We start from the raw sequence: 42,683 nt of genomic DNA, 5'->3' as shown, positions 1-42,683 counted from the left end.
AACGTGTCCACCCCCGCAGCCCGCAACGCCGCCACCCCGTCGGCAAACCGCACCGCCTCCCGCACATGCCGCACCCAGTAGTCAACGCCACAGATCTCGTCAGGATCGGCCAGCGCCCCAGTCACGTTCGACACGACAGGCAGCTCGGGCGCGGCGAAGGTCAGCCGCGACAGCACCGCCCGGAACTTCGCCAGCATCGGCTCCATCAACGGACTGTGAAACGCGTGACTCACCGCCAACCGACGGGTCCGCACCCCCCGACCCCGCCACGCCCGCTCCACCACGTCCAAGGCGTCCACCGCACCCGACACGACGACAGAAGCCGGGCCGTTCACCGCCGCGATGCCCACCCGATCGGACAACCCGTCCAACGAGGACAACACGTCCGCCTCGGCCGCATTGACCGCCAACATCCCACCACCGGCCGGCAACGCCTGCATCAACCGACCCCGCGCCACCACCAACGCACACGCATGCTCCAGCGACAACACCCCCGCCACATGCGCCGCCACGATCTCACCAACCGAATGACCACCCACGAAATCCGGCACCACACCGAACGACTCCACCAGACGGAACAGGGCCACCTCAACCGCGAACAACCCCGCCTGCGTGAACACCGTCGAATCCAGCAGCCCCGCCTCAGCGGAGCCCTCCGAAGCGAACAACACCGACTTCAACGACTGCGGCAACCCACGATCCAGGTGCCCACACACCTCGTCCAACACCGACGCGAACACCGGGAACGACGCGTACAACTCCCGACCCATCCCCGCCCGCTGCGCGCCCTGACCGGAGAACAACACGGCGAGGGGACCCCGGTCGACAGCGCGGCCGGCGACGACCGCGCCGGACGGCTCGCCCGCCGCCAGGGCACGCAGCCCGGCGAGGAGATCGTCGCGGCCCGTCGCCACGACCACCGCGCGACTGTCCAGGGCAGCGCGGGAGGTGACCGACGACCACGCCACGTCCACGGGACGCGCGTCGGCGCCGGCGTCCAGCCAGGCCGCCCAGCGGCCCGCCTGCGCGGCGAGGGCGGCGTCGGTGCGGGCGGACAGCAGCACCGGCACGGCGGGCAGCGCCCGCCCGGGGACGAGGTCCTCAGGCGCCGCGTCGGCGGAGGGGGCCTGCTCGATGATGGTGTGCGCGTTGGTGCCGGAGACGCCGAATGATGACACGGCGGCCCGGCGGGGCCGGTCCACGGCCGGCCACGGCCGCGCCTCGGTGGCGAGTTCCACGGCCCCGGCCGACCAGTCGATGTGCTGCGACGGCGCGTCGACGTGCAGGGTGGGCGGCACGACGCCGTGCCGGATGGCCTGCACCATCTTGATCACACCGGCGACGCCGGCGGCGGCCTGGGTGTGGCCGATGTTCGACTTGACCGACCCCAGCAGCAGCGGCGTCTGGCGGTCCTGCCCGTACGTGGCGAGCAGCGCCTGCGCCTCGATCGGGTCGCCGAGCCGGGTGCCCGTGCCGTGCGCCTCCACGACGTCCACGTCCACCGGCGACAGGCGCGCCGAGGCGAGGGCGTGGCGGATGACGCGCACCTGGGAGGGGCCGTGCGGGGCGGACAGGCCGTTGGACGCGCCGTCGGAGTTGACGGCGCTGCCCCGCACGACGGCGAGGATCGGGTAGCCGTGGCGTTGGGCGTCGGAGAGCCGGGCGAGCAGCAGCATGCCGACGCCCTCGGACCAGGAGGTGCCGTCGGCGGCGGCGGCGAACGCCTTGCACCGGCCGTCGGCGGCCAGCCCGCGCTGCCGGCTGAAGCCGACGAAGACCGCCGGGGTGGGCATGACGGTGACGCCGCCGGCCAGGGCCAGCTCGCAGTCGCCGTTGCGCAGCCCCTGGGCGGCGAGGTGGATCGCGACGAGCGACGAGGAGCAGGCGGTGTCGACGGTGACGGCCGGCCCTTCGAGGCCGAGCGTGTACGCGACGCGGCCGGAGATGACGCTGGTGGCGTTGCCGGTGAGCAGGTGCCCCTCGCCGTTCTCGGCCTGCGCCATGATCCCGTCGTAGCCGTGCGAGGCCGCGCCGACGAACACGCCGGTGCGGCTGCCCCGCATGGTGGCCACGGGCAGGCCGGCCCGCTCGAACGACTCCCACGCGGTCTCCAGCAGCAGCCGCTGCTGCGGGTCCATCGCGAGGGCCTCGCGGGGGCTGATGCCGAACAGGTCGGCGTCGAAGTCGGCGGCGTCGTAGACGAAGCCGCCCTCGGAGACGTAGCTGGTGCCGGGGTGGTCGGGGTCGGGGTGGAACAGCCGGTCCAGGTCCCAGCCCCGGTCGGCGGGGAACGGGCCGATGCCGTCCCCGCCGTCGCGGACGAGGTCCCACAGCTGCTCGGGCGAGGCGACGCCGCCCGGGTAGCGGCAGCTCATCGCGACGATGGCGATGGGTTCGCCGTCACGGGCCTCCAGCTCCCGCAGCCGACGCCGGGTGCGCCGCAGCTCCGAGGTCGTACGCTTCAGGTACTCGACGTACTTCTCGTCCTCGTTGCTCACCGTGGACCCACCTCACTCGGCATGCCGTGGTCGTTGCGGCTGGTCACGACGTCTCCAGCTCGCGGTCGATCAGGTCGAAGATGTTCTCGGCGGTGGCCGACTCCAGGTCGTCGTCGCCGCCCGCGTCGGACTGCCGCTCGGCCAGCCGGTCCAGCAGGCCGTGCAGCCGGTCGGTGATGCGGCGGAACTCGTCGTCGGCCGGGTCGAGGCCGGCGAGGGCCGCTTCGATGCGGTCGAGGTCCAGGCCGGCCCCGGCGAGCGCCCCGCCCCCGGTCCCGCCGGCACCGGCCCCGCCGGGCCCCGCCGCCGCCGGGGCGAGCTGCTCGGCGAGGTGCGCGGCCAGCGCGGCCGGCGTCGGATTGTCGAAGACGAGGGTGGCGGGCAGCCGCAGCCCGGTGGCCGCGCCGAGCCGGTTGCGCAGCTCGACGGCGGTCAGCGAGTCGAAGCCGAGTTCGCGGAAGGCCCGGGTCGGCTCGATGCCGGCCGGGTCGCCGTGGCCGAGGACGACGGCGACGTTCGACAGCACCAGGTCGCGCAGGGCGCGTACCCGCTTGTCGGCGGTGAGGCCGGCGAGCCGCGCCGCGTACGCCTGCCCGTCGGCGGCCTCACCGGCGGCGGCCCGGCGGCCGGCGGCGCGGACCAGCCCGGTCAGCAGCGGGTGCACGGGCGCGCCCGGCGCGGCGACCCCGGTGCTGATCTTCGCGGGCATCAGCACGGCCCGCTCGGACCGCCAGGCGGCGTCGAACAGGGCGAGGGCCTCCTCGTTGGACAGGGCGGCCATGCCGCCCCGGTCGAGGCGGCGGATGTCGGCGGCGTCGAGGTGCCCGGTCATGCCGCTGGCCTGCGCCCACCGGCCCCAGGTCAGGGAGACCGCCGGCAGGCCGAGGGCCCGCCGGTGCTCGGCGAGGGCGTCGAGGAACGCGTTGCCGGCGGCGTAGTTGCCCTGCCCCGGGCCGCCGAAGACCCCGGCGGCGGCGGAGAACAGCACGAACGCGGTCAGCTCGTGGCCGGTCGTGGCGCGGTGCAGGTTCCAGGCGGCGTCGACCTTCGGCCGCAGCACGGCGGCGAGCCGGTCGGGGGTCATCGACTCCAGCACCCCGTCGTCGAGGACACCGGCCGCGTGCACGACGGCCCGCAGCGGGTGCCGGGCGTCCACCATGGACAGCACGTCGGCGACGGCGTCCGGGTCAGCCAGGTCGGCGGCGACGATCGACACGTCCGCGCCGAGCGCCTTGAGGTCGGCCAGCAGCGCGTCGGCGCCCTCGGCGTCGGGTCCGCGCCGGCTGACCAGCAGGAGCTGCCGGGCGTCGTGTGCGGTGACCAGGTGCCGGCAGAGCAGCGCGCCGAGCGTGCCGGTCGCGCCGGAGACGAGGACGGTGCCGTCGAGGCGGGGCGCCTGCGGGATGCTCAGGGCGAGCTTGCCGACGTGCCGGGCCTGGCTGAGGAAGCGGAACGCCTCCGGGGCGCGGCGGACGTCCCAGTCGCGGCGGGGCAGCGGGCGCAGCGCACCGGTGGCGAACAGCGCCACCAGCTCGGCGAGCATCTCGCCGATCTTGTCCTGGCCGGCCTCGATGAGGTCGAACACCTGGTAGCCGACGCCGGGATGGTCGGCGGCGACCCGCTGCGGGTCCCGCTTGTCGGTCTTGCCCATCTCGACGAACCGGCCGCCGGGGGCGAGCAGCCGCAGCGACGCGTCGACGAACTCGCCGCTGAGCGCGTTGAGCACGACGTCGACGCCGCGCCCGCCGGTGCGGTCGCGGAACGCGTCGACGAAGTCGAGGCTGCGGGAGGAGGCGACGTGCGCGTCGTCGAAGCCGGTGGCGCGCAGCGCCGGCCACTTGCCGGGGCTGGCCGTGCCGTAGACCTCCGCGCCGAGGTGGCGGGCGATCTGCACGGCGGCCATGCCGACGCCGCCGGCCGCCGCGTGCACCAGCACGGACTCGCCCGCGTCGAGGCGGGCCAGCTCGACCAGGCCGTACCAGGCGGTGAGGAAGACCACCGGCACGGCGGCGGCCTCCGCGTACGACCAGCCGTCGGGGATGCGGGTGACGAGGCGGTGGTCGGTGACGGCGACGCTGGCGAACGAGCCGGAGAACAGGCCCATCACCCGGTCGCCGGGGGCCACGCCGGTGACGCCGGGGCCGACGTCGAGCACCACGCCCGCGCCCTCGTTGCCCAGCACCTCCTGGTCGGGGACCATGCCGAGGGTCAGCACGATGTCCCTGAAGTTGAGGCCGGAGGCGCGCATCGCGACGCGTACCTGCCCGGCCGGCAGCGCGTCGCCGACCTCGGGGCAGGGCAGCACGGCCAGGTTCTCCAGGGTGCCCTTCTCGGTGACGTCGAGCCGCCACGGCACGTCGTCGCCGGGCAGGGCCAGCGTGCCGGCGTCGCGGGCCCGCACCAGCCGGGGCACGAGCAGCGCGCCGTCGCGCACGGCGACCTGCGGCTCGCCGCAGGCGACGGCCGCCGGGACGGCCGCGAGGCAGCCGGCGTCGTCGTCGGCGTCGAGCAGCGTGAACCGGCCGGGGTGCTCCGCCTGCGCCGAGCGGACCAGCCCCCACAGGGCGGCGCGCGCCAGGTCGCGGGGGGCCTCGCCGGGGGCCGCGCCGACCGCCCCGGCGGTGCGCAGCACCAGGCGGGACCGCTCCAGGCCGGGTTCGGTGAGCCAGCCCTGCACGAGCGCGAGAGCCTCCCGGGCAGCGTCGTGCGCGGCGTCGCCGGCCCGCGTCGGGTCCGCGCCGACCCACTGCGCGACCACCACATCGGGTACGTCGCCGCAGCGCTCGACCTCGGCGGCGAGGGCGGCCAGGTCGGCGTGGTCGGTCACGGGGTGCCCGGCGGCGGCCAGCGCGGCGGCGAGGCCGGCCGGGTCGTCGCCGAGCAGCGCCCAGCGGGTGCCGCCCGCCGCGTCGACCGGCTGGTCCAGCGGTGTCCAGTCGAGGTGGAACAGGCAGTTGCGGCGCAGGGCGGCGGCCTCGTCGGCCCGGCCGGCGGCGACCGGGCGGAACGTCAGCGACTCGACGGTGGCGACGGGCTGCCCGGCGGTGTCGGCGAGCGTGACGGCGAGGGTGTCGGGGCCGAGGGGACGCAGCCGCACCCGCAGCCGGGTCGCCCCGTGGGCGTGCAGGCCGACGGCGCGGAACGCGAACGGCAGCCAGCCCGTGCCGGCGGTGTCGCCGCTGGCGGCCACGTCGCCGTCGCGCTTGCCGGCACTGTCGCGGTTGCCGTCGCCGAGCAGCCCGGTGAGGCCGCTGGCCTGGAGCGCCGCGTCGAACAGGGCGGGGTGCAGGCCGAAGCGGGGCGCGTCGGCGGCCACCGCGTCGGGCAGGGCCACCTCGGCGTACGCCTCGTCGACGCCGCGCCACACCCGGCGCAGGCCCCGGAAGGCCGGGCCGTAGCCGAGGCCGCCGCCGGCCATGTCGGCGTACCAGGCGTCGAGGTCCGCGTCGACCTCGACGGCGTCGGCGGGCGGCCACTCCCCCGGCGCGACCAGCGGGGCGGGGAGCTGCGGCAGCAGCAGGCCCTCGGCGTGCCGGGTCCACTCGCCGTCGCCGTCGCCCTCGGGGCGGGAGTGCACGGTGACGGTCCGCTCGCCGGTGTCGCTGGGCGCGCCGACGCGTACCTGCACCTGCACGGCCCCGGCCGGTGGGACGACGAGCGGGCTGATCAGGGTGAGGTCGCCGACCTGGCCGGCGTCGACCTCGTCGCCGGCCCGGACGACCATGTCGACGATCCCGGTCCCGGGGACGATCACCGCCCCGCCGACGGCGTGGTCCGCGAGCCACGGGTGGGTACGCACCGACAGCCGGCCGGTGAGCACGACCGTCTGGTCGTCGGCGACGGGGATCGCCGCGCTGAGCAGGGGGTGCCCGGCGTCCTGGAGGCCGGCGGCCCCTACGTCCCGGACCTGGTGCGCGGGTGGCTCCAGCCAGTACCGGCCCCGGTCGAACGCGTACGTGGGCAGCGGCACCACGCCGGCCTCGGCGAGGACCTTCGTCGGGTCGACCGGCAGGCCGATCACGTGCGCGGTGGCCAGGTTGGTCAGCAGCCGCATCGGGTCGTCGTCGCCCCGCCGCAGGCTACCCAGGGTGTAACCGGTGACGCCGACGTCGTCGAGGATCGCCGTCACCGGCATCGTCAACACCGGATGCGGACTGATCTCCACGAACGTGGTGTGCCCCGCGGCAACAGCGACCCGCACGGCCGCGTCGAACTGGACGGTCTGCCGCAGGTTGTCATACCAGTAGTCGGCGGTCATCGACGCCGGGTCGACCCAGTCACCGGTGAGCGTCGAGACCAGGCGGGTGTGGCCGGGGCGGGGAGTGATGTCGGCCAGGTCGGCGCGCAGCCGTTCCGCCACGTCCTGCACCGACGGGGAATGCGACGCGTAGTCCACCGGAATCAGGCGGGCGCGGATCCCCTCGGCCTGACACGCGTCCACCAGGTCCGCAACCGGCTGCGGCGGCCCGGACACCACCACCGTGGCGGGACCGTTCACGGCGGCCACACCCACACCCGGGAACGCGGGGAGACGCTCGGCCACCGCATCGGCGGACAGGTCCACCGACGCCATCGCACCCGTCCCCCGCAGCACCGCAAGCGCCCGCGACCGCAACGCCACCGTCTTCGCCGCATCCTCCAAGGACAGAATCCCGGCGACACACGCCGCACCGATCTCACCCTGCGAGTGACCCACCACCGCCTGCGGGGCCACGCCCGCGTTCTCCCACACGGCGGCCAAGGCGATGCCCACCGCCCACAGGACCGGCTGCACCACCTCCACCCGCTCCAACCACGACTCGTCATCGCCGGTCAACACCGACACGAGATCCACGTCGAGATACGGGGCGAGGGCACGCTGACACTCGGCCAGCTTCGCGTCGAACACCGGCGCACGACCCACCAGACCAGCGGCCATGCGTGCCGACTGCGCACCCTGACCCGGGAACACGAACACCGGCCCGGCGCCGTGACCCGACGCCACACCGCTGACCACATTGCCCGCCGGCTGACCGGACGCCAGCGCGTCCAACCCGGCGAGGAACTCCTCCACACCCGAACCGACCACGGCAGCCCGCTGGTCGAACGTCGACCGGCTCGTCGCCAGAGACCAACCGACCGCAGCGGTGTCCAGCACGCCGTACTCCCGCACGTGGGCGGCCAGCCGTCCGGCCTGACCAGCCAGGGCCGCCTTCGACCGCGCCGACACCGGCCACACCGTCACGTCGGCGTCGACCAGCCCCGGCGAGCGGGCCCCGGCCGACGCGTCGGCGGGCTCGTCGCCCTGCTCGACGATGACGTGCGCGTTGGTGCCGGACATGCCGAACGACGACACCGCCGCCCGGCGGGGTCGGTCCGTCCCGGGCCACGGGGTGGCCTCGGTGACCAGTTCGACGGCTCCGGCCGTCCAGTCGATGTGCCCTGACGGGGCGTCCACGTGCAGGGTGGCGGGCACGGTCCCGTGCCGCATCGCGAGGACCATCTTGATGATCCCGGCGACGCCGGCGGCGGCCTGGGTGTGGCCGATGTTCGACTTGATCGACCCGAGCAGCAGCGGCGCGGCGTCGCCCCGGTCCTGCCCGTACGTCGCCAGGAGCGCCTGCGCCTCGATCGGGTCACCCAGCGTGGTGCCCGTCCCGTGGGCCTCCACCACGTCCACATCGGCCGTGGACAGCCCCGCCGACGCGAGGGCCTGCCGGATCACCCGCTGCTGCGACGGACCATTCGGCGCCGTCAACCCGTTCGACGCACCGTCCTGGTTCACCGCGCTCCCCCGCACCACGGCGAGCACCCGGTGACCGTTACGCCGAGCGTCCGACAGCCGCTCCACCAGGAGCACCCCGACGCCCTCACCCCACCCGGTGCCGTCGGCCGCCTCGGCGAACGCCTTGCACCGGCCGTCGGCGGCCAGGGCCCGCTGGCGGGAGAACTCGGCGAAGGTGGCGGGGGTGGTCATCACGGTGACGCCGCCGGCCAGCGCCAGGTCGCACTCGCCGCGCCGCAGCGCCTGCACCGCCAGGTGCAGTGCGACGAGGGACGACGAACACGCCGTGTCCACCGACACCGCCGGCCCCTCCAACCCCAACGCGTACGCCACCCGACCCGACACCACGCTCGCCGCGTTGCCGGTGCCCGCGAAGCCCTCCGCAGCATCGGCGGACATCATCAACAGGGCCCCATAGTCCTGGCCGTTGGTGCCGACGAACACCCCTGTTCGCGAACCCCGCAACCCCGCCGGGTCAACCCCTGCCCGCTCCACCGCCTCCCACGACGCCTCCAGCAGCAACCGCTGCTGCGGGTCCATGGCGAGGGCCTCACGGGGGGAGATGCCGAAGAAGCCGGGGTCGAAGTCGGCGGCGTCGTGGAGGAAGCCGCCCTGGTCGGCGTAGCTGGTGCCGGGGGTGGCGGGGTCGGGGTCGAAGAGCCGGTCGAGGTCCCAGCCCCGGTTGGTGGGGAAGCCGCCGATGGCGTCGACGCCGTCGGCGACGAGCCGCCACAGCTGGTCGGGGTCGGCGATGCCGCCGGGGTAGCGGCAGGCCATGCCGACGATGGCGACGGGGTCGTCGCCGTCCACGGTGGGCGCGGCGGCGGCCGGGGCGGGGTCGGCGGCGTCGCCGAGGAGGCCGCCGAGCAGGAAGCGGGCCAGCACGATCGGGCTGGGGTGGTCGAAGACGAGGGTGGTGGGCAGGGCCTGCCCGGTGGCGGCGGCGAGCCGGTTGCGCAGTTCCACGGCGGTGAGCGAGTCGAAGCCGAGGTCCCGGAAGGCGGTGGTGACGCCGATGGCGGCGGGTCCGCCGTCGTGGCCGAGCACGTCGGCGGCGTGGTCGCGGATCAGGTCGGCGAGGGTCTCCTCGCGGCGGGCCGGGGTGAGCCCGGCGAGGCGGCGGCGCAGGGTCGCGGCGGGGCCGTCGTCGCCGTCGTCGGTGGGTGCGCCGCCGTCGAGGGCGGCCTTCGCCTCGGGTACGCCCTCCAGCAGGGGCCGCCGCCGGGCGGAGGCGTACGCGGGGGCGAACCGGGTCCAGTCGACGTCGGCGACGGTGAGGGTGACGTCGTCGTGGTCGAGGGCCTGCGCGAGCGCGCCCATGGCGACGGCGGGGTCCATGGCGGGTACGCCCCGGCGGCGCAGCTGCTGGTCGGAGTCGGCCCCGTGCATGCCGCCGTCGGCCCAGGGGCCCCAGGCGACGGCGGTGCCGGCGTGCCCGTCGGCGCGGCGCTGCTGCACGAGCGCGTCGAGGTAGGCGTTGCCGGCGGCGTAGCCTGCCTGGCCGGCGCTGCCCCAGGTGGCGGCGATGGACGAGTAGACGACGAAGGCGTCGAGGTCCCGGTCGGCGAGCAGCTCGTGCAGGTGGGTCGCGCCGGTGGTCTTGCCGCCGGTCACCTCGGCCAGTTCGGCGGCGGTGACCTCGGCGAGGGGGGTGGTCTGGGCGACGCCGGCGGTGTGCACGACGGTGCGCACGGGCGGGCCGTCGGCTTCGACGCGGCGCAGCAGGTCGGCGAGGGCGGCCCGGTCGGCGATGTCGCAGGCGGCGACGGTGACCCGGGTGCCGAGGGCGGTGAGTTCGGCTTCGAGGTCGGCGGCGCCGGGGGCGGCGGGGCCGCGCCGGCTGACGAGGACGACGTGTTCGGCTCCGGCGGCGGCGAGCCAGCGGGCGGCGCGCGCGCCGAGGCCGCCGGTGCCGCCGGTGATGAGGGCGGTGCCGGTGGGCGTGTAGCGGCGGGCCGGGGGGCGGTCGCCGAGGGCGGCCCGGACGAGACGGCGGGCGAAGACGCCGGGGCCGCGTACGGCGAGCTGGTCCTCGCCGGTCGTGCCGGTGAGGATCGCGGCGAGCCGGCCGGTGGCGCGGGCGTCGGGTCGGGTGGGCAGGTCGACGAGGCCGCCCCAGCGGTGCGGGGCCTCGACGCTGACGACCCGACCGAGTCCCCAGGTGGCGGCCTGGGCGGGGTCGGCGAGCCGGTCGTACGCGGCGGCGGCGACGGCGCCCCGGGTGACGAGCCACAGCGGGGCGTCGTGGCCGGCGTCGCCGAGGGCCTGGGTGAGGGCGAGGGTGGCGGCGAGGCCGGGCAGGGTGGCGTCGGTGGTCGGGGGTGCCCAGGCGAGCAGGGAGACGACGCCGGCGAGCGGGGTGTCGCCGAGGGCGGCGGCGACGGCGGCGCGGTCGGCGTCGGTGGCGACGGTCAGCGGCAGCGGGTCGGCGCCGGCGTCGGTGAGCGCGGCGCGGACCGCGGCCACGGCCGGGTCGTCGGCGAGGCCGGCGGGGAGCGCGAGGAGCCAGGTGCCGGCGAGCCGGCCGGGGGCGGGTTCGGCGGTGACCTGCCATTCGGCGCGGTAGCGCCAGCCGTCGAGGACGGTGTGTTCCTGCCGCTGCCGCCGCCAGTCGGCGAGGGCGGGCAGCAGGGCGCGCAGGGAGTCGGCGGTGGCGTCGTCGATGTGGAGGGTGTCGCGCAGGGCGTCGAGGTCGGCGCGTTCGACGGCGTCCCAGAACCGGTGGTCGAGCGGGTCGGTGCCGGTGGCGGGGTCGGCGGGTGCCTCGGCGGGCACCCAGTAGTGCTGCCGCTCGAACGGGTAGGTGGGCAGGTCGACGAGGCGGCCGGGCCGGTCGGCGAGGACGTCGGCCCAGCGGACGCCGGTGCCGGCGACGTGCAGGTGGGCGAGCGCGGCGAGGAGGGCGCGGCGTTCGGGGCGGTCGCGGCGCAGGGCGGGCACGACGGCGGCGGGGGCCACGTCGGGGGCGGCGGTGACGGTGGCGAGGGTCTCCTCGGCGGTGGCGGCGAGGACGGCGTCGGGGCCGACCTCGACGAAGGTGCCGACGCCGTGGGCGCGCAGGGTGCGTACGCCGTCGGCGAAGCGGACGGCCTCGCGGACGTGCCGCACCCAGTAGTCGGTGCTGCGCAGCGCCTCCGGGTCGGCGAGGTCACCGGTCAGGTTGGACACGATCGGCAGGGCCGGCGCGCGCAGGTCGAGGCCGGCGACGACGGCCGCGAACCCGGCCAGCATCGGCTCCATCAACGGGCTGTGGAACGCGTGGCTGACCTTCAGCCGCCGCGTCTTCACCCCACGCGCGGCCCACCGCCCGGCCACCTCGTCCACGGCGGACGCCGCGCCCGACACCACGACGGACGTCGGGCCGTTGACGGCGGCGATCCCGACCGGGCCGGTCACCCCGTCCAGCGACTCGACGACGGATGCCTCGTCAGCGGCGACCGCCAGCATCGCCCCGCCGGGCGGCAACGCCTGCATCAGCCGACCCCGCGCCGCGACGAGCTTCGCCGCGTCGGCGAGGGTCAACACCCCGGCGACGTGCGCGGCGACGACCTCCCCGATGGAGTGGCCCGCGACGAGGTCCGGGGCGATCCCGAAGGAGCCGAGGAGCCGGTGCAGGGCCACCTCCACGGCGAACAGCCCGGCCTGGGTGAACACCGTCTGGTCCAACAGCGCGGCCTCGGGCGTGCCGGCGTCGGCGAACAGCACCTCCCGCAGCGGCCGGGGCAGGTGCGGGTCGAGGGCGGCGCACATCTCGTCGAGGGCCTGCGCGAACACCGGAAACGCGGCGGCCAGTTCCCGCCCCATGCCGGCGCGCTGGGCGCCCTGCCCGGAGTAGAGGAACGCGACGGCGCCGCGTTCGGCGGCGGCACCGGTGACGAGGCCGGGGGCGGGCCGGTCGTCGGCGAGAGCGGTCAGGGCGGCGAGCAGCCCGTCGGTGTCGTCGGCGAGGACGACGGCCCGGTGTTCCAGGGGGCTGCGGGAGGTCACCGAGGACCAGGCGACGTCGGCGGGGTGGGGGGCGGCGTCGGCGACGTACCGGGACCACTGCTCGGCCTGGCGGCGCAGCGCGGTGCGCGTGCGGCCGGTGAGCAGCACGGGCGCGGGCGGCTCGGGGTGGTCGGCGGCGGCGGTCGCGGCGTCGGCGGCCTCGGGCTGTTCGAGGATGAGGTGGGTGTTGGTGCCGCTCATGCCGAACGAGGAGACGGCGGCCCGGCGGGGCCGCTCCACGGCCGGCCACGGGGTGGGCTCGGTGACGAGGGTGACCGCGCCGGCGGCCCAGTCGACGTGCGGGGTGGGCTCGTCGACGTGCAGGGTGGCGGGCACGGTGCCGTGCCGCATCGCCAGGACCATCTTGATGATGCCGGCGATGCCGGCGGCGGCCTGGCTGTGGCCGAGGTTGGACTTGATCGAGCCGAGCAGCAGCGGCGCGGCGTCGCCCCGGTCCTGGCCGTAGGTGGCGAGCAGGGCCTGGGCCTCGATGGGGTCGCCGAGGGTGGTGCCGGTGCCGTGGGCCTCGACGACGTCGACGAGGTCGGGGGTGAGCTTCGCGCCGGCCAGGGCCTGCCGGATGACCCGCTGCTGGGCGGGGCCGTTGGGGGCGGTGAGCCCGTTGGACGCGCCGTCGGAGTTGACGGCGGAGCTGCGGATGATCCCGAGGACGGGGTGGCCGTTGCGGCGGGCGTCGCTGAGGCGTTCGAGCAGGAGCATGCCGACGCCCTCGGACCAGCCGGTGCCGTCGGCGGCGGCGGCGAACGACTTGCACCGGCCGTCGGCGGCGAGCCCGCGCTGGCGGGAGAACTCGACGAACGGGCCGGGGGTGGCCAGCACGGTCGCGCCGCCGGCGAGGGCGAGGCCGCACTCGCGCTGGCGCAGGGCCTGGCAGGCGAGGTGGACGGCGACCGACGACGACGAGCAGGCGGTGTCGACGGTGACGGTGGGCCCCTCCAGGCCGAAGGTGTAGGCGAGCCGGCCGGAGACGACGCTGGCGGCGGAGCCGGTGAGGACGTAGCCCTCGACGCCGGGGGCGCGGTGCAGCACGGCGGCGTAGTCCTGGCCGGAGGTGCCGACGAACGCGCCGGTGCGGCTGCCGCGCAGGGACAGCGGGGCGATGCCGGCGCGTTCGAACAGCTCCCAGGTGACCTCCAGCAGCAGCCGCTGCTGCGGGTCCATGGCGAGGGCCTCGCGGGGGGAGATGCCGAACAGGGCGGCGTCGAAGCGCCCGGCGTCGTAGAGGAACCCCCCGGCGGCGGTGTACGAGGTGCCGGGGTTGTCGGGGTCGGGGTGGTGCAGCCGGTCGAGGTCCCAGCCCCGGTCGGTGGGGAACTCGCCGATGGCGTCGCCGCCGGCGGAGACGAAGTCCCACAGCGCCTCGGGTGAGCTGATGCCGCCGGGGTAGCGGCAGCTCATCGCGACGATGGCGACCGGCTCGGACTCCTCGGCGGTGACCTCGCGCAGCCGCTGGCGGGTCTGGTGCAGCTCGGCGATGACCCGCGTGAGGTACTCGCGCAGCCTCTCTTCGTCCGCCATGGTTGATCTCGCTCCCTCGTGTGGCACCGGTACGTGTCGCGTGACTCAGGAAAGCCCGAGGTCCCGGTCGACAAGATCGAAAAGCTCCTGGTTGCTGGCGACGCGCAGCCGGTCGGCCACCTCGGCGGCCTCGTCGGGCCGCTCCCCCGCGCCCCGGTCGGCGGCGCCGAGGCGTTCCAGCAGCCGGTGCAGGCGCATGGTGACCCGCACCCGGCCGAGGTCGTCGGTGTCGCGCCGGACGAGGGCGGCCTCCAGCTCGTCGAGTTCCTCGACGGTCGGCAGCGCCTGCACCGATGCCTCGCTGACCAGCTCGCCGCGCAGGTGCTCGGCGAGCGCCTGCGGGGTGGGGTAGTCGAACACCACCGAGCTGGCCGGGCTGAGGCCGGTCTCCTTCGCGAGCCGGCCGCGCAGCTCCACGGCGGTCAGCGAGTCGAAGCCGAGGTCCCGGAACGGCCGGTCGGCCTCCAGGGCGTACGGGCTGTCGTGGCCGATGACCTCGGCGGCGGCGGTGCGGATCAGGTCGACCAGCAGCCGGTTCTGCTCGGCGGTGGTGAGGTCGGCGAGCCGCTTGCGCAGCCCGGTGCGGACCTCGTCGCCGCCGTCGGCGGCCGGGTCGGTGCCGGCGCGCTGGGCCGCCACCTCGGGCAGGTCGGCGATCAGGGGCCGGGGCCGGGCGGAGGCGAAGACGGGGGCGAAGCGGGCCCAGTCGACGTCGGCGACGGTGAGCACGGTGCCGTCGCCGGTGATCGCGGCGCGCAGGGCGGCCATCGCGGGTTCCCGGTCGAGCAGGGACACGCCGCGCCGGCTCATCGCGACGGCGTGGTCGTCGCTGACCATGCCGCCGCCGGCCCACGGTCCCCAGTTGACGGAGACGACCCGGGCCCGGCCGGCGGGCCGGGACTGCGCCCACGCGTCGAGGAAGGCGTTGCCGGCGGCGTACGCGCCGTGGTCGCCGACGCCCCACGCGGCGGCGATCGACGAGAAGTAGACGACCAGCTCCAGGTCGTCGGGGTCGAGGAACTCGTCGAGGTGGCGGGCACCGGCGGTCTTGCCGGCGACGACGTCGGCGAGTTCGTCGGTGCCGACGACGCTGACCGGGTTGAGCCTGCCGACGCCGGCGGCGTGCACGACGGCGCGTACGGTCTCGCCGTCGCGGCGCAGGCCGGCGACGAGGGCGGCGACGGCGTCGCGGTCGGCCAGGTCGCAGGCCACGGCGCGGGCGTGCGCGCCGAGGTCGGCCAGCTCGGCGAGGGTGGCGGCGACGCCGGGCGCGTCGGGGCCGCGCCGGCTGACCAGGATGAGCCGACGCGCGCCGTGCCGGGCCAGCCAGGCGGCGGCGTACGAGCCGATCGCGCCGGTGCCGCCGGTGATCAGCACGGTGTCTGGCGGCTGCCAGGCGGGGGCGTCGGGCCGCTCGGCGCGGGCGGCGCGGGCGAGGCGGCGCAGATGGGTGCCGAGGGGACGCACGGCGAGCTGGTCCTCGGCGTCGGTGTTGGTCAGCGCCCGCAGCAGGTGGTCCCCGGCGGCCGGGTCCAGCTCGGCGGGCAGGTCGAGCAGGCCACCCCAGTGGGCGGGGTGTTCCAGGGCGGTGACCAGGCCGAGGCCCCAGGTGGTGGCCTGGGCGGGGTGGGCGATCAGGTCGCCGGGGCCGGTGCTGACGGCCTGCCGGGTGAGCAGCCACAGCGGCCCGGCGGGGGCGGCGTCGGTGACGGCCTGGACGAGGGCGAGGTTGCCGGTGAGCCCGGCGGGCACGGCCGGGTGGTCGGGGTGGGGCCGCTCGTCGAGGGCCAGCAGCGACACGGTACGGGTGGCCGCGCCGGCCGCGAGCAGCGCGGCGAGTTCGGCGCGGGTGGCCGTGGCGGGGTCGACGGCGAGGGTCCGCACGGTGCCGCCGTGCGCGGCGACCAGCGCGCCGATCCGGTCGGCGGCGTCGGCGGCCGACTCGGTGGTGCCGGTGCCCCGGTCGGCGGCGGGCGACGCGGCGGTACCGGGCTGGCCGGCGGGGACGACCAGCAGCCACTCCCCGGTGGCGGGGCCGGCGGTTAGGCGGCGCTGCGGCCAGGTGATGCGGTAGCGCCAGCCGTCGACGAGCGCGTCGGTCTGCCGCTGCCGGTGCCAGTGGGCGAGGGTGGGCAGCTGGTCGCGCAGCGGCCGGTCCGGGTCGACGCCGAAGCGGGTGGCGAGGGCGTCGCCGTCGGCGTCGGTCACGGCCTGCCAGAACGCCTCGTCGGCGGTGCCGGCGGCGGGGGCGGCCGGCTCGGCGGTGCGCAGCACGTCGCCGTCGCCGACGGGCCAGAACCGCTGGTGCCGGAAGGCGTACGTGGGCGGGGTGACCGGGTCGGCGGCGGGCAGCAGGGCCGCCCAGTCGACCCGTACGCCGTGGCAGTGCAGCCGGGCCAGCGCGCCGAGCAGCGCCTCGGCCTCGCCCCGGCCGGGCCGCTGGACGCCGGTGACGAGGGTGCGGCCGGCGTCGGGCAGCGCGTCGGCGGCCAGGGCGGTGAGCACCGTGTCGGGGCCGACCTCCAGCATCGTGGCGACGCCGAGGGTGTGCAGGTGCTCGACGGTGTCGGCGAACCGGACGGCGTCGCGCACGTGCCGCACCCAGTAGTCGGGGGTGCAGATCTGCTCGGGGTCGGCGACCCGGCCGGTCAGGTTGGACACGAGCGGGACGGTCGGCGGGGCGTAGTCGAGGCCGGCGGCGACGGCGGCGAACTCGGCGAGCATCGGCTCCATCAGCGGGCTGTGGAACGCGTGGCTGACGGTGAGCCGCTTGGTGCGTACGCCGAGGGCGGCGAAGTGGTCGGCCAGGTCGGTGAGGGCGTCGCCGTCGCCGGAGACGACCACGGCGGCCGGGCCGTTGACGGCGGCGACGGCGACCCGGCCGGCGTACGGGGCCAGGGTCGCGGCGACGTCGGCCTCAGGCGCGGCGACGGCGAGCATCCCGCCGCCGGCCGGGAGGGCCTGCATGAGCCGGCCCCGGTTGCCGACGAGCGCGCAGGCGTCGGGCAGGCTGAGCACCCCGGCGACGTGGGCGGCGGTGATCTCGCCGACGGAGTGCCCGGCGACGAGGTCCGGCACGATCCCCCAGCCGGCGAGGAGCCGGTGCAGGGCCACCTCGACGGCGAACAGGCCGGCCTGGGTGAACACGGTCTGGTGGATCAGGTCGGCCTCGGCGCTGCCGTCGGCGGCGAACAGCACCGCCTTGAGCGGCCGGGGCAGGTGCGCGTCGAGGTGCTGGCAGACCTCGTCGAGGGCCTCGGCGAAGGCGGGGAACGCCCGGTACAGCTCGCGGCCCATGCCGGCGTGCTGGGCGCCCTGGCCGGAGAAGAGGACGGCGAGGGTGCCGCCGGGCTCGGCGACGTCCCGGGTGAGGGTGGGGTGGTGCTGCCCGGCGGCGAGGGCCCGCAGCCCGGCCACGTACGCGTCGCGGTCGGCGGCGAGCAGCGCGGCCCGGTGCCGCAGGTGGGAGCGGCCGGTGGCGAGCACCCGGGCGACGGCGGCGGGCTCTGCGGCCCCGGTGCCGGCCTCGGCCTCGGCCCAGTCGGCGAGGCGGGCGGCCTGGGCGGCCAGCCCGTCGGCGTCGTCGCCGGAGACCACCCAGGGCAGCAGCGGCGGCGCGGGCGGCTCCGCGTCGCCGGCCTGCGGCTGCGGCCGGTCGTCGGCGGGCGGGGCCTGTTCGAGGATGACGTGGGCGTTGGTGCCGCTGACCCCGAACGCCGACACGGCGGCCCGGCGGGGCCGGTCCACGGCGGGCCACGGGGTGGGCTCGGCGAGCAGCGCGACCGCGCCGGCCGCCCAGTCGACGTGCGGGGTGGGCTCGTCGACGTGCAGGGTGGGCGGCAGCAGGTCGTGCTGGAGCGCCATGACCATCTTGATGACGCCGGACACGCCGGCCGCGGCCTGGGTGTGGCCGATGTTCGACTTGATCGAGCCGAGCAGCAGCGGCCGGTCGGCGGGCCGGTCCTGCCCGTACGTGGCCAGCAGCGCCTGCGCCTCGATCGGGTCGCCGAGGCGGGTGCCGGTGCCATGGCCGTCGACGGCGTCCACGTCGGCGGCGGTGAGCCGCGCGTTGGCCAGGGCCTGCTGGATGACCCGCTGCTGGGCGGGGCCGTTGGGGGCGGTGAGCCCGTTGGACGCGCCGTCGGAGTTGGTGGCGGAGCCGCGTACCACGGCGAGGACCCGGCGGCCGTCGCGGCGGGCGTCGGAGAGCCGCTGGAGCAGCAGCAGGCCGGCGCCCTCGCCCCAGCCGGTGCCGTCGGCGGCCCCGGCGAACGACTTGCACCGGCCGTCGGCGGCGAGGCCGCGTTGCCGGGCGAACTCCAGGAACGGGCCGGGGGTGGCCATCACGGTGACGCCACCGGCGACGGCCGTGTCGCACTCGCCGGAGCGCAGCGACTGCACGGCCAGGTGCAGCGCCACCAGCGACGACGAGCAGGCGGTGTCGACGGAGACGGACGGGCCCTGCAGGCCGAAGGTGTAGGAGAGCCGCCCGGAGACGACGGCCGCCACGTTGCCGGTGGCCTGGTAGCCCTCGGTCTCGGCGCGGGCGGCCATCAGCAGCGTGGCGTAGTCCTGGCCGTTGGTGCCGACGAAGACGCCGGTGTTGCTCTCCCGCAGGTCGGCGGGGGCGATGCCGGCGCGTTCGAACAGCTCCCAGCCGGTCTCCAGCAGCAGCCGCTGCTGCGGGTCCATCACCAGCGCCTCGCGCGGGGAGATGCCGAACAGCGCCGCGTCGAACCCGGCGACGTCGGCGACGAAGCCGCCCTCGCGCACGTACGAGGTGCCGGGGGTGTCGGGGTCGGGGTCGTAGATGGCGTCGAGGTCCCAGCCCCGGTCGGCGGGGAACCCGGCGATGGCGTCGCGGCCGTCGGCGACGAGCCGCCACAGGTCCTCGGGGCTGGCGACGCCGCCGGGGTAGCGGCAGCTCATCGCGACGATGGCGATGGGCTCGTCGAGGGCGGCGGCGGCCCGGGTGGGCGCGGCGGCCTGCTCGGTGACGCCGAGGATGCGGTCGGCCAGCCAGCCGGCGAGCAGCGTCGGGGTGGGCCGGTCGAAGACGAGGGTGGCGGGCAGCCGCAGGCCGACGGCCTCGCCGAGCCGGTTGCGCATCTCCACGGCGCTGAGCGAGTCGAAGCCGATCTCCCGGAACGGCCGGTCCGCCCCGATCGCCTCGGCGGAGGCGTGCCCGAGCACGGCGGCGGCGTGCACCCGCACCAGCTCCAGCAGGGTGCGGCGGCGTTCCGGCTCGGCGAGACCGGCGAGCCGGCCGCGCAGCGGGGACGCCTCGGCCGGCTCGTCGTCGTCGCGGCTGCGGGCGGCGAGGATCCGGGCCACCTCGGGGATGTCCTCGATCAGCGGCCGGGGGCGGGTCATCGCGAACGTCTGGTGGAACCGGTCCCAGGCGATGTCGGCGACGGTGAGGGTGGTGTCGTCGTCGGCGAGGGCGCGGGCGAGCACGGCCACGGCCAGGTCGGGGCGCATCGGCCGGACCCCGGAGCGGAACATCTGGTCGGCGGCGCCGTCGGTCTCCAACATGCCGCCGCCGTCCCACGCGCCCCAGGCGACGGCGGTGGCGGCGAGGCCCCGGCGGCGGCGGTCCTCGGCGAGGGCGTCGAGGAAGGCGTTGCCGGCGGCGTAGCCGCCCTGGAGGCCGCCGCCCCACACGCCCGCGCCGGAGGAGAAGAGCACGAACGCGGACACGTCGCCGCCGAGGACCTCGTCGAGGTTGACCGCCCCGGCGACCTTGGCGTGCAGGCCGTCGGCCAGCTCGCCGACGTCGGTGCCGGCGAGCGGGCCGGCGTGGGCCACCCCGGCGGCGTGGAACACGGCGTCGACGGTGACGCCGTCGGCGGCGAGCCCGTCGACGAGGGCGCGCAGCGAGTCGGCGTCGGCCACGTCGCAGGCCGCGACGGTGACGCGCGCGCCGAGGCCGGTCAGCTCGGCCTCCAGCTCGGCCGCGCCGGCCGCCGCCGGGCCCTGCCGGCTGGTCAGCACCAGGTGCGCCGCGCCCTCGCGGGCCAGCCAGCGGGCCACGTGCGCGCCGAGGGAGCCGAGGCCGCCGGTGACCAGGGCGGTGCCGGCGGGCCGCCAGCCGGGCCGCTGCGGGGCGGGTTCGGCGGCGGCGCGGGCGAGCCGGCGGGCGAACAGGCCGGAGGTGCGCACGGCGACCTGGTCCTCGTGGCCGACGCCGGCCAGGACGGCGGCGAGCCGGCCCCGGGCGCGCCGGTCCAGCTTCGCGGGCAGGTCGACGAGGCCGCCCCACCGGTCGGCGTGTTCCAGGGCGGCGACCCGGCCGAGGCCCCAGACGAGGGCCTGCCGGGGGTGGTCGAGGGGGTCGGCGCGGCCGGTGGAGACCGCGCCGCCGGTGGCGCACCACAGCGGGGCGGTGATGCCGGCGTCGCCGAGGGCCTGCACGAGGGCGAGGGTGCCGGCGAGGCCGGCGGGGACGACGGGCCGCTGCGGGTGGGGGGTCTCGTCGAGGGCGAGCAGGGACAGCACGCCGGTGACGGCGGCGGCGTCGACCCCGGCGAGCCGCGCGGCCAGGGCCGCCCGGTCGGCGTCGGCGACGGCCAGCGGGGTCACGTCCGCCCCGGCCTCGCCGAGGGCCTGCACGACCTGACCGACGATCGGCTGGCCGGCGTACGCGGCGGGCGCGACGAGCAGCCAGGTCCCGCCGAGGGTGACGCCGGCGGCGGCGGTGAGCGGCGTCCACTGCACCCGGTAGCGCCAGGCGTCCACGGTGGACTCGTCGCGGCGGCGCTGCCGCCACGAGGACAGCAGCGGCAGGGCCTCGCCGAGGACGCGGGCGTCGGCGGTGTCGATGCGCATGGCGGCGGCGAGGGCGTCGGCGTCGGCGCGTTCGACGGCGTCCCAGAACTGCCGGTCGGCGGGGTCCTCGGCGGCGGCGGCCGGTCCGGTGCGTACGGGGGCCTCCGGCCAGTAGCGCTGCCGGTGGAAGGCGTACGTGGGCAGCGGCACGGCCGGACCGGTGCGCACGCCGCAGACGGCGTTCCAGTCGGCCTCGACGCCGCGCACGTGCAGCTCGGCCAGCGCGGTGAGGATCCGGGCCCAGCCGCCGTCGCCCCGGCGCAGCGTGTTGACCACGGCCGCCTCGTGTTCGGCGGTGTCGATGGTCTCCTGCATGCCGAAGCTGAGCACGGGGTGCGGGCCGACCTCCAGGAAGACCTGGTGGCCGTCGGCGAGCAGGTTGCGTACGGCCTGCTCGAAGTTCACGGTCTCGCGCAGGTTGCGGTACCAGTAGCCGGCGTCGAGCGTGGTGGTGTCGGTCTGCTCGCCGGTGAGCGCGGAATAGAACGGCAGCTCGGCGGGGCGGGGGGTGATCCCGTCGAGGCTGGCCAGGAGCCGGCCGGCGACCGCCTCGACCTGCGGGGAGTGGGAGGCGTACTCGACGTCGATGCCTCGCGTGCGCACGCCGTCGGCGGCGCAGGCGGCGACGAGGTCGGCGAGGTCGTCGACGTCGCCGGCCACCACGACCGACCCGGGGCCGTTGACCACGGCGACGGAGAGCCGCCCGGCCCACCGCTTGAGCAGTTCGCGGGCCCGGTCGGCGGGCAGGGCCACGGAGACCATGCCGCCCCGGCCGGCGATGTCGACGAGCACCTGGCTGCGCAGGGCGACGATCTTGGCGGCGTCCTCCAGGGTGAGGGCCCCGGCGACGCAGGCCGCGGCGATCTCGCCCTGGGAGTGGCCGACGACGCCACCGGGGCGGACGCCCAGCGAGCGCCACAGCCGGGCCAGGGAGACCATCACGGCCCACAGGGCGGGCTGCACGACGCCGGAGGCGACCAGCGGCGGGGCGCCCTCGGCCCCGCGCAGCACGCCGGTGAGGGACCAGTCCACCCAGGGGGTGAGGACGGCCTCGCACTCGGCGATGGACGCGGCGAACACCGGGGAGCTGTCGAGCAGGTCGACGGCCATCCCGGGCCACTGGGAGCCGTGGCCGGAGAACACGAAGACGGGGGCGGTGTTGCGCAGCGCCGTGCCGGTGACGACGCCCGCGACGGTCTCGCCGTCGACCAGGGCGGTGAGGCCCTGGGCCAGTTCGGCCTGGTCCTGGCCGAGCACGACGGCCCGGTGGCCGAACGCCGCCCGGGTGGTGGCGAGGGCGTAGCCGACCTCGGCCGGTTCGACCTCGGGGTGGGCGGCGAGGTGGGCGCGCAGCCGGGCGGCCTGTTCCCGCAGCGCGGCCCGGTCGGTGGCGGAGAGCACGAACGGCACGAGGCCGGCGTCGGCGGCGGCGCCGGGCCGGGACTCGGCGGCGACGGCCGGCTCGGGGGCCTGTTCGAGGACGACGTGGGCGTTGGTGCCGCTGATGCCGAAGGAGGAGACGGCGGCGCGGCGGGGCCTCTCGACGGCCGGCCACGGGGTCGCCTGCGTGGCCAGGGCGACGGCCCCGGCCGTCCAGTCGATGTGCGGGGACGGCGCGTCCACGTGCAGGGTGGGCGGGACGAGCCCGTGCCGCAGCGCGAGCACCATCTTGATCACCCCGGCGACGCCGGCGGCGGCCTGGGTGTGCCCGATGTTCGACTTGATCGACCCGAGCAGCAGCGGCCGGTCGGCGGGCCGGTCCTGCCCGTACGTGGCCAGCAGCGCCTGCGCTTCGATGGGGTCGCCGAGGGTGGTGCCGGTGCCGTGGGCCTCGACCGCGTCCACGTCGGCCGGGGTCAGCCGGGCGTTGGCGAGGGTCTGCCGGATGACGCGCTGCTGCGACGGCCCGTTCGGCGCGGTGAGACCGTTGGACGCGCCGTCGGAGTTGACGGCCGTGCCGCGCACGATCGCGTAGACCCGCCGGCCGTCGCGCTGCGCGTCGGAGAGCCGCTGCACGAGCAGCATGCCGACGCCCTCGCCCCAGCCGGTGCCGTCGGCGGCGGCGGCGAACGACTTGCACCGCCCGTCGGCCGACAGGCCGCGCTGCCGGGAGAACTCGACGAACGTCCCCGGGGTGGCCATCACGGTGACGCCGCCCGCGAGGGCCAGGTCGCACTCGCCGGAGCGCAGCGCCTGCGCGGCCAGGTGCAGGGCGACCAGCGACGACGAGCACGCGGTGTCCACGGTGACGGCCGGCCCCTCCAGGCCGAACGTGTAGGCCACCCGCCCCGACAGCACGCTGCCGGAGGTGCCGGTGCCGATGTAGCCCTCCACCTCGGCGGGCAGGTCCATCAGCCGGGAGGCGTAGTCGTGGTACATGACGCCGGCGAACACGCCGGTGCGGCTGCCGCGCAGCCGGTGCGGGTCGAGCCCGGCGGACTCGAACGTCTCCCAGGCGGTCTCCAGCAACAGCCGCTGCTGCGGGTCCATGGCCAGCGCCTCGCGGGGGCTGATGCCGAAGAACCCGGGGTCGAACTCCGCCGCCCCGTAGAGGAAGCCGCCGTGCCGGGTGTACGAGGTGCCGCTGTTGGCCGGGTCGGGGTCGAACAGGGTGTCGAGGTCCCAGCCCCGGTCGGCGGGGAACTCGCTGATCCCGTCGCCGCCGGTGGCCAGCAGCTCCCACAGCTGGTCCGGGTTGTCCGCGCCGCCGGGGAAGCGGCAGGCCAGGCCGACGATCGCGATCGGGTCGTCGAGGCCGGTGGCGGTGGCCGCCTCGGCGGGGGTGACGGTGGCGGCCCGGTTGCCGGCGAGTTCCGCGTACACCTGGCCGGCGAGGATGCGCGGGGTCGGGTAGTCGAACACCAGCGTGGACGCCAGCCGCAGCCCGGTGGCCGCGTTGACCCGGTTGCGCAGGTCCACCGCCGTCAGCGAGTCGAAGCCCAGCTCCCGGAACGCCCGGTCCGCCGGCACGGCGTCCGCGCCGCCGTGCCCGAGGACCTGCGCGACGAGGCCCCGGACGAGGGCGTCGACCTGGTCACGGGCGTCCTGCGGGTCGAGGCCGGCGATCCGGTCCGCCCAGTTGCCGTGGCCGGCCTGCCGGCGGGCGGTGACCGCGCCGAGCAGCACCCGCAGCAGCGACGGCACCCGGCCGGCGACGACCCGCGCCCGCATGGCCGGCACGTCGAGCACGGCCGGCACGAGGGCGGGCCGGCCGGCGGCGAGGGCCGCGTCGAACAGGTCGAGGCCGGTGGCGGCGCTCATCGGCGGGATGCCGGCGCGGGCCGAGCGGGCCCGGTCGGCGTCGCCGACCGTCGCGGCCATCCCGGCGGTGTCCCACATGCCCCAGGCGAGGCTCGCGGCGGGCAGTCCGGCCTGCCGGCGGTACGCGGCGAGGGCGTCCAGGAACGTGTTCGCCGCCGCGTACGCGGCCTGGCCGGGCGAGCCGAGCACCCCGGCGACGGAGGAGTACACGACGAACAGGTCGAGGTCCCGCCCGGCGGTCGCCTCGTGCAGGTGCCACGCGGCGTCGGCCTTCGGGGCGAGCACCCCGGCCAGCCGCTCGGGGCTGATCGCAGTGACCACGCCGTCGTCGAGGACGCCGGCGGTGTGCACGACGCCGGCCAGCCGGCCGTCGATCCCGGCGACGAGGGCGGCCACCCGGTCGGGGTCGGTGACGTCGGCGGCGACCACCTCGACGCGGGCGCCCAGGCCGGTGAGCCGCTCCGCCAGGGCGTCCGCGCCGGGGGCGGCCGGTCCCCGGCGGGACACCAGCAGCAGCGACCGGGCCCCGTACGCGGTGACGAGGTGCTCGGCGACGAGCGCGCCGAGCGCGCCGGTGCCGCCGGTGACCAGGACGGTGCCGTCGCCGAGGGCGGGGGCGGCCGGGGCGGCGGCCGGGGCGGCGGCGCGCACGAGGCGCGGGGTGAGAACGGCGTCGCCGCGCAGCGCCACCTGCCCGCCGGTGGCGGCGGGGTCGTCGGCCACCCGGGCGAGCACCGCCAGGGCGGCGGCATCGACACCAGCGGCGTCGGGGTCGGCGGCGTCGGGGTCGGTGGCCAGGTCGGCGAGGACGATCCGGTCGGGGTGCTCGGACTGCGCCGAGCGCAGCAGGCCCCACACGGCGGCCCCGGCGAGGTCGGTGACGGGGTCGTCGTCGCGGGTCGCCACCGCGCCCCGGGTCAGCACGACCAGCCGGGTGTCGGCCAGCGCGTCGGCGGCCAGCCACGCCTGGACCACGCCGAGCACGTCGGCCGCGACGGCCCGCACGACGTCGGGCAGGCTGGCGGGCGGGACGTCGGGCAACCCGGAGCGTTCGGCGGCGGGCAGGCCGCCTTCGGAAGAGGCGGCGGGCGCGGGGAGGACCGGGAGCACGAGGGCGCGGGGCAGCGGCTCCCTGGCCTCCTCGGCGGCGGCCAGCACCGCCGCCACGTCCGCGAAGACGGGCAGGTCGAGGGCCCGCACCGGGTCGGGCGGGGTCGCGGCCAGCAGCGCCCAGCCGGCGGGTTCCTCGGCGGGCGGCACCTCCTCGGCCTGCCAGGCGACCTCGAACAGCGAACGGGCGGCGACGCCGGGGGCGGTCAGGCCGGTCATCTCCCGCAGCGCGAGGGAGTCCACCGACACGACGGGGACGCCCGCGCCGTCGGTGGCGACGAGCCGCACCGCCGAGCCGTCGCCGGTCAGCCGCACCCGCAGCGCCGTCGCGCCGGACGCGTGCACCTGCGCGCCGGAGAACGCGAACGGCACCCGGGGGCCGCCGCCCGCGGCGGCGAGCAGCGCCCCGACGGGTTGCAGGGCGGCGTCCAGCAGCGCCGGGTGCACGCCGAACGCGGCGGCGGGCCCGGCCGCCTCCTCGGGCAGGGCGACCTCGGCGTACACCTCGCCGTCGCCGGCCCACAGCCGACGCAGCCCCCGGAACGCGGGCCCGTAGGCCAGGCCGCGCCCGGCGAGGGCGTCGTACCACTGCGCGAGGTCGACCTCGGTGGCCGCGACGGGCGGCCACACGCCGAGGGCGGGCTCGTCGTCGGCGGCGGGTTCGAGGACGCCCTCGGCGTGCCGGACCCAGCCGCCCTCCGGGTCCTCCTCGGCCTGGGCGTGCACGGTCACCGCGCGGTCGCCGGTGTCGTCGGCCGCGCCGACGCGCACCTGCACGCGGACGCCGCCGGCCTCGGGCAGGGTCAGCGGGGTGGCGACGGTCAACTCCCGCACCCGGGACGCGCCGACCTCGTCGCCGGCCCGCACGACCAGCTCGACCAGGGCCGCGCCGGGCACCACGACGACGCCGGAGACGGCGTGGTCGGCGAGCCAGCCGTGGGTGGCCAGGGACAGCCGGCCGGTGAGCAGCACCATGTCCTCGCCGGCCACGGAGACCGCCGCGCCGAGCAGCGGGTGCCCGGCCGCGCCGAGGCCGGCGCCGGTGACGTCGGCGATCCGGCCGACCGGCTCCAGCCAGTACCGCTCGTGCGCGAACGCGTACGTGGGCAGGTCGACCCGGCGCGCGCCGGCCCCGGCGAGCAGGGCGTCCCAGTCGACGGGCAGGCCGTCGGCGTGCAGCCGGGCCAGGGCCTCCAGCAGGGCGCGCGGCTCGGGGCGGTCCTTGCGGGCCAGCGGCACGAGCACGGCGGTCGGGTCGGTGAGGCAGCTCTGCGCCATCGCGGTGAGCACGCCGTTGGGGCCCAGCTCGACGTACGTGCCGACGCCGGCCTCGGCGAGCCGGTCGACGGCGTCGGCGAAGCGGACGGCCTCGCGGACGTGCCGCACCCAGTAGTCGGGGCTGCACAGCAGCTCCGGCCCGGCGACCCGGCCGGTCAGGTTCGACACGATCGGCACGGTGGGCGGGGAGAACGTCAGCCCGGCGGCGACGGCGGCGAACTCGGCGAGCATCGGGTCCATCAGCTCGCTGTGGAACGCGTGGCTGACCCGCAGCCGGTGGATGGGGGTGCCCCGCTCGGCCCAGTGGGCGGCCACCTCCTCGACGGCGGCGGCGTCGCCGGAGACGACCACGGCGGCGGGGCCGTTGACGGCGGCGATGCCGATGCGGCCGGTCACCCCGGCGAGGGACTCGACCACGGACGCCTCGTCGGCGGCGACGGCGAGCATCGCCCCGCCGGCCGGCAGGGCCTGCATGAGCCGGCCCCGGGCGGCGACGAGCGTCGCGGCGTCGGCGAGGGTGAGCACCCCGGCGACGTGCGCGGCGGCCAGCTCGCCGATGGAGTGGCCGACGAGGTAGTCGGGGGCGAGCCCGAACGACCCGGCGAGCCGGAACAGCGCCACCTCGACGGCGAACAGCCCGGCCTGGGTGAAGACGGTCTGGTGCAGCAGGTCGGCTTCGGGCGTGCCGGCGGCGGCGAACAGCACCTCGCGCAGCGGCCGGGGCAGGTGCGCATCGAGCGCGGCGCACACCTCGTCGAGGGCGGCGGCGAACACGGGGAACGCCTCGGCCAGCTCGCGGCCCATGCCGGGGCGCTGCGCGCCCTGCCCGGAGAAGAGGAACGCGACCCGGCCCCGGGGCGCGGCGGTGCCGGTGAGGACCGGCGCGGCCGGCTCGTCGGCGGCGAGGGCGCGCAGCCCGGCGAGCAGCTCGGCGCGGTCGGCGGCGAGGACGACGGCCCGCCGGTGCAGCCCGGCGCGGGCGAGCGAGGACGCGGCGACGTCGACGGGGCGGGCGTCGGGGTCGGCGTCGAGGTGGTCGGCCCAGCGGCGGGCCAGCGCGGCGAGGGACTCAGGGCTGCGGGCCGACAGCAGGACGGGCACCAGCGGCGGGACGACGGCCGGCGCGGCCGGGTCGGGCTCCTCGGCGGCGGGGGCCTGTTCGAGGATGACGTGGGCGTTGGTGCCGGAGATGCCGAACGACGACACGGCGGCCCGGCGCGGCCGGTCCACCTGCGGCCACGGCCGGGGCTCGGTGAGCAGCGACACGGCCCCGGCCGACCAGTCGATGTGCGCAGACGGCGCGTCGACGTGCAGGGTGGCGGGGAGCCGGCCGTGCCGCAGCGCCTGCACCATCTTGATCAGCCCGGCGACGCCAGCGGCGGCCTGGGTGTGGCCCAGGTTGGACTTGACCGAGCCGAGCCACAGCGGCTCCGCCCCGGCCCGGTCCTGCCCGTAGGTGGCCAGCAGCGCCTGCGCCTCGATCGGGTCGCCGAGGGTGGTGCCGGTGCCGTGCGCCTCGACGGCGTCCACGTCGGCGGGGGCGAGCCGGGCGTTGGCCAGGGCCTGCCGGATGACCCGCTCCTGGGAGGGGCCGTTGGGCGTGGTGAGGCCGCTGCTGGCTCCGTCCTGGTTGACGGCGCTGCCCCGGATCACCGCGTAGACGCGGCGGCCGTCGCGCTGGGCGTCGGAGAGCCGCTGGAGCAGCAGCACGCCGACGCCCTCGGCCCAGCCGGTGCCGTCGGCGGCGTCGGCGAACGACTTGCACCGCCCGTCGGGGGCGAGGCCGCGCTGCCGGGAGAACTCGGCGAACACGCCGGGGGTGGACAGCACGGTGACGCCGCCGGCCAGCGCCAGGTCGCAGTCGCGCTGGCGCAGCGCCTGCACGGCGAGGTGCACGGCGACCAGCGACGACGAGCAGGCCGTGTCGACGGTGACGGCGGGCCCTTCGAGCCCGTACGTGTAGGCGACCCGGCCGGAGACGAGGCTGCCGGAATTGCCGGTGCCGAGGTAGCCCTCGACGCCCTCGGGCAGGTCCAGCACCCGGGAGGCGTAGTCGTGGTACATGACCCCGGCGAAGACGCCGGTGCGGCTGCCGCGCAGCCGCTGCGGGTCCAGGTCGGCGGACTCGAACGCCTCCCACGCGCTCTCCAGCAGCAGCCGCTGCTGCGGGTCCATGGCCAGGGCCTCGCGGGGGCTGATGCCGAAGAAGGCCGGGTCGAACTCGGTGGCGTCGTAGAGGAACCCGCCCTGGTCCGTGTAGGAGGTGCCCGGGTTGTCCGGGTCGACGTGGAACAGCCGCTCCAGGTCCCAGCCCCGGTCGGTGGGGAAGTCGCCCAGCCCTTCCCGGCCGGCGTCGACGAGGTCCCACAGGTCGTCCGGGCCGCGTACGCCGCCGGGGAACCGGCAGGCCATGCCGACGACGGCCATCGGCTCGCGGTCCTTCGCCTCCACCTCGCGCACCCGCCGCCGCGCCTCACGCAGGTCGGCCGTGGCACGCCGGAGGTAGTCGAGGAACTCCGCCTCAGTGGGCATCGGGCCACTCCGTATCGGGATCAGACGTCCGGGACATCCGGGTCAGGCCGTTCCGAGCTCGTCGTCGAGCAGGTGGAAGATCTCCTCCGCCGTGGCGGAGGCGAGCCCGCCGTCGCCGGTGCCGTCGTCGTCGGCGTCGGCCTCGGTGTGCGTCCACGCCGACAGCAGTTCCCGCAGCCGGTCGGCGACGGCGGCGCGGTCGGTGTCGTCGGCGGCGACGGCCCGCATGACGGTCTCCAGCTTGCTCAGCTCGCCGAGCACCGACAGCGCGGACGTGCTGCGCTCGGCGAGCAGCGCGCCCCGCAGGTAGCCGACGAGGGCGGTGGTGGTGGGCCGGTCGTAGACGAGGGTCGACGGCAGCCGCAGCCCGGTGGCGGCGGTGAGCCGGTTGCGGAACTCCACCGCCGTCAGCGAGTCGAAGCCCAGCTCCACGAAGCCCTTGTCGGCGTCGATGTCGCGCAGCGACGCGTACCCGAGGACCGCCGCCGCGTGGGTGCGGACCAGGTCGGACAGCACCCGGTCGCGCTCGGCCTCCGCGGTGGCGGCGAGGGTGTCGCGCAGCGCCGCCGCCGCGTCGGCGGCCGGGGCCGCCGCCGGTGCCGCCGCGCCGGCCGGGCGGACCAGGCCGTGCAGCAGCCGGGGCAGCGCCGGCCCGAGCCGCCCGAGCACCCCCAGGTCCAGGGCGACGGGCACGACCACCGGGTCGGCGTGGCGCAGCCCCTCGGTGAACAGCTCCATGCCCTCGTCGGCGTCGAGCGGGCGGAAGCCGCCCCGGCTCATCCGCCGCTCGTCGACGTGACCGGGCCGTCCGCCGGGCAGGTCCGGGTTGGCCCACGGCCCCCACGCCATCGACGTGACGGTGAGCCCGCGCGAGCGCCGATGCTGGGCGAGCGCGTCGAGGAAGGCGTTCGCGGCGGCGTGGTTGGCCTGCCCGGGGCCGCCGAACAGCCCGGACGCCGACGAGAACAGCACGAACGCGGCGAGGTCCAGCTTCTCGGTCAGCTCGTGCAGGTGCCAGGCGGCGTCGACCTTCGGCCCGAGGACGGCGTCGAAGCGGGCCGGGGTGAGCGCCGGCAGCACCCCGTCGTCGAGGACCCCGGCGGCGTGCACGACGCCGACGAGGGGCCGGTCGGCGGGCACCTCGTCGAGCAGCACGGCGAGCGCGTCGCGGTCGGTGACGTCGGCGGCGACCACCTGCGCGGCGACGCCGAGGCCGGCCAGCTCGGCGACGAGGTCGGCCGCGCCGGGTGCGTCGGGGCCGCTGCGGCTGACCAGCAGCAGCCCACGTACCCCGTGCCGGGTGGCCAGGTGCCGGGCGACGAGCCGGCCGAGCGCGCCGGTCGCGCCGGTGACCAGGACCGTGCCGGCGGACAGGTCGGGGGCCGCCGCGTCCGGCGGCGGCGGGCCGAGCCGGGCCAGCCGGGGCGCGCGGAGCTGCCCGGCGCGCACGGCGAGCTGCGGCTCCCCGGTGGCCAGGGCCACCGGCAGCGCCGCCGCCGACCGGGGGTCGTCGTCGAGGTCGAGCAGGACGATCCGGCCCGGGTGCTCCGACTGGGCGGAGCGCACCAGGCCCCACACGGTCGCGGCGGGCAGGTCGGTGAGCCGGTCGTCGGCGGCGACGGCGACCGCGCCCCGGGTGACCACGACCAGCCGGGCCGCCTCCAGCTCAGGCCGGGCCAGCCAGTCCTGCGCCAGGGCGAGGGCCTCGTGGGCGACCAGGTGCGCGGCCCGCGCCGGACCCGGCTCGTCGGCGCGCTGCCCGGTCACGGCGGCGAGCACCGCGTCGGGCCGGGCCGCCCCGCCGGCCACGGCCGCCGCCAGGTCGTCCAGGCTCGGGTACGCGTCGACGCCCGGCCACCCGGCGCTTCCTCCGGAGCCTGCGACGCCCGGCCATCCGTCGCCGAGCGCGGCGAGGGTTACGGGCCGGCCGGCGGCCGGTTCCGGGGTGACCCAGTCGAGGCGGTGCAGGGACCGGTTGGTGGTGCGACGGGCGGCGCTGAGCTGGTCGGCGGTGATCGGCCGCAGCACGAGGGCGTCGAGGGAGGCGACGGGCACGCCGCCGGTGTCCGTGACGGTGGCCGCCACCGACCCGTCGGCGGCGGTGAGCCGCACGCGCAGTTCCCGGGCCCGGGTGGGCGCGATCGCCACCCCGGTCCAGGAGAACGGCAGCCCCGGCTGCGCGCCGCTGCCGGTGCTGTCGCTGTCGGCGGCCTCGCTGTGGGCGCTGCCGGTGCTGTCGGCCTCGCTGTCGGCCTGGCTGCCGGCGTCGGCGCGGCCGAGGGCGCTCGCGCCGATGGCGTGCAGGGCGGCGTCGAGCAGGGCCGGGTGCACGGTGAACGGGGCCGCGTCGCCGGGCGCGTCGGCGTCGAGGGCGACCTCGGCGAGGAGGTCGTCGCCGTGCCGCCAGGCGGCGCGCAGCGCGCGGAACACGGGCCCGTAGTGGTAGCCCTGCTCGGCGAGGTGCGGATACAACGCGTCGAGGGCAATCGGTTCCGCGCCGGGCGGGGGCCACGCGGCAGTCGGGGCGACGGTCACCGGCCGGGTGGGGGCGAGCAGGCCGTGGGCGTGCCGCTGCCACTGCCGGCCGGCAGCCCCGGGCTGGTCGCCGCCGTCGGCGGCGGACGGGTGGGCCTCGCCGACGCACGAGTGGACGGAGACGGGCCGCAGGCCGTCCTCGCCGGCCGCGCCGACGCGGACCCGCAGGTCCACGCTCCCCTCCTCCGGCACGGCGAGCGGTGCCTCCAGGACCAGCTCGGTCACGTGGGCGGCGTCGACGTGCCGACCGCTGAAGGAGGCCAGCTCGACCAGCGCGGTGCCGGGCAGCAGGACGGTGCCGAGCACGGCGTGGTCGGCGAGCCACGGGTGGGTGGCCAGGGAGATCCGGCCGGTGAGCAGCAGGCCCTCGTCGCCGGGCAGGTCGGCCACGGCACTGAGCAGCGGGTGGTCGGCGGCGTCGAGGCCGACCGACGGCAGCCCGGCCCGGCTCGCGCCGCTGCCCTGCAGCCAGTAGCGGTCCCGCGCGAACGGGTAGGTGGGCAGGTCGACGATTCCGGCCTCGGCGAGGACCTTGGTCAGGTCGACGGGCAGGCCGATCGCGTGCGCGGTGGCCAGATTGGTCAGCAGCCGGGCCGGGTCGTCATCACCCCGCCGCAGGCTGCCCAGGGTGTGGCCGGTGACGCCGGCGTCGTCGAGGATCGCGGTGACCGGCATCGTCAGCACCGGGTGCGGGCTGATCTCCACGAACGTGGTGTGCCCGCCGGCCACGGCGACCCGCACGGCCGCGTCGAACTGGACGGTCTGCCGCAGGTTGTCATACCAGTAGTCGGTGGTCATCGACGCCGGATCCACCCAGTCACCGGTGAGCGTCGACACGAGCCGGACCCGACCCGACTGCGGGGCGACGTCAGCCAGATCGGCGCGCAGCTGCTCCGCCACGTCCTGCACCGACGGGGAATGCGACGCGTAGTCCACCGGAATCAGCCGCGCCCGGATCCCGTCGGCCTGGCAGGCGTCCACCAGGTCCGCGACCGGCTGCGGCGGACCCGACACGACCACCGTCGCCGGGCCGTTCACGGCGGCCACACCCACACCCGAGAACGCGGCGAGACGCTCGGTGACCGCATCGGCGGACAGGTCCACCGACGCCATCGCACCCGTCCCCCGCAGCACCGCAAGGGCCCGCGACCGCAACGCCACCGTCTTCGCCGCGTCCTCCAGGGACAGGATCCCCGCCACGCAGGCGGCGCCGATCTCACCCTGCGAGTGACCCACCACCGCCTGCGGGGACACGCCCGCGTGCTCCCACACCGCCGCCAGAGCGATGCCCACCGCCCACAGCACCGGCTGCACCACCTCCACCCGCTCCAACCACGACTCGTCATCGCCGGTCAACACGGAGACGAGGTCGACGTCGAGGTGCGGGGCGAGGGCACGCTGGCACTCGGCGAGCTTCGCGTCGAACACCGGCGCACGACCGACCAGGCCGGCCGCCATCCGTGCCGACTGCGCACCCTGACCCGGGAACACGAACACCGGCCCGGAGCCATGACCCGACGCCACACCCGACACCACGTTGCCCGCCGGCAGACCACTTGCCAGGGCGTCCAGACCGGCGAGCAGGTCGGCCGCGCCCGACCCGACCACCGACGCCCGCTGGTCGAACGTGGCGCGGGTCGTGGCGAGGGACCAGGCCAGCGCGGCAGGGTCGAGGGCGTCGCGGCCGCGTACGTGGTTGGCCAGGCGGGCGGCCTGGTCGCGGAGCGCCGCCGCCGACCGGGCCGACACCGGCCAGACGAGGACGTCCGCGTCGACCAGCCCCGGCGCGGGGTCCGCGACCGGGGTGTCGGCGGGCTCCTCCGGCTGCTCGACGATGACGTGGGCGTTGGTGCCGGACATGCCGAACGACGACACCGCCGCCCGACGGGGCCGGTCCACCACCGGCCACGGCCGCGCCTCCGTGACCAGGTCCACCGCACCCGCCGACCAGTCGATGTGCGGCGACGGCTCATCCACGTGCAACGACGCCGGCACCACCCCGTGCCGCATCGCCTGCACCACCTTGATCACCCCGGCCACACCCGCCGCCGCCTGCGCATGACCGATGTTCGACTTGATCGACCCCAACAACAGCGGCGCGGCATCGCCCCGACCCTGCCCGTACGTCGCCAGCAACGCCTGCGCCTCGATCGGGTCACCCAACGTCGTGCCCGTGCCGTGCGCCTCCACCACGTCCACATCCGACGTCGACAGGCGCGCATTCGCCAGGGCCTGCCGGATCACCCGCTGCTGCGACGGCCCGTTCGGCGCGGTCAGACCGTTCGACGCACCGTCCTGGTTCACCGCGCTGCCCCGCACCACGGCGAGGACCCGGTGCCCGTTGCGGCGGGCGTCGGAGAGCCGTTCGACGAGGAGCATGCCGACGCCCTCGGACCAGCCCGTCCCGTCGGCCGACGCCGCGAACGACTTGCACCGGCCGTCGGCGGCGAGGCCCTGCTGGCGGGAGAACTCGGCGAACGTGCCGGGGGTGGCCATCACGGTGACGCCGCCGGCCAGGGCCAGGTCGCACTCGCCCCGGCGCAGCGCCTCACCGGCCAGGTGCAGCGCGACGAGGGACGACGAGCAGGCCGTGTCGACGGTGACGGCCGGCCCTTCGAGCCCGAGCGTGTACGCGACCCGGCCGGAGATGATGCTGTGCGCGGCGCCGGTCATCAGGTAGCCCTCGGTGCCCTCGGGCACCTCGGTGAGCCCCGTCCCGTAGCCGGAGGTGGACGCGCCGACGAACACGCCGGTGCGGCTGCCCTTCAGGCTGCCGGGTTCGAGCCCGGCGCGTTCCAGGACCTCCCAGGACGCCTCCAGGGTGAGCCGCTGTTGCGGGTCCATGGCGAGGGCTTCGCGCGGCGAGATGCCGAAGAACGCGGGGTCGAAGGCGGGGACGTCGTAGAGGAAGCCGCCGGCCGGGACGTAGCCGCTGTCCGGGGTGGGGGTGTCCCAGCCCCGGTCGGTGGGGAAGTCGCCGATGGCGTCGACGCCGTCGGTGACGAGCCGCCACAGCTCCTCGGGGCTGCGGGCGTCGCCGGGATAGCGGCAGGCCATGCCGACGATGGCGACGGGCTCGTCGGTGCCGACGGCGACGCGGGCCTCGGCGGGTACGGCGGCGGTGCCGCCGAACGCGGTCTCGCGCAGGTGCCGGGCCAGATCGGCGGGGGTCGGGTGGTCGAAGACGAGGGTGGACGGCAGGCGCAGCCCGGTGACCTCGTTGAGCCGGGTACGCAGGTCCACGGCGGTGAGCGAGTCGAAGCCGAGGTCGGCGAACGGTCGGCCGCGCAGGTCGTCGGCGGTGGCGTGGCCGAGGACGCGGGCGGTCTGCGCGTTGACGATGGCGAGCAGTTCGCGTTCCTGCTCGGCCTCGGGCAGGTCGGCGAGGTGGCGCAGGGCGTCGGCGACGCCGGCCGGCGCGGCGGCGGCCTCGGCGTCGGCCTCGGCGAGGGCCCGCACCTGGGGCAGCTCGGACAGCAGCGGGCTGGGCCGGGTGAGGGTGAACGCCGGGTGGAAGCGTCCCCAGTCGACGTCGGCGACGGTGACGCAGGGGGTGGGTCGGCGCACCGCCCGGTCGAGGGCGACGAGGGCGTGCTGCGGGTCGATGGTGGGCAGGCCCATCCGGTGCAGCGCCTCGGTGGCGGTGTTCTTGGCGGCCATGCCGTCGGCCCCGCCCCACGCGGTCCAGGACACGGCGGTGGCGGCGAGGCCCCGGTCGCGGCGGTGCACGGCGAGCGCGTCGAGCAGCGAGTTGCCGGCCCCGTACGCGCACTGGCCGGCGCTGCCCCACACGCCGGAGATGGAGGAGAACAGCAGGAACGCGGTCAGCGGCCGGTCGGCGAGGCAGTCGTGCAAATGCAGCGCGCCGAGCACCTTGCCGGCGACGACGTGGGAGAACTCGTCGAGGGTGGTGCCGGTGAGCGGGGTCAACTGGTCGGTGCCGGCGGCGTGCACCACGGCGGTCAGGTCGGGCAGCGTGTCCAGCAGCGCGGCGACGGCGTCCCGGTCGGTGACGTCGCAGGCGGCGGCGGTGACCCGCCCGTCGTCGGCGTACCCGTCGAGGAGGCCGGGGGTGGCGGCGCCGCGCCGGCCGACGAGGACGACCCGGCGGGCCCCCTTGTCGAGCAGCCAGCGGGTGACGTGGCCGCCGAGCGCGCCGGTGCCGCCGGTGACCAGGACGGTGCCGTCGGCCCACCAGTCGGCGGCGGGCCGGTCGGGGGCGGCGGCCGGGGCGAGCCGGCGGCCCCAGACCCCGCCGGGGCGCACGGCGACCTGGTCCTCGCCGCTGCCGCCGGCCAGGACGGCGGCGAGCCGGCGCAGCACGCTCTCGTCGGGGTTGGCCGGCACGTCGACGAGGCCGCCCCAGCGGTGCGGCTGCTCGACGGCGGCGGCCCGACCGAGGCCCCACACGAGGGTCTGGAGGGGGTGGTCGACCCGGTCGGCGGGGCCGGCCTTGACGGCCCCGCTGGTGACGCACCAGACGGGTGCGGCGACGTCGAGGTCGGTGAGGGCCTGCAGCAGCACGAGGGTGGTGGCGGCGGCGACGCTCGTGCCGGGGTGGGCGGGCAGCAGCGCGTCCTGGCCGGCGACGAGGTGCAGCACCCCGGCGACGGGCTCGTCGCCGACGGCGGCGCGCAGCCGGTCGGCGAGCGCGGCCCGGTCGAGGTCGTCGGCTCCGACGCGCAGGGTCGCCGGTTCGTCGCCGCCGGCCCGCAGCAGGCCGGCGAGGCCGTCGGCCCAGGCGGGCGCGGCGTCGGCGGGCAGCACGAGCAGCCAGCGGCCCGCCGGCCGGTCACCCTCGGCGACCGGCACGGGCTTCCACACCACCTGGTACGACCAGCCGTCCGCCACGCCCGAGTCGTGCCGGTCGCGTCGCCAGGCGGCGAGGACGGGCAGCGCGGGCAGCAGGGTGTCCACGGGGTCGGCGTCGCCGGCCGGGGCGCTGCCGAGCTGGTCGCGCAGCGCGTCGACGTCGGCCCGTTCGACGGCCGCCCAGAACGCGGCGTCGGCGGTGGACTCCGTGCCGGCGGGGGCGGGCAGGGCCGTCAGGTCGGGCCAGTAGCGCTCGCGGTGGAACGCGTACCCGGGCAGCCGGACCCGGCGGGGGTCGGTGCCGGCGAACAGTTCCCGCCAGCCGACGGGCACGCCGGCGACGTGCAGCTCGGCGAGCGCGGTGAGCAGGGACGCCGGCTCGGGGCGGTCGCGGCGCAGCAGCGCCACGGCGGCGGGGTCGGCGTCGGGCCCGAGGATCTCCCGGGTCAGCGCGGTGAGCACCCCGCTGGGGCCGACCTCGAGGTACGTGCCGACGCCGTGGGCGCGCAGCCGCTCGACGCCGTCGGCGAAGCGGACCGCCTCCCGGACGTGCCGCATCCAGTAGTCCGGGGTGCGGAGCGCCTCGGGGTCGGCGAGGTCACCGGTCAGGTTGGACACGATCGGCAGGGCCGGCGCGCGCAGGTCGAGCCCGGCGACGACGGCCGCGAACCCGGCGAGCATCGGCTCCATCAGCGGGCTGTGGAACGCGTGGCTGACGGTCAGCCGCTTGGTCTTCACCCCGCGCGCGGCCCACAGGTCGGCGAGTTCGTCGATGGCGGCTTCGGCACCGGAGACGACCACGGCGGCCGGGCCGTTGACGGCGGCGATCCCCACCCGGCCGGCGTGCTCCTCCAGGCTCGCCGCCACCTCGCCCTCGGGCGCGGCGACGGCCAGCATCGCCCCGCCGGCCGGCAGCGCCTGCATCAGCCGCCCCCGGGCGGCGACCAGCGTCGCCGCGTCGGCGAGGCTGAACACGCCGGCGACGTGGGCGGCGGTGATCTCGCCGATGGAGTGGCCGATCAGCACGTCGGGGGTGACGCCCCAGGATTCCAGCAGCCGGTGCAGCGCCACCTCGACGGCGAACAGCCCGGCCTGGGTGAACACGGTCTGGTCGAGCAGCGCGGCCTCGGGGGTGCCGGCCTCGGCGAACAGGACGGTCTTCAGCGGCTTCGGCAGCCGGGGGTCGAGGTGCCCGCACACCTCGTCGAGCCCGGCGGCGAACACCGGGAACGCCTCGGCCAGCTCGCGGCCCATGCCGGGGCGCTGGGCACCCTGCCCGGAGAACAGGAACGCCACCTGCCCACCGCGCGGGGTGCCGGTGACGAGGCCGGGGGCGGTGTCGCCGGCGGCGAGCGTACGCAGGTCGCGCAGCAGGTCGGCGCGGTCGGCGGCGAGGACGACGGCCCGGTGTTCCAGCGCGCCCCGGGTGGTGACCGACGACCAGCCGAGGTCGGCCAGCCGCGCCCCGGCGTCGGTCCCGGTGCCGGCGGCTTCGGTGCTGGCGTCGGACTCGGCGGCAGCGCCAGGGTCGGCTTCGGTGGCGAGCCAGTCGGCCCAGCGGGTGGCTTGGGCGGCGAGGCCGGCGGCGTCCCGGGCGGACAGCAGCACCGGGACCAGGCCGGCGGTCGCCACCGGGGCGGGGCCGGCCGGTCGGGTCGCCGGGGTGGCCTCGGCGGGCGGGGTCCCGGGGGCCGCCGGGGCGGCGTCCGGCGTCTCCGCCGGGGCCTCCTCGATGATCACGTGGGCGTTGGTGCCGCTCATCCCGAACGAGGAGACGCCCGCGCGGCGGGGCCGCTCCCCCGCCGGCCAGGGCTGCGCCTCGGTGAGCAGGGACACCGCGCCGGCCGTCCAGTCGACGTGCGGGGTGGGCTCGTCGACGTGCAGGGTGGCGGGAAGCTGGCCGTGGCGCAGGGCCAGCACCATCTTGATGACCCCGGCGACGCCGGCGGCGGCCTGCGTGTGGCCGATGTTCGACTTGACCGAGCCGAGCCGCAGCGGCCGGTCCGCCGGGCGACCCTGCCCGTACGTGGCGAGCAGGGCGGTGGCCTCGATCGGGTCGCCGAGGCTGGTGCCGGTGCCGTGGGCCTCGACGGCGTCCACGTCGGCGGGGGTGAGCCGCGCGCCGGCCAGCGCCTGGAGCACCACCCGCTGCTGGGCGGGGCCGTTCGGGGCGGTCAGCCCGTTGGACGCGCCGTCCTGGTTGACGGCGGAGCCCCGCACGACGGCGAGGACGGGGTGGCCGTTGCGGCGGGCGTCGGACAGCCGCTCGACGAGCAGCACGCCGACGCCCTCGCCCCAGGCGGTGCCGTCGGCGGCCCCCGCGAACGCCTTGACGCGGCCGTCGAAGGCGAGGCCGCGCTGCCGGGAGAAGCCGATGAACGCGGCCGGGGTGGACATGACGGTCGCGCCGCCGGCCAGCGCGAGGGTGCACTCCCCCTGCCGCAGGGCGTGGCAGGCCAGGTGCAGCGCCACCAGCGACGACGAGCAGGCGGTGTCGACGGAGACGGCGGGTCCCTCCACGCCGAGCACGTACGAGATGCGGCCGGAGACGACGCTGGCGGCGGTGCCGGTGAGGACGTACCCCTCGACGCCGGGCGGGGGCGACTGGAGCAGCGCCGCGTAGTCCTGGCCGGTGGTGCTGGCGAACACGCCGACCTGGTGGCCGCGCAGCGTCGCCGGGTCGATGCCGGCGTGCTCGAACGCCTCCCAGGAGGTCTCCAGCAGCAGCCGCTGCTGCGGGTCCATACCCAGCGCCTCGCGCGGGGAGATGCCGAAGAAGCCGGCGTCGAACTCAGTGGCCGAGTCGAGGAACCCGCCCTGCCCCACGTACGAGGTGCCGGGGTGGTCGGGGTCGGGGTGGACGAGCCGGTCGACGTCCCAGCCCCGGTCGGCGGGGAAGTCGGAGATGGCGTCACGGCCGTCGGCGACGAGCCGCCACAGGTCCTCGGGGGACCGCACGCCGCCCGGGAACCGGCAGCCGATGCCGACGATGGCGATGGGCTCCCGGTGGGCCGCCTCCAGCTCCCCGAGTTTCCTCTTCGTCTGGTGGAGATCCGCGGTAACCCATTTCAGGTATTCCCGGAGAGTGTCCTCAGTCGCCATTGCCGCCACCTCTTCGGGCCGGAAAAACCAGGCGGCCCAATACCGTCGACAGACGCCTCAAGCCGCAAAAACCAGAGCCCACGAACCGACCAGAAATTGCCAGACAAACACCACTGCAACACAGACCAGGTCCTACGTACCGGAGGAAGGTATTTGGCCCCGGACGGCGCTGCCAACCCCTAGCGGGCCCCTACCACGGCCCCTGGGCCGGGCCTCGCTCTCCGGCCGTCACCCGAGCCCGAGGGCCGCGGCGAGCCGGGCCACGTCCGCCGGGACCGGTTCGCGGCGCGTCAGGTCGGTGAGCAGCGTACGGGCCACCGGCCGTAACCGGACCTCGGCCGGCGCGGTCCGGTCCGCGTCGACCAGGGCGCGCCCGGCGGCGAGCGGGTCGCCGGCCCGGAGGTGCCCGCGGCTGGCGTCGAGCAGGTACGCCGCGCGGTGCTCGGCGGGCAACCGTCGCCAGTGGTCAGCGCCGACGACCCGCTCGTGCAGGAGCACCGCCTCGCCGCCGTTGCCCAGCTCGACGGCGGCGGCGACCCGGGCCATCCGCACCGCCGTGGGGCCGAAGCCGGTCCAGTGCCGGTCGTGCTCCTCGGCGGCCTCGCCGGTCTCGCCGGTCTCGTCGGCGATCCGGGCCGCGTGGTCGACCAGTTCCTCTGCGCCGCGTTCGTCGCCGGCTCCGGCGGCGGCCAGGGCGGCCTGGATCAGCAGCGTTCCGTGCAGCGCCAGGCTCGGGGACGGGCCGTCGCGCCGCGCCTCGGGCGCGATGCGGTGCGCGGCGGCGATCGTGACGGCCAGGGCCGGCCGGGGGCGGTGCAGGGCGCGCAGCGCCTGCCCCAGCGGCACGGCTGCCGCCGCCGCCAGCAGCGGGTCGCCGGCGGCCACGGACATGGCCCGGTCGGCGGCCAGCCAGCCGAGGTCGCCCGCGCCGAGCTTCACCAGCACCGACGACGTGATCCGGTACGCCTGCACCAGCAGCTCCGCAGCCCCGTCCCCGGTGTTCGCCGCGTGGGCGGCGTGGGCGTGTTGGGTGTCGCCGAGCAGCTCCGGCAGCATCCGCAGCAGTTGGGGATAGTCGGCATGCTGGTAGGTCAGCCAGGCGTGCCGTACCCGCTGGTCCAGCTCGCCGACCGGCGGTGCCGCCTGCCGCGCCTGCGGCCCGGACACGGCGGTGTCGTAGCGGTCGAGGGCGGCGCGTACCCCGTCGATGCCCTGCGCGGCGGCGCGGGCGGCTGGCGACGGCAGGGCGTCGCGGCCGAGCAGCGTCACCGGGTCGACGCGCAGCGCGGCGGCGAGTTCCTCAATCACGGTGTAGCGGTCGAGGGCGCGGACCCCCCGCTCGACCTTGTCGACCCAGCTCTTCGACTTGCCGAGCCGGTCGGCGAGCATCTGCTGCGTCATCCGCCGCCGGGTCCGCAGCCGGGCGACCCGGCGTCCTATCGGCAGCTCACGGCTGGTCACGACGCCACCCCAGATTGGGTACGGCCCGGGTGTTCTCCTCGACCGCCCACATCTCCAACGGCCTGGCGCACCAGCCGACGATGCGGTCGGCTATGTCGGCGCTGCTCATGCCCGTGATCTCCGCCTGGGCGTCCGGGAGGTACGAGGTCAGGTAGCGGACAAGCGTCCGGATGTTGCACCGGCACAGCTCCTTGAGCTGGCGCTTACGGGTCAGGCACGGCCACGGGTCGCCGCAGACCAGGCAGTTCCAGTCCGGCCGCGACGGGCCGTGCAGCGCCGGGTAGTCAGTCATCGCCCGGCCCCTCCCCCGGCCGACGGTGGCAGCCCTGCCGACGGGGTGAGTAGGGCGGCCACAGGGGCGGGCGTCGGTACTCGTTTCGGGGCCGCCGCGCCGAGGGGTCGGGCCGCCAGCGCTCCGCGCGGAGTTCCGCCGCGTCCTCCCGGTGGCGGCGGGCCTCGTCCTGGGCGGCGACGAGTTCCCGGTAGAGGGCGTCGAGGTCGGCCTCCAACCGGCGCAGGAACCTACGGACCGCCTCTGGGTCGAAGCCGCGCCGGCCGAACCGGGTCAACGGGAACTCCTGCCACCGGACGTCGGCAGGGGTCAGCAGACCCCGGCTGGACCGGTAGAGCGCGCCACCCTCGCGGGTACCGCCGATACCGCTAGAGGACTCATCTCCAACCGCGTCGGCGCTGGTCTCCATGTGCCTCCGTCCTGGGCTGCTGACAGCCACTTCTTGCCGGCCGTACACGGCCCACGTGGATCATCTTGAACCAAGATACGTCACACCTTGACTTAAGTCAGACCTTGACATATTGCTGATCTTGTGGTGAGTGAGGAGCTTGCCGACCTAGACTTCCCTTCGTGCCATACGAGCAGGCTGAGTACCGCCGCATCGCTGACGGCATCGCTGGGCAGATCAAGTCCGGGGAGCTGAAGGCACACGACAAGCTGCCCTCCACCGCCGAACTCGCAGACAAGAACCACGTCTCGCTCGCGACGATCAATCGGGCCTTCGGCCTGCTGCACGATCGCGGCCTGGTGTACGGCAAACAGGGCAAGGGTGTTTTCGTGGCTGAGACCGGGTAGCCACAACGTCACCGGCCCACCCGACGGCAGGAGACAACCCATCGCGGTCCGCATGCACCAATGTCACCAGTCGCAGCCAGCATGACGGACGCCGTCCTCTCGGTCGTCGTGACGTGTTCCCAGGCCGCCCCAACCCTGGGCAGTCGATCTACGCGGCGGCGGAACACCTTTCGCTGATGGTGGTGGTGTTGCGGTCGTTGTCGCTGTCAGCCCTGTACCGCGCGGTCCGGTATGCCGAGACATTCGACAAGCTTCGGTCGGCAACGCTGGACGTGGCCGACTCGCGGAACCTCCGACCACTTGATCGACATACACTGAGCGTGAGGGAAAGCGAACATGAGAGAACTCAACTTGGGTGCCGTGACCTGGCGGACGAGCACTCGTAGCGGCGCAAATGGCAACTGCGTGGAAGTCGCCCAGCTCACCAATGCTGTTGCACTGCGGGACAGCAAGGACCCATCGGGGCCAGCGTTGATGTTCATGCCCCGGGAGTGGACGGCTTTCATCGAGGGTGCCAAGGATGGGGAGTTCGATCGAGGCTGACCGACCCACCGGAGGGAACCCGATCTCGGGATGGGTACCCCTCTTCGCGTTCACGTCCGCCGACAATGAGGTGATCTCAGCAAGATTCGGATAGGTAGCGGTATTCGAAGTGTGTGAGGTTGAGTGCGGCGCGGACGATGTCGCCGAGGTGTCGGGGGCTGGCGGTGGTGTGTCGGAGGGTGCGCCAGCGGCCGGTGAGGATGGCGAAGCCACGTTCTCCGAGGCACCGCAGGGATCGAAGGATCGCGTTGTGGGTGCGGTTGTCGACCGCCAGGCGTCGGCCGCCGGCGGGTTGCTTGTACGGGGTGTGGATGCCCTGGCCAGCGCCTTCGTAGCCGGAGTCGGC

Annotated in this window: 10 protein-coding genes; 2 read left to right on the top strand and 8 right to left on the bottom strand. The window is 76.5% G+C overall.

The window, feature by feature from the left end:
• From GA0070558_RS29970 to GA0070558_RS29940, 7 genes are all read right to left on the bottom strand, one after another.
• On the bottom strand, window positions 1-2,498 hold a 2,498-nt coding region (locus GA0070558_RS29970), incomplete at its 3' end, for a type I polyketide synthase (protein WP_141722366.1).
• Window positions 2,499-2,541: 43 nt separating this feature from the next.
• Entirely contained in the window at window positions 2,542-13,788 is an 11,247-nt protein-coding gene (locus GA0070558_RS29965) for a type I polyketide synthase (protein WP_091286124.1), read from the bottom strand.
• 45 nt (window positions 13,789-13,833) lie between these two features.
• Entirely contained in the window at window positions 13,834-28,797 is a 14,964-nt protein-coding gene (locus tag GA0070558_RS29960) for a type I polyketide synthase (RefSeq protein ID WP_091286120.1), read from the bottom strand.
• A gap of 42 nt (window positions 28,798-28,839) precedes the next feature.
• Window positions 28,840-39,246, bottom strand: a complete 10,407-nt coding sequence (locus GA0070558_RS29955) for a type I polyketide synthase (protein WP_091286117.1) — start codon at window positions 39,244-39,246, stop codon at window positions 28,840-28,842.
• Between the two features lie 228 nt (window positions 39,247-39,474).
• Complete coding sequence (locus tag GA0070558_RS29950; RefSeq protein WP_091286114.1) at window positions 39,475-40,707, bottom strand: helix-turn-helix domain-containing protein; 1,233 nt, start codon at window positions 40,705-40,707, stop codon at window positions 39,475-39,477.
• On the bottom strand, window positions 40,694-40,999 hold the full coding sequence (locus GA0070558_RS29945; protein WP_091286110.1) for a hypothetical protein: 306 nt from the start codon (window positions 40,997-40,999) through the stop codon (window positions 40,694-40,696). The genes GA0070558_RS29950 and GA0070558_RS29945 overlap by 14 nt, the downstream gene beginning before the upstream one ends.
• The gene (locus GA0070558_RS29940; RefSeq protein ID WP_091286107.1) at window positions 40,992-41,408 is read right to left on the bottom strand and encodes a DivIVA domain-containing protein; all 417 of its coding nucleotides are present in this window, start codon (window positions 41,406-41,408) and stop codon (window positions 40,992-40,994) included. Before GA0070558_RS29940 ends, GA0070558_RS29945 begins: the two co-directional genes overlap by 8 nt.
• A 161-nt stretch (window positions 41,409-41,569) precedes the next feature.
• Here GA0070558_RS29940 and GA0070558_RS29935 point away from each other — a divergent pair, with 161 nt between their 5' ends.
• Window positions 41,570-41,794, top strand: a complete 225-nt coding sequence (locus GA0070558_RS29935) for a GntR family transcriptional regulator (protein ID WP_091286104.1) — start codon at window positions 41,570-41,572, stop codon at window positions 41,792-41,794.
• Between the two features lie 336 nt (window positions 41,795-42,130).
• Window positions 42,131-42,337: a DUF397 domain-containing protein gene (locus GA0070558_RS29930; protein ID WP_091286101.1), complete on the top strand. Its 207-nt coding sequence runs from the start codon at window positions 42,131-42,133 to the stop codon at window positions 42,335-42,337.
• 76 nt (window positions 42,338-42,413) lie between these two features.
• Here GA0070558_RS29930 and GA0070558_RS29925 read toward each other — a convergent pair.
• Window positions 42,414-42,683 (bottom strand): transposase family protein (locus GA0070558_RS29925; protein ID WP_141722309.1); only part of this gene is annotated, 270 nt, incomplete at its 5' end.

Source organism: Micromonospora haikouensis (assembly GCF_900091595.1).
In the GTDB taxonomy this organism is placed as follows: domain Bacteria; phylum Actinomycetota; class Actinomycetes; order Mycobacteriales; family Micromonosporaceae; genus Micromonospora; species Micromonospora haikouensis.
Note: the sequence above shows the minus strand (reverse complement) of the source record. Positions and strands in the feature narration are given on the sequence as shown.

Coding starts and splice junctions, on each gene's coding strand:
- GA0070558_RS29965 (WP_091286124.1), bottom strand. CDS start 13,788: ATGGCGGACGAAGAGAGGCTGCGCGAGTACCTCACGCGGGTCATCGCC.
- GA0070558_RS29960 (WP_091286120.1), bottom strand. CDS start 28,797: ATGCCCACTGAGGCGGAGTTCCTCGACTACCTCCGGCGTGCCACGGCC.
- GA0070558_RS29955 (WP_091286117.1), bottom strand. CDS start 39,246: ATGGCGACTGAGGACACTCTCCGGGAATACCTGAAATGGGTTACCGCG.
- GA0070558_RS29945 (WP_091286110.1), bottom strand. CDS start 40,999: ATGACTGACTACCCGGCGCTGCACGGCCCGTCGCGGCCGGACTGGAAC.
- GA0070558_RS29940 (WP_091286107.1), bottom strand. CDS start 41,408: ATGGAGACCAGCGCCGACGCGGTTGGAGATGAGTCCTCTAGCGGTATC.
- GA0070558_RS29930 (WP_091286101.1), top strand. CDS start 42,131: ATGAGAGAACTCAACTTGGGTGCCGTGACCTGGCGGACGAGCACTCGT.